Annotated in this window: 53 protein-coding genes and 2 pseudogenes (1 of these 55 running past the window's edge); 29 read left to right on the top strand and 26 right to left on the bottom strand. The window is 64.2% G+C overall.

Annotated features, from left to right (window positions below; translation table 11 throughout):
• Positions 1-117: 117 nt before the first annotated feature.
• Both LB556_RS18080 and LB556_RS18085 read right to left on the bottom strand, forming a co-directional pair.
• A complete protein-coding gene (locus LB556_RS18080) occupies positions 118-1,386 on the bottom strand; it encodes a glycoside hydrolase family 5 protein (protein WP_224569100.1) in 1,269 nt (422 codons plus the stop codon).
• Complete coding sequence (locus LB556_RS18085; RefSeq protein WP_224569101.1) at positions 1,383-2,552, bottom strand: DUF1972 domain-containing protein; 1,170 nt, start codon at positions 2,550-2,552, stop codon at positions 1,383-1,385. Before LB556_RS18085 ends, LB556_RS18080 begins: the two co-directional genes overlap by 4 nt.
• 435 nt (positions 2,553-2,987) lie before the next feature.
• On the opposite strand from LB556_RS18085, the gene LB556_RS18090 reads away from it, so the two are divergent.
• The 12 genes from LB556_RS18090 (at position 2,988) to LB556_RS18145 (ending at position 16,717) form a co-directional block, all read left to right on the top strand.
• Positions 2,988-4,157 carry a glycosyltransferase gene (locus LB556_RS18090; RefSeq protein ID WP_224569102.1) on the top strand — a complete coding sequence of 390 codons (1,170 nt, stop codon included), beginning with the start codon at positions 2,988-2,990 and terminating at the stop codon, positions 4,155-4,157.
• A complete protein-coding gene (locus LB556_RS18095; protein ID WP_224569103.1) occupies positions 4,154-5,458 on the top strand; it encodes a hypothetical protein in 1,305 nt (434 codons plus the stop codon). Before LB556_RS18090 ends, LB556_RS18095 begins: the two co-directional genes overlap by 4 nt.
• Positions 5,459-5,467: 9 nt before the next feature.
• Positions 5,468-6,688, top strand: a complete 1,221-nt coding sequence (locus tag LB556_RS18100; protein WP_224569104.1) for a GNAT family N-acetyltransferase — start codon at positions 5,468-5,470, stop codon at positions 6,686-6,688.
• A gap of 34 nt (positions 6,689-6,722) precedes the next feature.
• Entirely contained in the window at positions 6,723-7,946 is a 1,224-nt protein-coding gene (locus LB556_RS18105) for a GNAT family N-acetyltransferase (protein WP_224569105.1), read from the top strand.
• Positions 7,947-8,025: 79 nt separating this feature from the next.
• Positions 8,026-8,334, top strand: a complete 309-nt coding sequence (locus tag LB556_RS18110; protein WP_224569106.1) for an EthD family reductase — start codon at positions 8,026-8,028, stop codon at positions 8,332-8,334.
• Between the two features lie 226 nt (positions 8,335-8,560).
• Positions 8,561-8,785, top strand: a complete 225-nt coding sequence (locus LB556_RS18115) for a hypothetical protein (protein ID WP_224569107.1) — start codon at positions 8,561-8,563, stop codon at positions 8,783-8,785.
• A gap of 68 nt (positions 8,786-8,853) precedes the next feature.
• Positions 8,854-11,349, top strand: coding sequence for a DNA ligase D (gene ligD / locus LB556_RS18120; RefSeq protein WP_224569108.1), 2,496 nt, complete (start codon positions 8,854-8,856; stop codon positions 11,347-11,349).
• A 283-nt stretch (positions 11,350-11,632) separates the two neighbouring features.
• Positions 11,633-12,541, top strand: coding sequence for a Ku protein (locus LB556_RS18125; protein WP_224569109.1), 909 nt, complete (start codon positions 11,633-11,635; stop codon positions 12,539-12,541).
• Positions 12,538-13,656 carry a tetratricopeptide repeat protein gene (locus LB556_RS18130; protein WP_224569110.1) on the top strand — a complete coding sequence of 373 codons (1,119 nt, stop codon included), beginning with the start codon at positions 12,538-12,540 and terminating at the stop codon, positions 13,654-13,656. The genes LB556_RS18125 and LB556_RS18130 overlap by 4 nt, the downstream gene beginning before the upstream one ends.
• 85 nt (positions 13,657-13,741) lie before the next feature.
• Entirely contained in the window at positions 13,742-14,380 is a 639-nt protein-coding gene (locus tag LB556_RS18135) for an alpha/beta family hydrolase (RefSeq protein WP_224569111.1), read from the top strand.
• 245 nt (positions 14,381-14,625) lie between these two features.
• Positions 14,626-15,396, top strand: coding sequence for an exodeoxyribonuclease III (gene xth, locus LB556_RS18140; RefSeq protein ID WP_224569112.1), 771 nt, complete (start codon positions 14,626-14,628; stop codon positions 15,394-15,396).
• Between the two features lie 127 nt (positions 15,397-15,523).
• Entirely contained in the window at positions 15,524-16,717 is a 1,194-nt protein-coding gene (locus LB556_RS18145) for a hypothetical protein (RefSeq protein WP_224569113.1), read from the top strand.
• Positions 16,718-16,898: 181 nt separating this feature from the next.
• Here the strand turns inward: LB556_RS18145 and LB556_RS18150 are convergent, their stop codons facing one another.
• Positions 16,899-17,042: a hypothetical protein gene (locus LB556_RS18150; RefSeq protein ID WP_224569114.1), complete on the bottom strand. Its 144-nt coding sequence runs from the start codon at positions 17,040-17,042 to the stop codon at positions 16,899-16,901.
• A gap of 169 nt (positions 17,043-17,211) precedes the next feature.
• Positions 17,212-17,952 (bottom strand): sulfotransferase family protein, encoded by a 741-nt coding sequence (locus tag LB556_RS18155; protein ID WP_224569115.1) that lies wholly within the window; start codon positions 17,950-17,952, stop codon positions 17,212-17,214.
• A 243-nt stretch (positions 17,953-18,195) separates the two neighbouring features.
• Between LB556_RS18155 and LB556_RS18160 the strand changes: the two genes are divergently transcribed.
• Positions 18,196-18,411 carry an exopolysaccharide production repressor protein gene (locus LB556_RS18160; RefSeq protein ID WP_224569116.1) on the top strand — a complete coding sequence of 72 codons (216 nt, stop codon included), beginning with the start codon at positions 18,196-18,198 and terminating at the stop codon, positions 18,409-18,411.
• 65 nt (positions 18,412-18,476) lie between these two features.
• Here LB556_RS18160 and LB556_RS18165 read toward each other — a convergent pair whose 3' ends face one another.
• Positions 18,477-18,752, bottom strand: a complete 276-nt coding sequence (locus LB556_RS18165; RefSeq protein ID WP_224569117.1) for a hypothetical protein — start codon at positions 18,750-18,752, stop codon at positions 18,477-18,479.
• Positions 18,753-19,519: 767 nt separating this feature from the next.
• Here LB556_RS18165 and LB556_RS18170 point away from each other — a divergent pair.
• Complete coding sequence (locus LB556_RS18170) at positions 19,520-19,819, top strand: DUF1236 domain-containing protein (protein WP_224569118.1); 300 nt, start codon at positions 19,520-19,522, stop codon at positions 19,817-19,819.
• A gap of 83 nt (positions 19,820-19,902) precedes the next feature.
• On the opposite strand, the gene yghU is transcribed toward LB556_RS18170, so the two are convergent.
• Entirely contained in the window at positions 19,903-20,769 is an 867-nt protein-coding gene (yghU, locus tag LB556_RS18175; RefSeq protein WP_224569119.1) for a glutathione-dependent disulfide-bond oxidoreductase, read from the bottom strand.
• A 217-nt stretch (positions 20,770-20,986) separates the two neighbouring features.
• Here yghU and LB556_RS18180 point away from each other — a divergent pair, with 217 nt between their 5' ends.
• On the top strand, positions 20,987-21,892 hold the full coding sequence (locus LB556_RS18180; RefSeq protein WP_224569120.1) for a S1C family serine protease: 906 nt from the start codon (positions 20,987-20,989) through the stop codon (positions 21,890-21,892).
• A gap of 181 nt (positions 21,893-22,073) precedes the next feature.
• Here LB556_RS18180 and LB556_RS18185 read toward each other — a convergent pair whose 3' ends face one another.
• Complete coding sequence (locus LB556_RS18185) at positions 22,074-22,505, bottom strand: type II toxin-antitoxin system VapC family toxin (RefSeq protein WP_224569121.1); 432 nt, start codon at positions 22,503-22,505, stop codon at positions 22,074-22,076.
• A 262-nt stretch (positions 22,506-22,767) separates the two neighbouring features.
• Positions 22,768-23,112 carry a VOC family protein gene (locus tag LB556_RS18190; protein ID WP_224569122.1) on the bottom strand — a complete coding sequence of 115 codons (345 nt, stop codon included), beginning with the start codon at positions 23,110-23,112 and terminating at the stop codon, positions 22,768-22,770.
• A 197-nt stretch (positions 23,113-23,309) separates the two neighbouring features.
• Between LB556_RS18190 and LB556_RS18195 the strand changes: the two genes are divergently transcribed.
• Positions 23,310-23,909: a YdeI/OmpD-associated family protein gene (locus LB556_RS18195; RefSeq protein WP_224569123.1), complete on the top strand. Its 600-nt coding sequence runs from the start codon at positions 23,310-23,312 to the stop codon at positions 23,907-23,909.
• A gap of 141 nt (positions 23,910-24,050) precedes the next feature.
• Here LB556_RS18195 and LB556_RS18200 read toward each other — a convergent pair whose 3' ends face one another.
• On the bottom strand, positions 24,051-24,362 hold the full coding sequence (locus LB556_RS18200; protein ID WP_224569124.1) for a hypothetical protein: 312 nt from the start codon (positions 24,360-24,362) through the stop codon (positions 24,051-24,053).
• Positions 24,363-24,489: 127 nt separating this feature from the next.
• Positions 24,490-24,802: pseudogene (locus LB556_RS18205) on the bottom strand (EthD family reductase).
• A 272-nt stretch (positions 24,803-25,074) separates the two neighbouring features.
• On the opposite strand from LB556_RS18205, the gene LB556_RS18210 reads away from it, so the two are divergent.
• Entirely contained in the window at positions 25,075-26,697 is a 1,623-nt protein-coding gene (locus tag LB556_RS18210) for an ABC-F family ATP-binding cassette domain-containing protein (RefSeq protein ID WP_224569126.1), read from the top strand.
• A gap of 70 nt (positions 26,698-26,767) precedes the next feature.
• Here the strand turns inward: LB556_RS18210 and LB556_RS18215 are convergent, their stop codons facing one another.
• Positions 26,768-27,208: a hypothetical protein gene (locus LB556_RS18215; protein WP_224569127.1), complete on the bottom strand. Its 441-nt coding sequence runs from the start codon at positions 27,206-27,208 to the stop codon at positions 26,768-26,770.
• Between the two features lie 257 nt (positions 27,209-27,465).
• Between LB556_RS18215 and LB556_RS18220 the strand changes: the two genes are divergently transcribed.
• Complete coding sequence (locus LB556_RS18220) at positions 27,466-27,798, top strand: hypothetical protein (RefSeq protein WP_411908597.1); 333 nt, start codon at positions 27,466-27,468, stop codon at positions 27,796-27,798.
• 173 nt (positions 27,799-27,971) lie between these two features.
• A complete protein-coding gene (locus LB556_RS18225; RefSeq protein ID WP_224569129.1) occupies positions 27,972-28,952 on the top strand; it encodes a GlxA family transcriptional regulator in 981 nt (326 codons plus the stop codon).
• Positions 28,953-29,144: 192 nt separating this feature from the next.
• On the opposite strand, the gene LB556_RS18230 is transcribed toward LB556_RS18225, so the two are convergent.
• The 5 genes from LB556_RS18230 to LB556_RS18250 form a co-directional block, all read right to left on the bottom strand.
• Positions 29,145-30,308, bottom strand: coding sequence for an ABC transporter ATP-binding protein (locus LB556_RS18230; RefSeq protein ID WP_224569130.1), 1,164 nt, complete (start codon positions 30,306-30,308; stop codon positions 29,145-29,147).
• A complete protein-coding gene (locus LB556_RS18235; RefSeq protein ID WP_224569131.1) occupies positions 30,301-31,443 on the bottom strand; it encodes an ABC transporter substrate-binding protein in 1,143 nt (380 codons plus the stop codon). Before LB556_RS18235 ends, LB556_RS18230 begins: the two co-directional genes overlap by 8 nt.
• Complete coding sequence (locus LB556_RS18240; RefSeq protein WP_224569132.1) at positions 31,440-32,282, bottom strand: ABC transporter permease; 843 nt, start codon at positions 32,280-32,282, stop codon at positions 31,440-31,442. Before LB556_RS18240 ends, LB556_RS18235 begins: the two co-directional genes overlap by 4 nt.
• Before the next feature lie 48 nt (positions 32,283-32,330).
• Entirely contained in the window at positions 32,331-33,209 is an 879-nt protein-coding gene (locus LB556_RS18245; protein ID WP_224569133.1) for an ABC transporter permease, read from the bottom strand.
• A gap of 213 nt (positions 33,210-33,422) precedes the next feature.
• A complete protein-coding gene (locus LB556_RS18250) occupies positions 33,423-34,970 on the bottom strand; it encodes a winged helix-turn-helix domain-containing tetratricopeptide repeat protein (RefSeq protein ID WP_224569134.1) in 1,548 nt (515 codons plus the stop codon).
• Between the two features lie 186 nt (positions 34,971-35,156).
• Here LB556_RS18250 and LB556_RS18255 point away from each other — a divergent pair, with 186 nt between their 5' ends.
• Positions 35,157-35,858 carry an alpha/beta hydrolase gene (locus LB556_RS18255; RefSeq protein WP_224569135.1) on the top strand — a complete coding sequence of 234 codons (702 nt, stop codon included), beginning with the start codon at positions 35,157-35,159 and terminating at the stop codon, positions 35,856-35,858.
• Between the two features lie 78 nt (positions 35,859-35,936).
• On the opposite strand, the gene htpG is transcribed toward LB556_RS18255, so the two are convergent.
• From htpG to LB556_RS18275, 4 genes are all read right to left on the bottom strand, one after another.
• A complete protein-coding gene (gene htpG, locus LB556_RS18260) occupies positions 35,937-37,823 on the bottom strand; it encodes a molecular chaperone HtpG (RefSeq protein WP_224569136.1) in 1,887 nt (628 codons plus the stop codon).
• Between the two features lie 224 nt (positions 37,824-38,047).
• Entirely contained in the window at positions 38,048-38,932 is an 885-nt protein-coding gene (locus LB556_RS18265) for a hypothetical protein (RefSeq protein WP_224569137.1), read from the bottom strand.
• Between the two features lie 96 nt (positions 38,933-39,028).
• The gene (locus LB556_RS18270) at positions 39,029-39,751 is read right to left on the bottom strand and encodes a haloacid dehalogenase type II (RefSeq protein WP_224569138.1); all 723 of its coding nucleotides are present in this window, start codon (positions 39,749-39,751) and stop codon (positions 39,029-39,031) included.
• Between the two features lie 51 nt (positions 39,752-39,802).
• Complete coding sequence (locus tag LB556_RS18275; protein WP_224569139.1) at positions 39,803-40,750, bottom strand: DMT family transporter; 948 nt, start codon at positions 40,748-40,750, stop codon at positions 39,803-39,805.
• A gap of 208 nt (positions 40,751-40,958) precedes the next feature.
• Between LB556_RS18275 and LB556_RS18280 the strand changes: the two genes are divergently transcribed.
• The 5 genes and pseudogenes from LB556_RS18280 to LB556_RS18300 all read left to right on the top strand — a co-directional run.
• Positions 40,959-41,849 (top strand): LysR family transcriptional regulator, encoded by an 891-nt coding sequence (locus tag LB556_RS18280; protein ID WP_224569140.1) that lies wholly within the window; start codon positions 40,959-40,961, stop codon positions 41,847-41,849.
• 274 nt (positions 41,850-42,123) lie between these two features.
• Positions 42,124-43,701 (top strand): HD domain-containing phosphohydrolase, encoded by a 1,578-nt coding sequence (locus LB556_RS18285; RefSeq protein ID WP_224569141.1) that lies wholly within the window; start codon positions 42,124-42,126, stop codon positions 43,699-43,701.
• A 90-nt stretch (positions 43,702-43,791) separates the two neighbouring features.
• A complete protein-coding gene (locus LB556_RS18290) occupies positions 43,792-44,064 on the top strand; it encodes a hypothetical protein (protein WP_224569142.1) in 273 nt (90 codons plus the stop codon).
• An 89-nt stretch (positions 44,065-44,153) separates the two neighbouring features.
• Positions 44,154-45,287, top strand: coding sequence for a substrate-binding protein (locus tag LB556_RS18295; RefSeq protein ID WP_224569143.1), 1,134 nt, complete (start codon positions 44,154-44,156; stop codon positions 45,285-45,287).
• Between the two features lie 196 nt (positions 45,288-45,483).
• Positions 45,484-45,897, top strand: a pseudogene (locus LB556_RS18300) (LysR substrate-binding domain-containing protein); the annotation flags it as partial.
• 250 nt (positions 45,898-46,147) lie between these two features.
• Here the strand turns inward: LB556_RS18300 and LB556_RS18305 are convergent.
• On the bottom strand, positions 46,148-48,328 hold the full coding sequence (locus LB556_RS18305; protein ID WP_224569144.1) for a putative bifunctional diguanylate cyclase/phosphodiesterase: 2,181 nt from the start codon (positions 48,326-48,328) through the stop codon (positions 46,148-46,150).
• A 68-nt stretch (positions 48,329-48,396) separates the two neighbouring features.
• Here LB556_RS18305 and LB556_RS18310 point away from each other — a divergent pair, with 68 nt between their 5' ends.
• Complete coding sequence (locus LB556_RS18310; RefSeq protein ID WP_224569145.1) at positions 48,397-48,642, top strand: hypothetical protein; 246 nt, start codon at positions 48,397-48,399, stop codon at positions 48,640-48,642.
• A 39-nt stretch (positions 48,643-48,681) separates the two neighbouring features.
• Here LB556_RS18310 and LB556_RS18315 read toward each other — a convergent pair whose 3' ends face one another.
• The 4 genes from LB556_RS18315 to LB556_RS18330 form a co-directional block, all read right to left on the bottom strand.
• Entirely contained in the window at positions 48,682-49,599 is a 918-nt protein-coding gene (locus tag LB556_RS18315; protein WP_224569146.1) for an NADP-dependent oxidoreductase, read from the bottom strand.
• 314 nt (positions 49,600-49,913) lie between these two features.
• On the bottom strand, positions 49,914-51,572 hold the full coding sequence (locus LB556_RS18320; protein ID WP_224569147.1) for an acyl-CoA synthetase: 1,659 nt from the start codon (positions 51,570-51,572) through the stop codon (positions 49,914-49,916).
• Between the two features lie 132 nt (positions 51,573-51,704).
• The gene (locus LB556_RS18325) at positions 51,705-52,937 is read right to left on the bottom strand and encodes a peptidoglycan-binding protein (RefSeq protein ID WP_224569148.1); all 1,233 of its coding nucleotides are present in this window, start codon (positions 52,935-52,937) and stop codon (positions 51,705-51,707) included.
• A 402-nt stretch (positions 52,938-53,339) separates the two neighbouring features.
• Positions 53,340-54,233, bottom strand: a complete 894-nt coding sequence (locus tag LB556_RS18330) for a LysR family transcriptional regulator (RefSeq protein ID WP_224569149.1) — start codon at positions 54,231-54,233, stop codon at positions 53,340-53,342.
• Between the two features lie 103 nt (positions 54,234-54,336).
• On the opposite strand from LB556_RS18330, the gene LB556_RS18335 reads away from it, so the two are divergent.
• Positions 54,337-55,077 (top strand): SDR family oxidoreductase, encoded by a 741-nt coding sequence (locus LB556_RS18335; protein ID WP_224569150.1) that lies wholly within the window; start codon positions 54,337-54,339, stop codon positions 55,075-55,077.
• 60 nt (positions 55,078-55,137) lie between these two features.
• The gene (locus LB556_RS18340) at positions 55,138-55,350 is read left to right on the top strand and encodes a tautomerase family protein (RefSeq protein ID WP_224569151.1); all 213 of its coding nucleotides are present in this window, start codon (positions 55,138-55,140) and stop codon (positions 55,348-55,350) included.
• A 21-nt stretch (positions 55,351-55,371) separates the two neighbouring features.
• Here the strand turns inward: LB556_RS18340 and gcvA are convergent, their stop codons facing one another.
• The gene (gcvA, locus tag LB556_RS18345) at positions 55,372-56,280 is read right to left on the bottom strand and encodes a transcriptional regulator GcvA (protein ID WP_224569152.1); all 909 of its coding nucleotides are present in this window, start codon (positions 56,278-56,280) and stop codon (positions 55,372-55,374) included.
• Between the two features lie 210 nt (positions 56,281-56,490).
• Here gcvA and LB556_RS18350 point away from each other — a divergent pair, with 210 nt between their 5' ends.
• A protein-coding gene (locus tag LB556_RS18350) for a DUF1127 domain-containing protein (RefSeq protein WP_224569153.1) crosses the window boundary here: on the top strand, positions 56,491-56,666 show its 5' portion. 7 nt of this gene lie beyond the right edge of the window; 176 of the gene's 183 nt are visible here — the first part of the coding sequence; its start codon is at positions 56,491-56,493; the stop codon falls past the right edge of the window.

The raw sequence follows: 56,666 nt of genomic DNA on the forward strand, positions 1-56,666 counted from the left end.
TGCCGTCATGCGAAAGATCATCGTCACCCTAAACGCTAGGCTTAGAGACGCCATCATTCCTCAGAGTTGATGACGAAGGGAGAGGGAGGCGCTCGGTCACTTTCGGTCGTCGGCTCTCTATCGCGGCATCCGCAGCCCCAGCGCCTCGACCATCGCCGGGTCCAGCGCGCGCGTGGTGTCGTCCATCATGCCCATGCCGTCGAACAGGTCCCAGAAGGCCCAGGGGAAGCCCGATGCCTCCGCACTCTGCCTGACGTCGGAGATGTAGCGGGCACGGTCGGGGTTTGGGGCGGCGACGTAGCGGGCGTCGGTGCGCAGTGCGCCGAATTCGCCCATGATGACGCGCTGCGGCGCGATGCCGTGGTTGTCGGCCCAGTCACGCGCCTGGCTCAGATACCTGTCGATGAACCAGCGGTCCGGCCCGGCGTCGAAATAGACCTTCAGCACGCGTTCGGTTTCCGCATAGGCGGCCTGCTTGTCCGCTTCTGAGGTCTCGGTTTCCTGAGCCATGCGCTTCCTGACAGAGGCCAGCGTCCGTTCGAGCGAACCGGCGGAGGCCGGCCATGGCACATTGTTGAGCGCGCGGTAGACGGGCTCGCGCATCCAGGGCGCGCCCTGATGGCTGAACAGATAGGGTTCGTAGAAATGGAAGGTGAACAGGATCGGCTCGAAGGCCGTCAGCGGTTCCGGGTCGAGCGCGGCGAGCCCGCTCACCATCGAGCCGCAGCCGCCGGTGACGAGCAGCGGCAAGGTCGCCGCCGCCGCCCTGGCCGCAGTCAAAAGAGCCGCCTGGACGTTCGACCAGACGTTGGAATTGCAGGATTGCGGCGGCTCGTTGACCGGCTCCAGCGCCACCATCCCCGGCGCGAACCGTTCCAGCCTGCCGGCAAGCTCGCCGACCAGCCCGCGATAGGCTCCGAATTCAGGCGCGGCGGTGCTGGAGACCATGCGGTCGGGGTTCCAGTAATGGGTGGCGCCGTTGGCCTGCACGTTGACGATGATGCCGAGATACGCATCCATGACGGCGGCCACGGCATCGTCCAGCATCGCCAGCAATTTTGCGCGCGTGGCGGCGTCGGCGGCCAGGAACGGGCCGGGATCGACCGGCAGGCGGATGAAATCGAGCCCGGTCTTGCGCAGCCGGCGAAGGTCGTCCGGCGTCGGCACCGGCCGCTGCGACTGGAAGGGCGGCCAGGCATAGTCGGTGCGTGGTGCGGGAAACTCGCGCGTCAGCGCGAACCAGGGCCAGGCATTGACGCCGCGCCGGAACGGCCAGGTGCCTGTGGCGGCCCGCGCGGGCGCCATGGGCGAAAGCGCCGCCGTGGCGGGCACCAGCGCCGTCGACAGCGCGGTCCTCAGCAGCCGCCGTCGCGACCAGCCCGTCATGCGGCGCCGGGCGAGGGGCGGTCGACCGGCACGGCATTGGCGGCGGTCACGCCCAGAAGCCGGTAGGCTTCGGTTTCATAGGCAAGCAGGACATCGTCCCAGCGGAAGACTTCATTGGCGCGCGCCCTGGCGGCCTCGCCGCAGGTCCTGACCAGGGCGTCATCCTCCAGCGCCTGCCGCATTCGCTCGGCGCAGCTTCGCGCGTCGGTGAAATAGATGGCAGCCGCACCAGCAGTCCATCTGTTGTACGGGTTGTCGTGGGCGATCACCATATTGCCGGCGGCGAGCGCCTCGACCAGCGATGGGTTGGTGCCGCCGACGGTGTGGCCATGCAGATAGGCGCGCGCGTGAAAACGCAGCGCCTTCACCGCCGCCTGGTCGTATATGGCGCCGGGCAGCACCACCGAGGCGTTGGCTGCGTTGCGAACGGCGACATGATAGGGAATTTCGGGGGACAGCGTGCCCAGCACCACCAGCTTCATGTCGCGCTTCTGGCTGCAGAAGGCCTCGACGATGGGCAGGATGTTGTTGTCGGGCTCGATGCGCGCGATCGAAATCAGGTATTTGCCAGGCTCGAGGCCGAGCGCGCGAACCGGCGCTTCCGGCGCCGATGTCACCGGGTCGGCGCCATAGGTGATGGTGGCTATGGCGCTGCGCGGCCGGCGCGTCGCCAGGTGATCCGCGATCACGGGATGGTCGGCGACCAGACGGTGCGAGGCCCAGGCGCCGATCCACTCGTTGAGCCAGAACCATGTGCGCGCCGCCGCGCCCCATTTGGGCCGGCGCCATTCGATGCCGTCCATGTTGGTGATGATCTTGCGCCGCATCAGCCTCAGCCAGGTCAGGAAGACCGCGCCGTTATAGCCCAGCACCAGGCAGACGCCGGGCCGCCGGGCGGCGTCGAGCACGCATTGCCAGTCGAATTCCAGCGTCGCGCGGGGGCCTTTCGAAGCGACCTGGACATGGATGAGCTCGATACCTTTCCAGGTTTCGATGCGCACCCTGCCGTCGACCCGCTCGACCTCCTCCTGGCAGTAGACGCCGACCTTCCAGCCGCGCGCGACAAGAAACAGCGCCAGTTTCTCGGCGAAGGTTTCAAAGCCGCCATGGGCCGCGGGGATGCCGCGTGTTCCCAGGATCAGGATGGAAGGCTTTTCCGGTTTCATGGCTGTAGGCGCTTTCAGGTCCGCTCGGCCCGCAATGCGCGGGCCCCCTCATCTGGAAACCGCGGCCCAGCGATATCCGTGCCAGACCCAGTTCCGGCCACCATCGCACCGCGGTGTAAAATATTTCTTCCGACGGCCGGAGCTGTTTCATTATCGGTCAACTATCCCAGCCTATGTATCGGAACAAGGCAATGCCGCCACCCTGCGACCACCAGACGGTCAAGCCAGGGCCGGCATGATCCTTGCTAGTGGATTTCTGTGCGCCACATCGGCGGAGGACGTGCAGCATTGGCAATGGTGATCCGGGGTTTACGCTCGTCACCATGCCGGTAACCGGTGAAGTCCAAAGGGGTGTTGGGCTTGAAATCTCCAGTCGCCTGATCCGTCAGGCGGCGGGATCGTCAAACTACCCCTGGCAGAAAGATGCATGGGAATATGCGGATTGCATGCGTCCATCAGGGCTATGAACTCTATGGTTCCGACCGCAGCTTCGCGGAGAGCGTCGCCGCGCTGCGCGCCGCGTTTCCGTCGGCCGACATAGAAGTGGTCCTGCCGCGCGGCGGACCGATCTTGCGGATCCTCGAACCGCATGCGACCCGGATCGTCTTCGAGCCGCTCTGGGTGCTCAGGCGCCAGGCCATTGCGCGCCTCGCCACCATCGAGATGGCGCGGCTGCCGATCGCGGTGCTGAGGGCATGGCGGCGGCTCAGGGATTGCGACCTCACCTATGTCAACACCTCGATCGTGGCCGACTACGCGCTGGCCGCGCGCCTGCTGCCCGCCAAGGCACTGCTGCACATCCACGAAATTCCCGAAGGCGTGCTGCGCCGGATCCTCGTCGGGTTGATGCATTGGAGCCATGCCGATCTCATCTTCAACTCGAAAGCGACGCGCGCCACGTTCGGCGATCCCAAATCCGCGCGCTCCCATGTCGTCTATAACGGCGTTGCCGGCCCGGCCGCCGCGGAACCGGTGACCTATGACGGCAGGCGCCCGCTCAAGGTGCTGCTGCTTGGCCGCATCAACAGGATCAAGGGCCAGGAAGTGCTTCTGGAGGCGATCGCCTCGCTGCCGGCGGAACTCAGGTCGAGGATCGAGGTGCGGCTGGTCGGCGGCGCCTTCGAAAGCGTCGAGCGCGAGCAGGCGCTCGCCGACCTGGTCGGCAGCATGGGGCTCACCGGACGCGTCAGCGTGCTGCCCTTCATTCCCGATCCGTCCGAGCATTATCGCTGGGCCGATATCGTCACCGTGCCGTCGCGGCGTCCCGAATCGCTCGGCCGCGTCGCCATCGAGGCGATGGCCTATGGCCGGCCGCCGCTGGTGTCGGCGATCGGCGGGCTCGTCGAGGTGGTCAGCGATGGCGAAACGGGCTGGCATGTCCCGCCCGGAGATGCCGCAGCGCTTGCCGGCAAACTCGAGGAAATCATCCTGCGGCCCGAGGCCTGGCGCTCCTTTGTCGCCGCCGGGCGGGCGCGCTACGAGGCGGTCTTCAGCGAGCCGGTCGCGGCGGCGGCGATTGCCGCGATAGCCGCCGACAAGCTGAAGGCGGCCATCGCCAGGCCGGGCCGCACGGCAACCGCGCGCCAGGCGGAGACACGGTCGTGACATTCCCTGGCCATCTGGTGCGGCGCCTCGTGCTGATGATCGGCGGCGAGGCGATGCAGAGCGGTTTCCATTTTGCCCTCAACATCGCGCTGCTGCACATGCTGTCGGCGCAAGGCTACGGCCTCTTCGCCATCGGCATGGTGATGGGCGGCGTCGGCCTGTCCTATATCAGGTCGCTCACCGCCGTTCCGGCCTCGATATGGATGGGCAAGAGCACCAACAGCGCCGGCGTCGATGCCTATGACGTCGCGTTCGGGACAGCGGCGCTTGTCGTCGCGGTGCTGATGGCCATCGGCACGGCGATCCTGATGCGTTTGCTGGGCGACCCCAGCGGACTTGCCGCCGGCTGCTTCGTCGGCGCGTGGTCGCTGCGCAGCCATATGCGCACGGCCTTCTTCGCGCGCCGCCAGCAGGTGATCGTCTCGGTCAGCGATGCCGCCTTCACGATCGCCGGCACCGTCATGGCCGGCCTGGCGATCTGGTTGGCCAAGGATGTGCTGCAGACCGTGTTCTATTCGCTCGCGGCGGCCAATCTGTTTGGCATCTTCGTCCTGACGCGGCTGGCGCGCCGCACCATGCGCATCAGCTTCCGCATGCCGACGCGGCGGCGCTATGCAAGGCTTTGGTCCCAGCTCTGCTGGTCGGCATTCAGCGCCACCACCACCAACATCCAGGGCCAATCCCTGGCGCTGCTGGTCGCGGGCATCGCCGGGCCGGCCGCCTATGCGCCGCTGGCCGCGGTGATCGTGCTGTTCGCGCCGCTGCGCATCATCAGCCTCGCCTTCGTGAACATGACGCAGCCGGAACTCGCCAAGCTGCTGCGCAACAACGAAACGCGCCGTGTCTGGTCGCAGGCAAAGCTGTGGGCCGTTGTCATGGGGCTCGGTGCGGTGGCCTATGGATGCGCCATCCTGTTCGTTCTGCCGATGATAAAATCCCAGGCCCTCCAGGATGCCTCGGTGGGGTTCATCGGGCTTTTCGTGATCGCGAATTTCGTCCCGATCATGCTCTATATCATGCCCCGCATCGTGCTCGAGATCATGGGTGATTTCCGCATCGTCGCCTTCATCACCATGGGCGGCGCCATCGTTGGGCTGGCGCTGGTCGCTATCCTGCTGGCCATCGCGCCGCCGCCATGGGCGCTGCTCGGTTCCGCGGTCTCCGAGATCTTCGTGCTCGTGGCATCCTGGTATTTCGTGCATCACCGCATGTGGAACATCGAACACCCGGACCAGCGGCGCGACAGCCGGCTTGGCTCGTGGCGGCGGCGGGCGGTTTCGTTCGCCGCGGTAAAGCGATAGGAGAGGGATGTGTCTGGCCAGGCAGTGGAAATTGCCGCGATGACCGACTTGCCCGACGGGCAGGTTCCGCGTCCCGCCGCCATCGCGGCGAACGATGCCTATACGGCGAAACTGCACACCAGCCTCGAGGCGGTCAGGCCGCTCTGGCTGCGCCTGCAGGCGCAGGGCGTATGTACCGGCCACCAGAACTACGCCTGGGCGGAAGGGATCGTCGCGCGCCTGCTTCCGGAAAACGCGGAACTGCTCGTCGTGGAGGTGGGCGACGCCGCCACCGGCGAACCCAGAATGCTGGTGCCGCTGATGCGGCGCAGGGCGTTCCACCATTGGGTGGTCGAATGGTTGAGCTGTGGCGTCTGCGACTACTCGGCGCCGCTGCTGGCCGATGCCAGCCCGTGGACACCCCATTCCGCGCAGGCTGCGTGGGCGGCGGTGCGCTCGGCGCTGCCGCCGGCGGACCGCGTCAACATCGTGGGGATTCCCCGGCAGGTCCACGGGGTCGCCAATCCGTTGGCCTTGCTCGCGGCCGCGCGCGATTCCAACCAGACCTCCTTCGGCATCGCCATCGACGGCGACCCGGAAACAGTCCTCAAGCGGCTTTGCAGGCCGTCCTTCGTCAAGGAGTTCGGCAAGGACTGGCGCCGCCTCGAACGGGTCGGCGGCGTGGAACTGGTCGAGGCCCACGCTCCGGCCGAGGTCGAGCGCATTTTCGGCGAACTGGTGCGGATGCGGCTCGACCGCTTTCGCGAGCTTGGCCGCTTCGACCTGCTGACGCAGGAGAAGATCGTCGATTTCTACCGGAACGCGGCTGTTCAGGGTCTGGTGGACGGATCGGTGCGGCTGTTCGGACTGCTCGTCGGCGAGGCGATGATTGCGGTTCAATATCTGTTGGTTCATCAAGGGACTGTTCATGCTCTGCTGATAGCAATGGACCAGAGCGTCGTGCCAAATGTCTCGCCGGGGCTCGTCATCATGGGCAGGTTGATCGGCTGGGGGCGCGAACAGGGCTTTGGGTATTTCGACCTGTCGGTCGGCAACCAGAGCTACAAGGAACATATGGGAGCCAAGGGTTCGGTATTGGTCGAACTCTGCCATGGCTTGACGATGCGGGGCGGCGTGGCCAATGCCGTGATCGAGTTCCGCAGGCGGGCCGAGGCTTTCGTGCGCTCCAACCCAAGGCTGCTCAAAGCGGTCCAGGGAACGATGCGGGGTTTGCGGCGCTTGCGTGGATGACGCCGGGGCGGGCCAGAACGGATAGGAGAAGCATGTGGCAAGCCAGGCAGTGCAGCCGGCCGCGGTGGCGGGTGCACCGATAAAACCAATTTCCCCGATCAGAGCCGGAGTGGACATCGGCGCGCATTACACGGCGCGGCTGCACACCAGCTTCGACACTATAAGGCAGCTCTGGCTGCGCCTCGAGGAAACCGGTCTGTGCACGGGTCATCAGGGCCTTGCCTGGGTGGAAGGGATCGCCAGCCGGCTGATGCCCAAAACCGCCGATCTGCTCATTGTCGAGGTCAACGACGCCGCCACTGGCGCGCCCGTCATGCTGCTGCCACTGATGCGACGCCGGGCACTCGGCCACTATGTGATCGAATGGCTGAGCTGCGGCGTGTGCGATTATTCGGCGCCGCTGCTGGCCGATGCCAGGCCCTGGACCACGCGGAGCGCCGACGCCGCCTGGGCGGCGGTCCGTGCCGTACTGCCGCCGGCCGACCGCATCCATGTGGCGGGAATCCCGCAACGGATCCACGGCGTCGCCAACCCGCTGGCGCTGCTTTCGGCGGCGGGAGATTCCATCCAGATCCACTCGGGCCTGGTCATGGATGGCGAGCCGGAAACGCTGATCAAGCGCATCTGCAAGTCGTCCTTCGCCAAGAATTTCAACAGGCACTGCCGCCGCTTCGAACAGCTCGGCGGCCTCGCACTGGTCGAAGCCGAGACGCCCGAGATGATCGAGGAGCAGTTCGGCAGGCTGCTGGACCTCAGGCTCAACCGTTTTCGCGAACTCGGGCGGTTCGACCTCCTGACGCAGGCGCCGGTCGTCGATTTCTACCGCAATGCCGCCCTGCAAGGGCTTTCCGACGGCTCGGTGCGGCTGTTCGGGCTGCGCGCCGGTCAGGCCTATCTCGCAGTCATGTACCTACTGGTCATGAAGGGCACCTTGCACGCCCTGCTGCTTGGGATCGACCAGGAAGCGGTGGCCAACGTCGCTCCGGGCCTGACGATGATCGGCAAGCTGATGATATGGGGACGGGAGCAAGGGCTGGGCTATTTCGACCTTTCGGTCGGCGGCCAGGGATACAAGCAGCATATCGGCGCCTCGAGCTATGTGCTGGCCGAATTGTGCGAGCCGATAACGCTGAAGGGCAGGGGCTCGACCGCCTATATCAGGCTGCGCGGCAAGACCGAGCTTTTCGTGCGGTCCAGGACACGGCTTTACAAGGCCGTGCAGGGCGTGATGCGCCGTTTGCGGCGATTGAAGAACTGAGGTCCCAGCCAAGGCGGATTGACCAACTCCCCGCAAACCATCACGCTGCCGGCGGAGCAATGGTTTCGAGGAGGCAACGATGGCAAGCCTGGTGGTGATGTATGGCACGCCCGGAGATCCGGGCGCGTTCGATGCCTATTATCGCGAAAAGCACATTCCGCTGGCCAAGACCATACCGGGTTTGCGGAGCTACGAAATCAGCCGTGGCCCGGTGATGACGCCGGCTGGTCCAGCGAAGGTCCATCTGCTCGCGACCTTGCGGTTCGACGATCTGGCCGCCATCCAGAATGCATTTGCCAGCGCCGAAGGGCAGGCGACCGCGGCCGACCTCCAGGTCTTCGCGACCGGCGGCGCCGACATGCTGATCTTCGAGAGCGAGGACGTGTGAGGCGGGCGTGCCTGCCTCAGATCTTGAATCAAGCCGAGGCGCGAAGCCCCTCAAAAGCCTGGCACAATTCAGCCCATCGCAACTCGCCTGACAGCGGCGGGTGGTAAATCGCCGAAGGCCGTGGGGCGCGAAATTGACAGGACAGCGCGTCTCCGTCATCCTTGAGCCCAGTCGCCAGGCTGCGGAAGCGGTCGTGTTGCGTGTCAGGGCGACCGAGGGCAGAGTCATGTTCAGTCCCGTCTCCGGCCAGAATGCCAAGCGCGCCGCGGTGCGCAAGGTGCTCGACCGCCACAAGGTCTATATCGCCGCGCAGAGCTTTTCGGACGGCGCCTACCGGGCGCGCGTGCTGGTCGACGGCGAGGCCTATTGGGTCGACGAATTCCGGCTCGCCCAGTTGCAGCAGGGGCTGACGCCGGCCGAGCTCGAGCTGACGCCGGTTGCTGACGATTGAGCTGTTAGGCCTCCATGCCGTGATGCCTGCCGAGGTCGCGTTCCCGCCTACCCGCCCGGGCCTTTGACATGCCCGCTTCCTCCAAACTCAAACCCTACCGCGCCAAGCGCGAATTCTCGAAAACCCCCGAACCCACCGGCGGACTTATCTCTGGCGGCGGCAACCGCTTCGTCATCCACAAGCATCATGCCACCGCGGACCATTACGATCTGCGCCTGCAGGTCGGCGATGTGCTGAAGAGCTGGGCGGTGCCGCGCGGACCTTCGCTCAACCCCGCCGACAAAAGGCTCGCGGTGGAGACCGAGGACCATCCGCTCGAATATATCGACTTCGAGGGCGTCATCCCCGAAGGCGAATATGGCGGTGGGCCGATGATCGTCTGGGACACCGGCACCTGGGCGCCGATGGACGATGTCGACAAGAGCCTGCGCACCGGCGCCTTCAAGTTCCGGCTGGCCGGCGAAAAGCTCAATGGCGGCTGGATGCTGACCAGGTTGAAGCCCAAGCCCGGCGAGGACGAAACCAAGAAGAACTGGCTGCTGTTCAAGGAGCGAGACCTGGCTTCCGATACGGTGCTGAATATCCTCGAAGCGCGGCCGGAAAGCGTGAAATCGGGCCTGCGGATCGAGGAACTGGTGGCGCCGCCGAAGCCGACCGTGAAGTCCGCGCCAAAGCCCGGCTCGCTGAAGCCGGGGGATCTGCCGGGCGCCGTCAAGGCGCCGGTGCCGAGCCGTATCGAGCCGCAACTCGCCAGCCAGGTGGCGAAGCCGCCGGGCGGAGAAAGCCTCGCCGAGAATACGAACGAGCTTTGGCTGCATGAGATCAAATTCGACGGCTACCGCACCATGGCCCATGTCTGCGACGGGGAGGTGCGGCTGATCACGCGTGGCGGCATCGACTGGACGAAGCGCTATGGCGACCTGCCCCACGCCTTCGCCAAGCTGCCGTGCCGCGAGGCGATCATCGACGGCGAGATCGTCGTGCTCGACGCCAAGGGCATTTCCCGCTTTGCGCTGCTGCAGGACGCGCTGGCGGCGGGCGCCGGCAGCAAGCTGCATTTCTACGCCTTCGACCTGCTGCATCTCGACCGCTGGGACCTGATGAAGGTGCCGCTCATCCGGCGCAAGGTGCTGCTGGCCGAACTGCTGGCCGGGCTCGGCGCCAACTCGGCGATCCAGTTCTCCGACCATGTCGAAGGTTCGGGGCAGGGGCTTTACGACCAGGTGACGGAGCTCGGCCTGGAGGGCGTGGTCTCCAAGCGCGCCACCGCGATCTATCAGAGCGGCCGCACCAAGAGCTGGACCAAGACCAAGGCGCTGAAGAACGGCGATTTCGTCATCGCGGGATACACGACCTCGCAAGCGGCGGAGGGGCTGGCGGCACTGGGAATGGCCGAGTGGGTGGACGGCGAGCTGCATTATCGCGGCAAGGTCGGCACCGGCTTCGATGCCGGAACCGCGGCCGACCTGCTGGCGCGGCTCGCGCCGCTGACATCGGGCGCGTCGGCGCCGGAAGGCGTGCCGCGTGAAATCATGCGCGAGATGCACTGGGTCAAGCCGCTGTTTTCGGCGCGCATCCACTACGCCAACCGCACGGCGGACAATGCGCTGCGCCATGGCGTGTTCAAGGGCCTGCGCGACGTCGGCCTGTCGACGCCGGTCTCCTCGACGCGCAAGCGCCTGATCGCCGAGGCCGACCTTGCCACCATCTGGGTCACCAATCCGGAACGGCGGCTGTTCGGCAAGACCGGGCCGACCAAGCTCGACATCGCCGTCTATTACGCGCTGGTCGGCGACTTCATGCTGCCGCACATCCTTGGCCGCCCGGTGTCGCTGGTGCGCTGCCCGACCGGACTACCCAAGGACTGCTTCTTCCAGCGCCACGCCTTCACCGGCATGCCGCCCTCGGTGGTGACGTTCGAGGCGACCAATTCCGAGGGCGAGACCAAGTCCTATCTCTCGGTCGAAGGCGCCAAGGGCTATCTGGCACTGGCGCAGTTCGGCGTCGTCGAGTTCCACACCTGGGGCACGCACCGCGCCAGCCTCGACAAGCCCGACCAGATCGTCCTCGATCTCGATCCGGGCGAGGGGATTTCCTGGCGCGAAGTGGTCGAGGCCGCGGTCCACATCAAGGGCAAATTGGAGGGGCTGGGGCTGGTGCCGTTCGCAAAGACCTCCGGCGGCAGCGGCATCCACATCACGGTCCCGGTGACGCAAAAGCAGAGCTGGAAGAAGCTGCACCAGGCGACCAGCGCCATATCAACGCATCTGGCGGCGACCGCGCCCGACACCTTCACCACCACCATGGGCAGGGAAAACCGCAAGCGGCGCATCTTCATCGACTATCATCGCAACGCGCGCGGCCACACGTCCGCCGCGCCCTATTCGCTGCGGGCGCGGACCAACCTGCCGGCCTCGACGCCGGTGAGCTGGAGCGATCTGGAAGCGATCGATGCACCGCAGGACCTGAATTATGCATCGTTGCCGGGGCTGCTTGAGACGTCGGGCGATCCGTGGGCTGACATCGACGCGTTCGCGCGGGATTTGCCTGCCTTCCCAGGATGACGAAGCAGGGGAGCGTTCGGTGTGGTCGCCAGCGTGTCGGCTCAAACGCCATCGACGCTTCCGACAATTTGAATTATTCTCCGCCTATGGCCCCGAAAGCCGGCGGGAACATTTCGTCAGGGATTTTCCTTTAGCATCGGGGGTCGGTGTAGGATTTGCGCAGCCTGGTTCGTCCTTCGGACGAAAAGCGCTGCTTCGAGCATGGTCCCGAAAAGTGGGAACCGGTTTTTGGACAAACCATGCTCCAACATATTGTCAGCGCGTGGCCGCGTAGGAGTTCATCATGGCGCCCAGGGCAAGTTGGAAAGGTTATCTCAAGCTCAGTCTGGTCAGCTGTCCGGTGCGGCTATACCCCGCCACCAGCGCCAGCGAACGCATCTCGTTCAACCAACTGCACAAGAAGACCCACAACCGCATCAACATGAAGCCGGTCGACCCAGAACTGGGGCTCGTCGAACGCGCGGACCTGGTCAAGGGCTACGAGTACGAGGATAAGCAGTACATCATCATCGACGATGCCGACCTCGACGCGGTGCGCATCGAATCCAACCACACGATGAACATCGAGGCCTTCGTCGACGAGGACGAGGTCGACGTCATCTACCAGGACGCGCCCTATTACATGGCGCCGGACGGTGCGATGGCGGAGGAAACCTTCGCCGTGCTGCGCGAGGCCATGCGCAAGTCCGGCAAGCTCGCCATCGCCCGGCTGGTGCTGTCCAGCCGCGAACGCGTGGTGACGATCGGCGCGCGCGAGAACGGCATGTTCGTGTGCACGTTGAGGAATCCCAACGAAGTGCGCGGCACGGCTGAATATTTCGGCAACATCCCGGCTGGAAAGCCTGACCCGGAAATGCTGCAGCTTGCCGAAGCGCTGATCAAGCAGAAGGAAACCACCTTCGATCCGAAGAATTACGAGGACCGCTACGAGGTCGCGCTGATGACGATGATCCGCGAGAAGCTGAAGGGCCACAAGCCCATCATCGCGGCGGCGCCGGAGCGCGGCAATGTCATCAACCTGATGGATGCGCTGAAGGCCAGCCTGTCGCAGTCGAAGCCGCCGGCCAAGTCGAAGAGCAAGGCCGACGAGACCGCCAAGCCCGCCGCCAAGAAGGCGGCCGCCGGCGGCGGTGCTGCTGAAAATCCGCTGAAAGCCAACCTGCTGAAGGCGGTCGGCAAGAGCAAGAAATGACGGCACCGGCCGTTCCGGGCGCTGTTTTCGGCACGATCGGCGCGCTGGCGGCGTTCCCGCTCAGGCTCGCCGCGCGCGAGGTGGAGCGCCAGCACGGCCACATCAGGCGCGGCGTCACCAGGCGTACCACGCATGTCGTGTTCGGACGGACCCTGTTGGCCAAGGCCGGGCTGACGAAGGCCGGCGACGGGGAGATCGAACGCCGCCTCGGCGCCGAGCGCGCTGCAGGGCGCATTCTTTTGAGCGAGAACGGTTTCCTGCGCCTGCTCGGGCTGATGAAGGCGCCCGAGGCGTCTTCGCTGTCGCGCCAATCGCTGATCGACCAGTCCAGGCTGTCTGGCGCCGATCTCGACCGGCTCAGCCTGTTCGATGCCTTCGAGCATGATGGCGAGCCCTATTCCTTTCGCGACCTGATCCTGGCGCGCAAATATGTCGGGCTGATCGCCGGCGGCGCCTCGTGGGGCGCGATCGCGCGCTCCGTCCACCGCTCCGGCCCGGTCGCCTCGCTCACCGCCAAGTCGCTCAATGTCGGCTCCCAGCATGGCCGGCCCGACGCGATCTATCTGGAAGACGGCCAGAGCGAGCTCGACGGACAATTGCTGTTCGATCTCGGCGCCGCCGCACAAGGCGACGACACGCTGGAAGACCTGTTCGCCGAGGCGGAGGCGGCGGAGGAGGGCGGCGACCACGATGGAGCGGCAGCGCTTTACCAGCGCTGCCTAGCCATCGACCCGAGCGACGCCATCGCCGCCTTCAACCGCGCCAACTGTTTGCGCGGCTCGGGGCGCGTGGCGGAAGCCGCGCACGATTATGCCAGGGCCATAAAACTCGACCCGGCCTTCGTCGAGGCCTGGTTCAACCTAGCCGGCCTGATGAGCGAACAGGGCCGCGACGCCTCGGCGCGACGGCATCTGCAGAAGGCGATCGCGCTCGACAAGACTTATGCCGACCCGGTGTTCAACCTTGCGCGGCTGGAGTTCGATGCCGGCAATCTGCCGGAGGCGCGGCGGCTGTGGGTGCGCTATCTTGAGCTCGACGCGGAGTCGCAATGGGCTGGGGTGGCGGCCAAGGGCGTGCAGTTCGTGGACATGCAACTGGCGAAGTCGGCGGGGTGAACATGACTGACGAAGGCCGAGATGACAGCCGATCTCCCTCACGAGGGGGGGAGATTGGCAGCGTTGGCGCGGCGCGAGGAGCACAATGACCACCTTCATCTTTGACGGCCACGACACCGCGCCCGTCACGATCCTGCTTGCGCATGGCGCCGGCGCCTCGATGGATTCGCCGTCGATGACCGCCACCGCCAAGGCGCTCGCCGCCGTGGGCTTCCAGGTCGCGCGCTTCGAGTTCCACTATATGGCGGCCCGCCGCTATGGCCAGCGCAAGCCGCCGCCGCGCGCCGAGACGGTGAACCCGGAATACATCAAGGCGATCACCGATCTGAGGGCCAGAGGCGTAGCCGGGAAGCTGATCATCGGCGGCAAGTCGATGGGCGGGCGCGTCGCCTCCATGGTCGCGGACGAGATGTTCGCCAAGGGTGAGATCGCTGGGTTGGTCTGCCTCGGCTACCCCTTCCATCCGCCCGCAAAGCCGGAGCAACTCAGGACAAAACATCTCGTCGGGCTGAAGACGCCGACGCTGATTTTCCAAGGCACGCGCGACGAATTCGGCACGAAGGAAGAAGTTGCGACCTATGGGCTCTCCAATGCCATCGAGGTGATCTGGCTGGAGGACGGCGATCATGATCTGAAACCGCGCAAGGCGATCTCGGGCTTTTCGACGGGCGATCATCTGAAGACGGTGGCGGAGACGATCAAGGCCTCGGCAGAGCGGATTTAAAGCGCCGCGGAGAAGCTGCCAATCTTCCCCCTTGAGGGGGAGATGGCCGGCAGGCCAGAGGGGGTCGCCGCGCGCAGAGCGCCAGCCCCCCTGCGGAGACGAAGAAGGCGTTGGCGCTTCACGCGCGGCGACCCCCTCTGTCGCCTTCGGCGACATCTCCCCCTCGAGGGGGGAGATTGGCGTCCGCCGGCCCACGAAACGTCCGCTCCCTTGCGCCCACCTCCACCTTCCTGCTTCATATCCCAATGAAGATCGCCACCTTCAACATTAACAACATCAACAGCCGACTGGACAACCTGCTGGCATGGCTCGCCACCGCAAGACCCGATGTCGTCTGCCTGCAGGAATTGAAGGCGCGGGATACGCAGTTTCCGCTGACAAGCCTTGCCAATGCCGGCTATGGCGCGGTGTGGAAGGGCGAGCCGACCTGGAACGGCGTCGCCATACTCGCGCGCGGTGCCGAGCCGGTGCTGACCCGCGATGCACTGCCCGGGGATGACGCCGACCGGCAGAGCCGCTACATCGAGGCGGCGGTGAACGGCATCGTCATCGCTTGCCTCTACGCGCCCAACGGCAACCCTCGGCCGGGGCCGAAATTCACCTACAAGCTTGCCTGGCACGCGCGCCTGGAATCCCATGCCGAACAGCTGCTAGATACCGGCCTGCCGGTGGTGCTGGCGGGCGATTTCAACATCGTGCCCGAGCCGCGCGACATCTATGCCACACGCTCCTATGACGACAACGCGCTGGTGCAGCCGGAAAGCCGCGCCGCCTTCGCCGCGCTCATCGAACAGGGCTGGACCGATGCGTTGCGGAAAACATATCCGGAGGACACGCTTTACACCTTCTGGGATTACCGCCGGAACCGCTGGCCGCGCGACGCCGGGCTGCGGCTCGACCATATCCTGCTGTCGAAGCCGCTCGTCCGCCGGTTGAAAGGGGCGGGGATAGACCGTGACGTGCGCGGGCAGGACGGCGCCAGCGACCATGCGCCGGTGTGGGGGGAGTTGGGGTGAAGCGGCTTCCACCGATCACGCTTTTCCGCCGGTCATCTCTCGGGCTAAGCTGGCTGCCAGCGAGGGGGCCGGCTGATGCATTGCATTCGTGAAAACGGCGAGCGGCCGTCGTCGAAGCCCGTCCGCCATGAGTGACCTCGGTCTCATCGGAATCCTTGTCGCGGTGCTCGCGATCATCGCCGCTGCCATCGTCGTCATCCGGCAGGTGCGCAAGGCGCGTATCCGCCGCCGCGCGCTGCGCCGGGCCGACCCTGCGAACGACTATGCCGTGCGCACCGATTGGCGGCGCTCCACCGGCACCATCAACTACTCATGCTTCGTCTATTTCGACGTCGACCGCGACGGCAGCTATGGCGTGGCCGACCGGCCGATGGCCGGCATCATGGTGCGGCTGTTCGACCGGCAGGGCGGCTTCGTCGCGTCGTCGAGGACGAATAATGGCGGCTTCGCCAACTTCGCCATGTCGACTTCTTCGGCCAATGCCGCGATCGGATCGCCCGGCGTCTACCGGTTCTCGGTTTCGGTGCCGCCGGGCTGGCGCTCGCCCAGCGCCAACGACATGCAGTCGATGGAGTTCCGGCTGGCGCCCGGCTCGCCCGTCGGGCTGCTCTCGCAGGACCTGCCGCGGCCGGTCGGGTTGGCGCCTGTGCGCAACCTGGCCGGCAGGATGGCGGCTGGCGCCAGCGCGACCCTGTCGGTTGTGGCGAACGGGCAGGTGCTGGAGAGCCGGACGCTGGCGCCGGCTTGCGCCTTCCGCTTCGAGCTTGCCGATGCAGCCGACACGGTGGTGATCGCCGGCGGCGGGCTTGACCGCCAGCTGGCGCTGTCGCCTTACCCTGCCGATCTCGGGCTGCTTTCGCCGTCGGCCGTGGCGAACAAGGCAGCGCTGCGCACGATCGGCTTCGACGACGTCACCGGGCGCGGCTTCCGCAAGATCCCGTGCGGCCATGCCGGGCTGCAATGGCGCAACCTCAACGCCATGGCGAACGACCACACCAAGGACAGCGAGGGTTATGTCAACGGCAATGTCTCGGCCGACCACGTGGCCTATACCAGCAGCGGCTATGCGGCCGAGTTCAGCCGCGAGACGCCATTCGCCTTCCACTCGGTGCTGCTCAGCGTTGCGTGGCTGAAGGCCGAAGGGGAAACGGCGCTGATCGAAAGCTGGCTGGGAGAACGCCTGGTCGCCAGCGATGAGGTGGTGCTGTCGGCGCTCACACCGCTGCACTACGCGCCGATGCTGGGGCAAGTCACCCGTGTCCGCCTTTCGACGAAACACTGCTGGCAAATGGTCTTGGACGACCTGGTGCTGGCCGGATGATTATACGGGCGTTTTTGAGATCACTACCATACCGTTGGTCGCGGCCGTGATCGATTTCAGATTGCCCTTCCTGATCAGAGCAGGCCGCTCATAAACCTTCTTCATGATACAAGCTCTCCACTATATCCCGGGCGGAGTGTGTCATAACGCGGCCTGCTGTCAATATTTCGCCGGGGACGGGTCAATCCATGTCGGTGGCGATCGTGGCGAACCAAGGCAACAGGCGCTTGCCATGGTCGGCGCGGGCGGGGGGGCGCGTTGGGGTGTGCTCGGCGCCCGCGCCAACCAGGGCGGCTCGTACCGCCGCAAAGACACCATTGCACATCGCCGGCTGCTCGAAACTTCCGCGAAAGCGGAATAGGCAGAGGCCGCAAGGCGTCCCGGCATCCTGGCCGGGGACGATCGCCAACCATCGACGGGCGTTTGCGAGAAACAAGTTTCCCGGCCTTTCCGCATCGGGGTGGCCGGCGGAGATCGCGTGACCAGGCTTGCGGTCAGCCCAGCCACCACCACAGCGCCGCGATCACCGCCGCGATCCCAGCTACCGTCAGCCCCAGCATGATGTAGGAGCCCTTGATGATGTCGCGGATGATCTTCTTGATCGTTTCGCGGTCGTTCAGGTTTGGGAAGGGTTCATTCGGTTGCGCCACACCGAGGAAATGGCAGAGTGGCCCCCAGCCTTCACTGACCGTGAAGACCAGCAGCTTTTCCGGCGGCACGGCTGCCTTCACTTCGTCGATATAGCTGAGGTAGCGGGCCACCGCCTTGTCTCGGTCGCCCATGACGCCGGCCAGCGTGCGGCCCCAGATGAGTTTGCGCGACATGTCACCGAACTTCCGGCCGAACGGGGTGAGCCATTCCAGGATCTTGAACTGCCACAGGTTCTCGGTGAAGTAGATCGTGTCGATCGTGCTTTCGTACCAGGCCTCGGCGCCGCGTGGGTGCAATGTCAGCAGCACCTTGGCCTCGGGGTAAGCCGCCATCAGTTCGCGCCACACGCAGCAGCCGGGATTGTCGACCGTGGCGGTGTAATTGGCGAACACCTTGTTCCAATCCTGCTGCGAGCCGGGCGGGCTGTTGGCCACCTTGCGCCAGAAATCGAGATGGCCCTTGTTGGCCTTGTTCATGATCACTTCCTGCATGTGGTAGCAGGGCAGGCCGAGCCTGTTCAGCGCGGCAAAGGTCGACCATGTGCCGGTGCGGCCGAAACCGGCTCCGATCAATTTGAGCGTCATCCCTCAATCCCCCACCGGACTTCTTTTCCCGATTGCTGCGGTCCGTGAGGATCAGGCTGCTCCTGCCAGGGCCTGCACGCAACAAATTTCTGCATGGATGCCCAGCCGCATACTTTAGTTGCGTAGTTGCTAAAATAATGAAAGCTTGTGCGCGGGTGTGGAGTTTTGGGTAGGGAGTCGCCAGAAACGGAACGGTTTCGGCGATCTTGATGATCGATGTATTTTGGGCAGTTTCTCGTCGGGATGTCAGCGACCACGATACTTGTGGCGGTCTGGACCTATGTGGCCACCGGTTCGTTCTGGGAGGCGCTTGCCTGGACCGTGGCGGTCTTGATTGTCCTGCAGATCGGCTACTTCGTGCTCGTCCTGAGGCTGATCTACAGGCGCGCACAAGACACCGCGATGAGCCAGGACGCAGTCAACCCGGTGCCGCCACTGCGTCGGGACGTCCGGCTTTGAAGCTTGGTCTGGGCTTCGGCTGGAATGGCGAACCTCGCGGCCCGCCATTCCTTGCCTGAAAGAACTCAGGCGTGGCCGGCCAGCGCGTTCAGCTTGGCGCAGAACTCGGCGTGCGGCTTGCTCATCGCGGCGTCCTGGCATTCCTTCATCATCGCGGTCTGGTTCTTCTTCGACATTTTCGCCCAGACCTTCTTCATGGCAGCGTCCGACTTCATGGTCTTCATGGTCTTGTCAGTGAAGAAGGGTGCCATCATCTTCGGCTCGTCGAGAATGCCAGCCAGTGCCGAGCCGGCAATCACGGTGGCAGCCAATACTCCCAGGCAGGCAGTTTTGATATTCATGGACTATCCTCCCCTGTTCCTGCCGCCGGATTGGCGACAGCCCCCGTTTAATACCATCATCCCAAGGTCATTTAGAGGCTGCTTACATTGTTGACTGGTCACGTTTCGGTGAGGCGGCGCGCCGAAAGTCGGCTGGAACGGTTGGCTTACCAGCCCATCCATTCGTGAGCGCCCCAGGCAAGGCCGAGAGTGGGCGCCATCAACGCGATAAAACATCAGCGTGAAGGGATGCTTGGTCATGGCAGGACGGGAAGCCACGGCGCAGTGTCCGTGCTGGAGATTTCATGCGGAAAAATGCCGGGTAGCCTCATCATCTGGTGCAGGCTAAGCTGCACGCCGCTGGAACGGGATCCCCACCCCTGCGTTTTCGTGCCGCGTCGCGGTGAGGCGCCACCTCCATCGGCGCAGTGGAGGCTCGCTGCCGCTCCCGGCAGGGCGAGCTTTTTTTACGCGGGAGTAAAGCGTTAGGGAACGACGCCCCTCTTTATACGTTAGCTGTTGCTGAGGCGGCGTTGAGTCGGCGTGCGGGTAGCAGCGCGATCAAGGCAATTTCATGTCTTTGCCTTTGCAATGCATTTATGTAGTGACAGCCAGGCCAAATCCTGAAGGTTTCTCTTCAGGGTCACGAAGCACATATGCCGACATCTCCGTATATAAGATGTAACGAAATATATCATATTGTTGATTGATCGTCATATAGATGGGGATGGAACCTCCGACTTGCGCCAGAGTTTCCCCTGAGCAAATAGCCAATCATGGAGGTTGTTATGAAACATTATCTTACGAGTGCCGCGGCTGCCATCATCGTGCTCGGCGGCGTCGGCGCGGCTCTGGCTGATACCATCGTGGTTCAGCCGGAACAGGAGACGATGGTTCGCGAATACGTCAAGAAGGAGCCGCTGGCGTCGGTCAATCTTCTGGGTGTCGAGCTCAAGCTCGGCTCGTCGGTACCGGACAAGGTCGAACTGCGCGAAGTCCCCAACGTCAAGTACCGCGTTGCGGTGATCAACGACCAGACCGTGCTGGTCGACCCCGACACCCGTCAGATCGTGGAAGTCCTTCACTGATCGATCCGTCTCAAGCATAATGCAAAAAGCCCATCTCCGATCAAATCGAGGATGGGCTTTTTGGCGCCGGCCAAGTCCGGAATTTACTCGGCGGCGAGCTTGTCCTGCGTTTTTGTATCGAAATCACTGGCATCGTGGCGTTCATGCAACTGCAGGGCCGGTTCGCCGAAGGCGCGGTTGACCATGCGGCCACGCTTGACCGCCGGGCGCTGGTCGATCGCCTTCGCCCAGCGCTGCACGTTCTTGTAATCCTGCACCGACAGGAAGGTGGCGGAATCATTATACTGCCGGCCGAGCGCCAGCCCGCCATACCAGGGCCAGACCGCCATATCGGCGATGGTGTAATCCTTGCCGCCGAGATATTCCACCTCGCCCAGCCGCCGGTCGAGCACGTCGAGCTGGCGTTTCACCTCCATCGAGAAGCGGTCGATGGCGTATTCGATCTTCTCCGGCGCGTAGGCGTAGAAATGGCCGAAACCGCCGCCCAGATAAGGCGCCGAGCCCATCTGCCAGAACAGCCAGGAGAGCACTTCGGCACGGGCCGGCTGTTCGGTCGGCAGGAATTCGCCGAATTTCTCGGCGAGATAGACCAGGATCGAGCCGGATTCGAAGACGCGCACCGGGGTCTTGCCGCTGCGATCCATAAGCGCGGGAATCTTGGAATTGGGATTGGCCTCGACAAAGCCACTGCCGAACTGGTCGCCATCGTTGATGCGGATCAGCCAGGCGTCGTATTCGGCGCCCTCGTGGCCAAGCGCCAGGAGCTCTTCGAGCATTCCCGTTACCTTGACGCCGTTCGGCGTCGCCAGGGAATAAAGCTGCAGCGGGTGCTTGCCGACGGGCAATTCCTTGTCATGCGTCGGGCCAGCGATCGGCCGGTTGATGCTGGCAAAGGCGCCGCCATTGCCCTTGTTCCAGGTCCATACTTTCGGCGGGGTGTATTCGGTCATTACGCGGCCTCGTGTCGTGGGGGAAAAAAATTGCACGTCGACATACAGCTAGGGTTCCCAGCCGCAAAGTTCAACTTACTTTGAACTATTGTCGGCGTGGCGCGGTTCTGTCTGCTCCCAAAGGAGAGAAGGCCGGCACGCTGCCTCTTGTGTCTCCTCCTGCGTGGCATACGTATAGAACAGGCCGCGCCAGGCATTCGCATTGCAGGACAAAGTCATGACCATCAATCCCAATCCGCGCTCCGTCGTTGCCGTGCGGGCGACCGTTCCGGAGGATGCCTTCACGGCCGGGGCACTCGGCACGCTCAGGGAAGGCAGCGGCGTCGTCATCCGCGACGACGGGCTGGTGCTGACCATCGGTTATCTCATCACCGAGGCGGAGGAGGTCTGGCTGACCTCGCATGACGGCCGCGTCATCCCCGCGCATGCGCTGGCCTACGACCAGGAATCGGGTTTCGGCCTGGTCCAGGCGCTGGCGCCGACCGATCTGCCGGCCGTGGCGCTGGGCGATGCGGGCAAGGCCAGGGTCGGCGACGCGGTGGTGCTTGCCGACGGCATCGGCCGGGCGGTCGAGGCCAGGATCGTCACCAAGCAGGAATTCGCCGGCTATTGGGAGTACCTGCTCGACGAGGCGATCTTCATCGCGCCGGCGCATCCGTCGTGGGGCGGCGCGCCATTGTTCAGCGCCGCGGGCACGCTGCTCGGCATCGGTTCGCTGCGCCTGCAGATGAGCCGCGCCGGCGAGGTCGCCGATATCAACATGGTGGTGCCGATCGACCTGCTGCCGCCGATCCTTGACGATCTTCTGACCCGTGGCCAGGTGGACAAGCCGCCGCGCCCGTGGCTTGGCGCGCTGTCGGCGGAAAGCGATGGCAGGGTCGTGGTGATGAGCGTGACCGAGGGTGGCCCGGCCGCCAAGGCGGGCCTGCGCGAAGGCGACGTCATTTCCGAGGTTCGCGACGGCGCGGTCGACGGGCTCGCCGATTTCTATCGCAAGCTGTGGGAAAGCGGCTCGGCCGGTGCCGAGATCCCGATGCGGGTGGTGCGCGACGGCCGCGAGACCTGGCTGCGCGTCAAGTCCGCCGACCGGGGCAGTTTCCTGAAGAAGCCGCAGCTGCAGTAGATCGGGCGTTCTCAGCCAACCAATGCATCCAAGACTGCTCAAGACCTTCTTCGCGGTTGGCACGCAGCCGCAACATCACGCGTGCCGCCGAGGGATTGGCAGGTCGATGCGGAAAGCGGAAACGGAAGAAACCGATGGTGTCATCGGAGATGCCGATGGTCGCAACTACCCAGAAAAGGGATCAGCAGTCAACGATTTCAAGGTAATCCGGTGCGGCGAGCCTTCGCATCACAGCGTCCCGCGTCATGATGGGAATCTTGCGTATCCGGGCGGTGGCGATCAGATAGCAGTCGCCGGGATCTTTGTGTCCCGTGGCCGTGACTACAGCGGCTGCCTCTATCGCTATCCGCTGTTTGATTGGAATGATCTTCGCCGCCGTCGCCTCGACAGCGGCTGAAAACCAGCGAGCAGGGGAATTGGCACCGAGGTCGGGTGGATTCTTATGGACCGGCTTTCGAGCCGCGATTGCCAATTCCCATGCGGTGATGGGTGAAACGTAGAGGGTGCCGATCTCTTGATTCTCGCCGATAGTTATCAACGCTTCATCTGAAAGCGGTTCAATTCCGCTCACCAGCCAATAAAGAACATGCGTGTCGAGCAGGATGCCCGGCAACGCTCAGCCTTTGGCCGCATGCTTCGGAGCCTTGGAACTACCCCCAAGGGCTTGTTTGGCAATGGGCTTCGTCAGGTCCACACTCTTCTTGATCGCGAACTTGCTGCCCTTCAGCGACCCAGCGCCACGGACGGTCACAGACTTTCCGGTCTTCGCGTTCCGGACTGTCAGGGTCGATGCTGCGCTTGTCTTGATCATATGCGAAAATATAGGCGATTTTTCATGCTCGGAGAAGGGGCTTTAAAATTGGAAACGTCTGCTTCTATTCCCGTTCCGCACTCGCGAACACCACCAGATTGCCGTCGGGATCGCGCATGCGCATGATCCAGAAATCGTCGGCTTTCTCGATCGGACCGGGTTTGAGGCCTGCATCCACCAGTCTCTGCCGCTCGGGCGCCAAAGGCAGGACGCCGAGCGTCAGCGTCGAGGCGCCGGCTTTTTGCTTGTCCTCAAAAAGCTGCACTTCGGCGCTTTCCGTGAACTGCCATTCGGCCAGCCCTGGCATCGGCCGGCGCAGCGGCGGTTTGCCGAAGAGCTTCTCGTACCAGCCGATACTGACCACAAGGTCGGAGCAACTGACATGGGCGAAAATGGTCTGCACGGCCATCGCGATCCTCCATGGCGATTGCACTGTTGCCGGAACGCGGCGATGGATGGCGTGTTCCATCGCGTGACGGCAGCGTGCCCTACTGCTGTCGAAAATTGGCTGTGAAACATGTCATCATGATGCCGGGAATCGCATGATGGCGGAGGCGAGATGACAGCGGCGCCAGTGACAACGATACTGACCGGGCAGGCGCAGTGATGGCGCCGGTCAAGGTCGACCCCGACAAGGTGCGGGAATTTCCCGACGCGGCGAGCTTTTACGCCTGGCTCAGCGAGCATCACGCCGCCGAAACCGAAGTGTGGATCAAGATTCACAAGGTGGGGTCGGGACTGAAGTCGATCAAGCCGAAGGAAGCCATCGACGTCGTGCTGTGCTTCGGCTGGATCGACGCCGTGCGCAAGGGGCTGGACGAGAAGAGCTTCCTGCAACGCTACACGCCGCGCGGCAGGAAAAGCGTCTGGAGCAGGATCAACGTCGACAATGTCGCGCGGCTGGTCGAAGAAGGCCGCATGACCGAGCACGGGCTGAGAGAGGTCGAGGCCGCCAAGGCCGACGGGCGCTGGGCGCGCGCCTATGCCAGCGGCAAGGAGATGAAAATCCCCGACGATCTTCAGGCGGCGATCGACGCCGAGCCGGCGGCCAAGGCGATGCTGGACAAGCTGAGCGCGCAGAACCGCTTCTCGCTCGCCTTCCGCACCCATAACATGAAGACCGAAGCCGGGCGCAGGAAGAAAATCGAAGCCTTCGTCGCGATGCTGAAGCGCGGCGAGACGATCTATCCGCAGGGGAAGAAATAGATTGTTCAGGCGCCCGAACGCGGGCCGGTGAAGAACGGCGTCTCGCCAAGGTCGCGGTTCAAGGCGGCGAGCGTGCGGGCTCCGGCTTCGCGCCTGGCGGCAACCGTGCCTGGTGGCGCCTTTCGGGGTTGATGGTGGTCGTCACTGGTCGAGGTCTACCGGCGTCACACCCAGAAGCTTCAAGGCGTTGGCGTAGGTCCGGATCCCTTGCGCTTGCTTGCGTTCGGCACAAAACCGGTTCGCCTTGTCCTGCAGTGCCGTTGCCGCTGCGATCTGGCCGGCACTTGCACCGGGTTTGGCCTTGGTCTGGATGGCGCCGTCGAGTTGAAGACCGAGCCGGCTGCAATATTCGCTCCGGGTGACCGCCGCCTCCGCGCCCGACTGCGCGACCGCGAGCATGGCAAGCGAAATGCCAGTCAGCGCACCCATCCATCCGGTCAAACGTCGTTGCATTGCAGGCTCCTCGGCGTTGTCCGGCGGGCGCTGTCCGGCCGCCACGGGATGGTTATCGCAGACGATCTTTTCGCCAGTTTTTCCCGGATGTTGAATCTTGTTTCTGGAGTGTGTCTGGAGGCCGGGGTCACACTTCGTCGGCGTCGAACAGCAGCATCGTCAGATCGTCGTCGCCCGGCCAATATCCGCCGGTCGACGGCACATGCAGCGCCGATTTCGCTGGCGAATGCGGCGCGGATGTCGTCGAGGCTGTCGAAATACAATGTCCCCACCAGATAAGGCATCTCTCCCGCCGAGAGCTTGATCATGGGCCGCCTGCTGACATCGTAGCGCCGCAAGCCGGGAAGCTTCTTGGCCAGCGGTATATGGACCTCGAAATAGTGCCGGTCGAACGCGGCCGGATCGGCCGGGGTTTTGTAGATCACGAGCATCTTGGCCATCGTGGTGGTCCTGTCTGTTGGTGTTGCTGGTCGGGCCGTGCAGGCCGCCGCGTCAAAGTCGTTCGGCAAAGGCGGATTTCGACCGCCGGTCGATTTTTATGTACGCGGGCCGGGGTGAGCAGCTGTGCAACAGCCGATTTCCCACCACCGAGGAGATCGGCGCCTCGCGCCCCGCCAGGCATCTGCGGCGCTTCTGCCTCTTCCCCCGGCATCGTCATTCGCGTAAGGGCGCGGGCAAATCCCAATTCCGCATCGATACCCCTGGAATTCCCATGATCAGACTGGAAAACATCGGCAAGCAGAACGGCCGTCAGCTTGTCTTCATCGAGGCGTCGGCCTCCCTGCAGAAGGGCGAGAAGGTCGGCCTGGTCGGGCCGAACGGCGCCGGCAAGACGACGCTGTTTCGCATGATCACGGGCCAGGAGCAGCCCGACGAGGGCCAGGTGCAGGTCGATCGCGGCGTCACCATCGGCTATTTCAGCCAGGATGTCGGCGACATGGCGGGCCACAGCGCGGTGGCCGAGGTGATGAACGGCGCCGGGCCGGTGAGCGAGGTCGCCGCCGAGATGGCGGAACTCGAGGCTGCCATGGCCGATCCCGACCAGGCCGACAAGATGGACGAGATCATCGAAAAATATGGCGAGGCGCAGCACCGCTTCGAGGAACTCGACGGCTATGCGCTGGACGGACGCGCGCGCGAAGTGCTGGACGGCCTCGGCTTCAGCCAGGAGATGATGGACGGCGATGTCGGCAAGCTGTCGGGCGGCTGGAAGATGCGTGTGGCGCTGGCCCGCATCCTGCTGATGCGGCCCGACGTCATGCTGCTCGACGAACCGTCCAACCATCTCGACCTGGAAAGCCTGATCTGGCTCGAACAGTTTTTGAAGGGCTATGACGGCGCGCTGCTGATGACCTCGCACGACCGCGAATTCATGAACCGCATCGTCAACAAGATCGTCGAGATCGACGCCGGTTCGCTCACCGCCTATTCCGGCAATTACGAATTCTACCAGCAGCAGCGCGCGATCGCCGACAAGCAGCAGCAGGCGCAGTTCGAGCGCCAGCAGGCGATGCTGGCCAAGGAGATCGCCTTCATCGAACGCTTCAAGGCGCGCGCCTCGCACGCCGCGCAGGTGCAGAGCCGGGTGAAGAAGCTTGACAAGATCGATCGCGTCGAGCCGCCCAAGCGCCGCCAGGTGGTGAATTTCGAATTCCAGCCGGCGCCGCGCTGCGGCGAGGATGTCGTCACCTTGAAGAACGTCCACAAGGCCTATGGCAGCCGCACCATCTATGAGGGGCTCGACTTCCAGGTCCGCCGCCGCGAGCGCTGGTGCATCATGGGCGTCAACGGCGCGGGCAAATCGACGCTCCTGAAGCTGGTGGCGGGCGCTTCCGACCCCGATACCGGTACTGTGGCGCGGGGGCCGAGCGTGAAAATGGGCTATTTCGCCCAGCATGCCATGGAGCTGCTCGAAGGCGAGCGAACCGTGTTCCAGACGCTGGAGGACAATTTTCCGCAGGCCGGCCAGGCGCCGCTTCGGGCACTCGCCGGCTGCTTCGGCTTTTCGGGAGACGAGATCGAGAAGAAATGCCGGGTGCTGTCGGGCGGCGAGAAGGCGCGGCTGGTGATGGCGTTGATGCTGTTCGACCCGCCCAACCTCCTGGTTCTGGACGAGCCGACCAACCACCTCGACATCACCACCAAGCAGATGCTGATCGAGGCTCTGTCGCAGTACGAAGGCACGATGCTGTTCGTCTCGCACGACCGGCATTTCCTGGCCGCGCTTTCGAACCGCGTGCTAGAGCTGACGCCCGAAGGCATCCACACCTATGGCGGCGGCTACACGGAATATGTCGAGCGCACGGGACAGGAAGCGCCGGGCCTGAGGAGCTGATTGCAGGCCCGGACCATGCGCCCGGGCGCGTCGCATGATCCACCGCGACGCGCCTCGATGGGGCGACGGCTTATCTCAGCGAGATGGCCATGCCGCTCAGGTCGGCGTTGACCTGCAGGCCGACCTGCTTGCCGGTGAGTTCGAGCTGTGCGCCCCTGTCGTTGGTCATCACAATCACCTGGGCGCCTCTGCCGAGCGTGCCGCCGCCGCCGGCAGCGCCGTATACGCCGGTCACGTCCCGCACGCGCCTGATGTGGCGCACGGTGCCGCGGAAATAGGTCTTGGAAACGCCGAAGGCGAGGCCGCCCGAGACGCCGCCGATCGAGATCGGATAGGTTTTGCCGTGGAAGGTGAAGGTGCCTTCGCCGCCGGAACCGCCGACGAAGAAGGCAGCCTTGTAGACGGAAAAGCGGATCGTACCGCTGTCGGCATGCGCGGCACTGGCGACGCTGACGCCCGCGATGGCGATGGCGGCAACCGCGATTGAACGAAATCCGGACGAAATGGTCATGATGGGAACTCCTGAAGGTGGCCCGCCTTGCCCGCCGGCAAGAATGTCAGCGTGGTGTCAAAGTTACAACTGAACAGTCTCGCCCATCATTGGTTCCAAGCCGCGGTCCAATCCGGCGGCGGAAGACCACCACGAAACAAGGCCGGGCTCTCTGGTCGCGGAGGTCTTCTTGTGGGATGGAGACGTCCGTGTACTCTCCATGGCGGCTGGCAAAGGGGTTCGGGATGAGAATTGCGACGGGACTCGCAGCGTCCGCATTGGCCGCGGCGATGGCCGGATGCGCGACATCTCCGGTCGATTATGGAACCTCTCTTTCGCAGCAGGACCAGAAATGGGCGACGCCGCAATGCCAGCGGGCCCGGGCGGCGGCGTCGGACTACGCGGTCCGCGAGAAAACGCATCCAGGGTGGGAATTCGCGGCACTTGGCCCGTACGGGTTGGGGATCATCGCCGCCACCAAGGAGCATGAGCAGAAGCAACGAAGGCTGCTCGCCCGCGACCTGCACCTGCAATGTTCCAGCCTTCCCCTGCCGAAGGAATTGCAAGGTGATATGGGCGCCGCCAGCCCAGACAAGGTGAAATATCCATGATCGGTGACGGGTGCTGACGCGATCCTCGACGAAAACCGTTACACGCTTTCCCGGAGTAGCTTCCAAAGCAGCAAGCCTTCCGCCTCGAACGTGTTGCAACCTTCGCGCTTTGGCGCATCGTCCTTTCCCGTTTAAGCTATCAGGTCAAAGCATAGATACGGTTCCGAACAACAATGGCTAGGCGGTTTGCGTTTCTGCTGGTTCGCGACTTCACCCTGTCGCCGCTGTCGCTGTTCATCGACACGCTGCGGCTGGCGGGCGATGAGGGCGACCGCAGCCGCAGGATAGAATTCGACTGGGAGATCGTCGGTGAACGCGGCCTGCCGATCCGGGCGAGTTGCGGTGTCGAACTGCTGCCGACCAAGGGGATCGGCAATCCGGAGGATTTCGACAATGTCGTGGTGGTCGGCGGCCTGCTCGACACCAACCGTGCCTTGAGTTCCGAGAAGGAGGCCTTCCTGTTGCGGGCCGCCGGCAAGGGGGTGCCGCTGACGGCGCTGTGCACGGGAAGCTTCGTGCTGGCGCGCTACGGCCTGCTCGATGGCTACAGTGCCGCCGTCAGCTGGTTCCACATCAAGGATTTTCGGACCCGGTTCCCGGAAGTGAACGCCCATGCCGACAGCCTGTTTTCCGTCGACCGGGGCCGCGCGACATGCGCGGGCGGCACGGGAGCGGCCGACCTCGCGGGTCACTTCGTGTCCCAGTTCATCGGCCAGAAGGCAGCGCAAAAGGCCGCCAAGATCCTCGTGCTCGACCGGATCAGGAGCAGCAGGGACGTGCAGCCGGTGGGCGACCTGTATCCGGAAGCATCGAGCCGCGCGGTGAAGCGCGCTTTGCTGTTGATGGAGAGCAGCCTCCAGGAGACGCTGTCGGTCGCCGAGATCGCAAGCCGCGTGAATTGCTCGCGGCGCCAGCTCGAGCGTCTCTTCGGCGCCGAACTCGGCACCGGTCCAATGGCCTGTTATCTGGCGTTACGCGTGCATCATGCGAAGTCGCTCCTGGAAGGCAGCGACCTGCAGATCGGCGAAATCGCCTACCGCTGCGGCTTCACCAATGCCGGCCATTTCAGCCGTGTGTTCCGCCAGCAGACCGGCATCACACCAACCCATCTCAGGCATCCGAACCGGATACCCGATGGCGCGGCGATGCAATGAAATCCGCGATGTGAAGGGCGGCGCCTGGAGCCGGATGATTTCAGGTCGAGTCTACCTCTGAATCCGAACCGAATCAGATGGAAAGAGCATAATGTCGTCGGAACGCTTTACATTTTTCGGCATCATGCTCCAACTCTTTGTTTTCACGCAATTCCGGACGGAAAACCGCTACGCACTTTTCCTGGAATTGCTCTAGGAAATCCGCTGCCCGCGCTCGTCGAGCAGGACGCAGCCCTCGGGGTCGAATCCGAGGTCGACCGTCTCGCCTTCGCGAAGGACGCGGCCTGCGATCGGCGCGTTGGCGCGCAGGTTCGCCTTGCCGCCGATGTCGATCTCGTAGATGGCGCTGCCGCCCAGATACGAGGCGGAGACGACGCGGCCGGACAGCCGGTTGGCGCTTGCCGCGGCACCGACCGACAGTTTCTGTGGCCGCACGACGACGGTGACCTTGCTGCCGCCGGCGAGCGGCCTCGGACAGGCGGCGTTGATCGTCTGGCCGCTGGCAAGCACCACCACCGCCGTCTTTCGGTCGGATCCGTGCACGGTTCCGGCAAGCATGTTGGCCTTGCCAAGGAAGTCGGCGACGAAGGCCGTGGCCGGCGTCTCGTAGACCTCCTCTGGCGTGCCGATCTGCTCCATCGCGCCGGCGTTCATCACCACGATGCGGTCCGACATGGAGAGCGCTTCCTCCTGGTCGTGGGTGACGAAGATGGCGGTGATGCCGGTTTCCTTCTGGATCTTCTTGATCTCGACGCGCATCTCCTCGCGCATGTTGGCGTCCAGCGCCGACAGCGGCTCATCCAGCAGCAGCACCTGCGGCTCGAAGACAATGGCGCGGGCGAGAGCTATGCGCTGCTGCTGCCCGCCCGACAGCTGCGACGGCAGCTTTTTCTCGCTGCCCGGCAGCCGCACCATTTCGAGCGCCCTGCCGACCTTGCGGGCGATCTCGGGCTTCGGCACATTGCGGTACTTCAGGCCGAAGGCGACGTTGTCGAACACGTTCTTGTGCGGGAACAGCGCGTAGCTCTGGAAGACCAGCCCGATGTTGCGCTTGTAGATCGGGATGTCGTCGACCCGCCGCCCGCCGATCATGATCTGGCCGCCCGAAATGTCGACCAGGCCGGCGATGGAGCGCAGGATCGTCGTCTTGCCGCAGCCCGAGGGTCCGAGCAAGGTGACGAAACTGCCCTTGGCGATCGAGAGCGAGAAATCCCGCACCGCGACGAACTTGCCGTAGGCGATGTCGATGTCGCGGAACTCGACCGCCGGGCTGTTCGCCTCGGCGGCCGCGCTCGCGCCGGCCGCCCCGGCCAGGACAGGCCGGGGGTCGAGTGTCGTGTCCTGGCTGTCAGGCACCTTTGGAGATCCTGTTCCACTGCTTGGTCCAGGCGTCCTCGTTGGTTGCCCAGTAGGTCGGGTCCGCGAAGGTCAGCGACGTCATGGTGCCGGTCTTGTCGAACGCCGGCAGCTTCTCGATCTTGTCGGTCAGCTTGACCTTGTTGGGGTCGAGCGACGGCGGATAGCTCTGGCCCTCGGCCACCGCGATCGAGGTCGCCGGGTCGAGCATGAAGTTGATGAGTTCCTCGCACTCGGCCATCGGCGAGCCCTTCAGGATCAGCATGTCCTCCATCCAGGCGTAGGAGCCGGCCGGATCGAGATAGCCGATCGGATGGCCCTGGTCCTGCAGCGCGGCGACGCGGCCCGACCATGCGTCGGTCACCACGATCTCGCCCTTGGAAAGCAGGTCCATCAGCTCCGCTCCGGAGCTCCAGAACTTCTTGGCGAGGTCGCGCGTCTCGCGCACCTTGGCCCAGATCGTGTCCATGTCCTTGATGTTGTTGGGGTCCTGGCCGGTGGCAAGCGCGGCGTACCAGACGCGCGTCGTCATGTCGGAATAGCCGCCGACCTTGCCGGCATATTTCTTGTCGAGCAGCAGTGCCGCGCCCTTTTCCTTGGCTTCCTCCGGAGAGATCACCTTGGTGTTGTAGGCGATGCCCGTCGTGCCGTAGTCGTAGGGCACGGCCGAAAGCTTTGGCGTCAGCTTACGGAACGGCTCGATCATTGGCTGCAGCACGTTCGCCATGTTGGGAATGTTGGCTTCGTTGATCTCCGAGGTCAGGCCGGCGTTCACATACTTGATGTAGTAGTTGACGCCGGAAGAGTGGATCACCTGGTAGTCGCCGGGCTTGGCGGTCTTGATCTTGGTGATGATCTCGTCCTCGTCGCCGAACGTGCCCTGGACCACCTTGATCTTGGTCTTGGCCGTGTAGGGCTGGAAGGCATATTTGTCGATCGCGTCCTGCACTGTGCCGCCCCAACCGTCGAAGCGCACTTCCTGGACGGCGGCGAGCGCCCGGCCCATCCACGGCATGGAAAGGCCTGCCGATGCCGCCGCGGCGGCGGTCAGTGTCAGGAACGTGCGGCGGCTCAGGTCGCCGTTGGCATATCGATCGTGCAGCCGTTCCAGCCGCTTGGTTGTGGTGAGTTTCATTGTGTTTCCTCCTTTGGTTCGCCACGTCTTCTCAGTTTTGTCAGGCTTTGCAGGATCAGGCCGCCGACAAGCGGAATGCCGACGGTCACCAGGATCATCACGGTGCCGAGCGCGTTGATCTCCGGACTGATCGAAATCTTGAGCATGGAAAGGATCTGGGTGGGCATGGTCTCGACGCCTGCCGGCCGCCAGAACAGGCTGGCCGAGGTGTTGTCGAAGGAGATGGTGAAGGCGAGCAACGCACCGCCCGCCACGGCCGGGATCAGCAGCGGCAGCGTGATCTCGCGGAAGGACGAAAGCCTAGAGGCTCCGAGCGAAAGTGCCGCCTCCTCATAGACGCGCCTTATGCCGATCATGCGCGCCTGGGCGATCAGCACCACATAGGGCACGGCAAGCAGGATATGGCCGAGCACCAGGAGCAGCATGGTCCTGGGCTGGTCGACCGCCTTGATCAGCACCAGCAGGCCAACGCCGAGGATGGTTTCTGGCACCAGTGCCGGCAGGATCACCAGCGTGCTGAGCGCCTGCTTGCCGCGAAAGTCGAAGCGCACCAGCGCAAACGCGGTGGTGACGCCGATAGCGGTGGTGACGACGGCGGTAACCAATGCGATCCACAAGGACGTGCGGAAGGCGGCCAGCACCGCCTCATTGGCCATCAGCTTGCCGTACCATTGCAGGCTGAAGCCAGTCATCGGGAAGCCGCCGAACATCGAGGCGTTGAACGACAGGATCACCGTCGCCGCGATCGGCGCGAACATGAAGATGTAGACGCAGACCGTGACGAAGCCGGTCAGCCGCCAGGCCCATCTGCCCTCCTGCTTGCGGCGCGCCGCCTTCATCCGCTGAGCACTTTCATCCGCCCCAATCCCTTCATCCACCCCAGCCCTTCATCCACCAAGGCCTTTGACGATCTGCGACATGCCCATGTAGCGGGTGTAGACGGCGGCGAAGAAGCCGAGCACGAGGAACAGCACGATCGAAAGCGTGGCGCCCATCGGCCAGTTCAGCTCGCCCATGATGGTGTCGTAGATCAAGTTGCCGAACAGCGCATCGCGTCCGGCGCCGAGAAGCTGCGGCGTCACATAGCTGCCGGCGGCCAGCACGAAGCAGAGCAGCAGGCCCGCAGCCAGGCCGGGCAGCGAGAGCGGCAGCGTGACCTCGCGGAACGCCTGCGCACTCGTGCAGCCCATCGAGCGGGCCGCCGAAATCAACGTGCGATCAATGCTCTCCAGGCTGACATAGACGTTGAGGATCATGTAGGGCAGCAGGAAGTGCAGCATGCCCAGGATGACCGCGCCTTCGTTGTAAAGCATCGGCAGCGGCTCGTTGATGACGCCCATTTTGAGCAGCGCGACGTTGATGACGCCCTGTTCGCCCAGGATGTTGATCCAGGAAAAGGTGCGGATGGTGAAGCTGATCCAGAACGGCACGATCAGCAAAAGCAGCAGCAGCCATTTGTGCCTGAAGGTCGTCGCCCAGATGAAATAGGCGGGGAAATAGCCGAGCACCCCACAGAGCAGCGCGGTGATCGCGCCGACCCGCAGCGTCTTCAGGAGGAAGCCCGAATAATAGCTGTCGGTGAAGAACTCGTGCCAGTTCGCGGTCGTCAGCGCGCTGGTTTCCACGCCGGCGGTGACGAAGGTGAAGAAGGTGTAGGCCGCCATCACGGCGATCGGCAGCACCAGGAAAAAGATCAGCAGCAGGAGCACCGGCGCGACGAGCATCCAGGCAAGCCGTGGATCATACAATGTCCATCGTCGTTTCATAAGCACCCGACGTCCGCGCTTGCTTTGAAGCGCCTGTTTTTGTTCCCGGGCAAAGATTGGGTGATTGGCGGCCCAATGTCTACAGCAGGCGATTGATCCAAGGATATATCCGCATGACCTCGGCTGCGATCGACCGGACTTTATCGGCGGACGCAATGCCATGCCTGGGGCTCGACCGTCGGATCTGGTCCCTGGCTGTCGGCAGATCGCTTTCTAGTCCGGCAGGCCGGCGACGCGCAGGGCATCGGTGACGTCGTCGATTATGCCAGGAGCAATTCCGACGGCGGCGGCCCAGCGGCCGATGGTGAAATGCGGGTCGAGCGCCAGGAGCCGTGCGGCCGACGCTCTTGCCTCCTCGATCCGGCCGAGCCTCGCCAGCGGTGCCGCCAGCCAGCCGTGCAGGATGCTGAAGCCGGGGTTCAGCTCGACCGCCCTGCGGCCGGCCGCGATCGCCTGCTCGTGCCGGCCGGACAGGAAATTGCCGAAGCCGATGATGCCTTGCGGCACGCAGATCATGGCATCGAGAGGAGAGAGCCGCATCGCCTGCTCGCACCAGTCGATGGCGCGCGCCGCGTCGCCCCCATAGGCCACCGGCACGCAGCCGAAGGCAAAGACGAAGGCGCAGGAGGCGCTGAGCGACAGGGCCTGCGCGAACGCCTCGTCGGCCAGCCCTCGGTCATGCTCGACGAGGCCGATGGTGAAGCCGGCCAGGGCCAGCGCCATGGCGTCGCCCGAGCCATGCTCGATCGCCGCATGGGCATGGCGCGATGCCTTTTCGCGGTGCTCCGCCAGCATGCCGCCGCGGATGAAAAGGGTTTGATGCGCCCAAGCGGCAAAGCCGTGGACGAGCGCATAGTTAGGCTCGATGGCCAGAGCCTGGTAAAGCAGCGGCAGGCCCTTGGCCGCACCCTGCGGCATGAAGGTGTAGACGTCGGGCAGGGCGCGCAGAAAAAGGTCATAGGCGTCGAGACTGTCGGGGCGCTGGCGCTTGACGCGCTCGATCTCGGCTCGGCGCAAATTGGGCTCGATCGCCGCCACCACGCTGACGGTGATCTCGTCCTGCAGCGCGAACACGTCGGTCAGCTCGCGGTCGTAGCGTTCGGCCCACAGATGACTGCCGTCCTCGGCGTCGATCAGCTGGCCGGTGATGCGCACACGGCTGCCAACCTTGCGCACCGAGCCTTCCAGCACATAGCGCACGCCGAGTTCACGCCCGACCTGCTTCACGTCCACGGCATGGCCCTTGTAGGTGAAGCTCGAGTTCCGCGCGATCACGAACAGCCAGCGAATGCGTGACAGGCCGGTTATGATGTCCTCGACCATGCCGTCGGCGAAATAGTCCTGATCCGCATCGCCGCTCATGTTCACGAAAGGCAGCACGGCGATGGAGGGGCGGGCGGGAATGCCGAGGCCAGGCTTCGATTTCTCCACCGGCGCCGCCACGGCGCCGGCTTCCTCGCGCACGGTGCCGACGAAGCGAAAGCCCCGACGCAGGATGGTGCGGACGAGGCGCTGCTGCTCGCCATTGTCCTGCAGGGCGCTGCGCGCGGCATTGACGCGGCTGGCAAGCGTGGCGTCCGAGACGATGCGCCCCTGCCAGACCGCATCGACCAGGTCGTCCTTGCTGACCACCCGCTCGCGATTGCGGATCAGATATTGCAAGAGGTCGAACACCTGCGGCTCGACCGGGACCAGCTCGTTGCCCCGACGCAGTTCGCGCCGGGCGCCGTCCAGAGCGAAATCCTCGAAAAGATACGGCAAATTGCTGGCTCCAGATGGGCGGAAACGCTGACCCGGACACTGTAGCCGTGTCGTGGGCGCAAAATCAAAGCCATCTCAAGACAAAATCAAGAGGTCCTGAAGGCCGCCTCAAAGCGAGCCCGCCGGCCCCGGCGCATAGTCCTCCTGCAATCAACGCAAACAACGATTTTGAAAAGGAGAACTCAAATGTCCAACAACGCAGCAAATTCCGTCGTCCTCGTTCATGGCGGCTTCGTCGATGGCTCCGGCTGGGAAGGGGTTTATCATCAGCTCAAGAAGGATGGCTACGACGTTGCCATCGTGCAGAACCCGACCACCTCGCTCGCCGACGACGTCGCCTTCACCAAGCGCGCCATCGCCGCCGCTCCAAGCAATGTCATCCTGGTCGGCCACTCCTATGGCGGCGTCGTGGTGTCGGAAGCCGGCACCGATCCCAAGGTCTCGGCCGTCGTCTACATCGCGGCCTTCGCCGCGGATGCCGGGGAGTCGGTCGCGACGCTGATCGCCAACCCGCCTCCAGGTGCGGCCGTGCCGCCGATCCTGCCGCCCGTCGACGGCTTCCTGATGCTCGACAAGGCCAAGTTCGCCGCCTCGTTCGCCGCCGACGTCCGTCCCTCGCTCGCCTCCTTCATGGCGGACTCGCAGGTGCCGTGGGCCGTGGCCGCACTCGAAGGCAAGGTCACCAAGCCGGCCTGGAGGGTGAAGCCGAGCTGGTATCTCGTCGCCACCGACGACTACATGATCCCGCCGCCGGCACAGCGCCAGATGGCGACGCGCGCCGGCGCGACGACGGTGGAAGTGCCCGGCAGCCACGCGGTCTACGTTTCCGATCCGGCATCTGTCGCCAAGCTCATCGAGCAGGCCGCCGCCGGTGTCGGCAAGAACTGAACGGGCATGATCGAGATCAAAAGCCTTGGGCGCTTGGCGGCGCCCAGGCTTTTCCTGTTCAAGCCGCGAAGCGCGGCCTCAGCCTTTCGAGATGCCGCGCTCGATCAGCCGGGCAAGGCGCTCCGAAAACGCCTTGGCGTCGGCCGGCTTGTCGCCGTCGAGCACGCGCGCCTCGTCGTAGAGAAGATGCGCCGCGTCGTCCTTGAAGGACTGCTCGTCGTCGCCGAGCCTGGCCAGTGCCAGCACGCGCTCATGCCGCGGATTGATTTCGAGGATGGGTTTCGCCGTCTTGTCGAGGCGACCGGCGGCGTTGAGCAGCCGCTCGAACTGCCGGTCGGGACCGTGTTCCGGAGCCACTAGGCAGACCGCGCTTTCGGTCAGGCGGTCGGAAGCCTTCACGTCCGAGACGGCATCGCCAAGCGCTGATTTGACGAAAGCCAGGAAGCCGTCGACCTCGGGTGTCGCCGCCGTGTCCGGCTTCTTTGTCTCGTCGAGCAGCGGGATCTCGGAAAGGTCGGCCACGCCCTGCGTCACCGACCTGAACGGCTTGCCGTCGAATTCCGGCGCCATCGATGTCCAGAAACTGTCGACCGGGTCGGTGAGGAGCAGCACCTCGATGCCGCGCGCCCTGAAGCCTTCGAGCTGCGGCGAGGCTTCGAGCCGGGCGCGGTCGTCGCCGGCCATGAAGAAGATCGCCTTCTGGCCTTCCTTCATCGCCGCGACATAGTCGGCAAGGCCGCGCCAGCCTTCGCCCGATGCGGTCGAGCGGAAGCGGGCGAGCTTCAGCAATTGCTCGCGCCGCTCATGGTCCTCGTAGAGCCCTTCCTTGAGGACGACGCCGAAATTGTCCCAGATCCTGGCAAAGGCCTCGGCCTCGTTTTCGGCCAGCTTGGCGAGGTCGCCGAGCACGCGGTTGGTCAGGCCCTTGCGGATCGAGGCGAGCAGCGGGCTTTCCTGGATCATCTCGCGCGAGACGTTGAGCGGCAGGTCGGCGGAATCGACCAGCCCGCGCACGAAGCGCAAATAGCGCGGCAAAAGGTCGGCGTCGTCGGTGATGAAGACGCGGCGCACATAGAGCTTCAAGCGGCCCTTGCGGTCCTGGTCGAAGAGATCGAACGGACGCGAGCCGGGCACGAAGGCGAGCGCCGAGTATTCCTGCCGGCCTTCGGCGCGGAAATGGATGGTGGCGGCCGGCTCGTCATACTGGCCGGCGATGCCGCGATAGAAGTCGGTGTATTCCTCCGGCTTGATCTCGCTCTTCGGCCTGACCCAGAGTGCCGTGCCGTCGGCGATGTCGCGCGCCTCGGCGCCGGGTTTTTCGATGAGCGTGATCGGCACCGGCACGTGGCCCGACTGCGACTTGGCCAGCTGCTCCAGCCGGTAGGAGCCGGTGTAGGACACAGCGTCGTCCATGAGATGCAGCACGACGCGGGTGCCGCGCCTGGGTGCTGCCTCGAGCGGGGCCGGCGCGATCTCGTAGGAGCCCTTGCCGTCGGAGGACCAGCGCCAGGCCTCCTCGCTGCCTGCCAGGCGGCTGATGACGTCGACATGGTCGGCCACCATGAAGGCGGAGTAGAAGCCGACGCCGAACTGGCCGATGAGTTGCGTGTCCTCGGTGCCGGTGCCGACGCGCTCGATGAAGGCGCGCGTGCCCGAGCGGGCGATCGTGCCCAGCGCCTCCGTCATGTCGTCGCGGCTCATGCCGATGCCGTTGTCCTCGACGGTGATCTGCTTGCTGTCGGGATCGGCCGAAATCGAGATGCGCGGCTTGGGATCGTCGGCCAGCAACTCCGGATGACTGACGGCTTCGAAGCGCAGCTTCTCGCAGGCGTCGGCGGCGTTGGAAATCAGTTCGCGCAGGAAGACGTCCCTGTCGGAATAGACCGAGTGCACCATCATGTGCAGCAGCCGCGAAACATCCGCCTCGAACGCCTTGGTTTCCGTCGCTTTTGTGCCTGTCGTCATGCCGAGTTTCCCACGCTGTTCATTCGCCCGCGCGCCAGGGCGCGTCCGGGACTTCCTTTCAACCATTTTCAACCGTGCTGGCAACCGCGTTCAGCAAGGCCAGCGCGCCGACAATATCGTAACGGGGTGCATTGGCCGCAAGGGGGTCGGAATCGGCGAAGCAGCCAATCTCCCCCACAGGTGAGGAGATCGGCAGCGTTAGCGCCGCGCCCGTCCCCAGTCGCTTATTTGCCGGCCATATGATCCGCCAGCGTCTGCGCCTGGGCAAGCAGCGCGGGGAAGACGGGGCTGTCAGGCAGGTTCTTGCCCATGCAGGCGCGGAAGTCGCTGTCGCCTTTTGCCCAGACCGCGTCGGCGGCATCGGATGTGTTTTCGTCGCTGCCGTCGGTGGCTTGCTTGGTCAGTTTCTGGGCGGCGTCGTCGGCTTCTGTCCACACCGCGTCGCAGGCCGCGATCCTCGGGACGGGGGGCATCGCGGGCGCCTCGGCGATCATGACGCTGTTGCCCTTGACGAGCGTTACGACGACCTCCTGGTCGTAGTTCGGGCCGACATCCTGTGCCCAGCCGCCAAGGCGGGCGATCGCCATGTCGGCGCCGTCAGGCGCCTTCAGCGTGAAGTCGAGCGTGCTGGTGAAAGCGGCGTCGCTACCGATGGCCTGGGTGTAGAAGGCATCGAGCTTCAGCGCCGCGTCGAAGCTGGTTGGCAGTTTGAGATCGGCGTCGGTCTCGGCGGCGCGGGATTGCAGCCAGCGCTCGACCAGCCCGCGCGTCGACGCCACGATGCTGGGGCCGTCCTCGGTGCCGTGGCGAAGTCCGTCCAGCATGCCGAAGCCGACATCGGAGGAACTGAGGCTTTCGATGTTGATGGTGCCGGCCGCCGGAAAATCCTTGACGGTGAAAGGCCCCAGAAGCGTGGAAAGGCGCTTTTCGAGATCGGCGCGGGCCTTTTCATTGGCCGCATCGAGTGTTTCGACGGGAGCGTTCGCGTTTTCCATCGCGGCGATCGCCGCTATCGCCTTGTCGCGCGCGGCGATGTAGTCGTCCTCCGGTGAAGCCGCATGGGCCGCACCGCTCGCCAGCGCCAATACCAAAGTCCAGGCCAGACGCATCGTGGAACCTCCGTTTCGCAAGCTCTTCGCGTGGCTTGGTGGCGAATGTGCGGCGGGTGAAGTCCTGGCGAAGCGTTGCAGCCATGCGGGGCGCCGTCAGGCGCGCAGTTCCTCCTTATGCGCCCTCACGAGGTCGGCCATGCTGTCGAAGCGGAAATCCACCTTCGGCATGTCGCCGGGATGCATGGTGGCGCCAAAACCCTGGTCGGCGTGCCGGCGGTGGATCCAGCACGATGCGAGCCCAAGCCGGTTGGCCACGGCGTGATCGTGGAACAGGCTTTCGGCCGTGTGCAGGACCTCCTTGTCGCCAATCCCGAGCGTCGCCAGCTTTTCGAGCATGTAGTCGAAATTCCGGCGCGACGGCTTATAGGAGCCGATGTCCTGCGCCGTGTAGATCGCATCGAAATCGACGCCGAGTTTCCTGTTGCTGAAGGAGAAGCTCGTGTTGTCGACGTTGGAGAGGATGACCAGCTGGTAGTGCTGCTTGAGGTATTGCAAGGCGGCGGCTGTATCGGCAAAGGCCGGCCAGTCCTTCACGCTTTGGCCATAGGCGATGCATTCCTCATGCGTGGCCACCACGCCCCATTCCTCGGCGAGCCGCCTGTAGACGACAGCCAGGAGGTCGCGGTAGCATTTTTGCGGCGTCCAGCTCTGCTGGCTGGATTCGTGCCTTGCATGCGCCTGCAGGATCTCATCGCGGCTCAGGCCGCGGCCAACCCGCCCGGTCAGCGGCTTCAGGGCTTCGATCATGCCGGATTCCCAATCTATCAGCGTGCCGTAGCAGTCGAAGGTCAGGGCCTTGAAATCAGTCAGCTTCATGGGGTTCACTCCTTGGGGTGGATGGTTGGGTTGGCGTCTGGTGAAGCGCTATCACTCGGCCGCTTGCCCCGCGGGCAGCCCGACCGGGCGCGGACCTGCCTTGCCCCTCGATGCCGCGCCGCGCGGCGATGTCAGCCAAACGCCGAACAGTGTCACCGCGAGGCCGAGGAACATCGCCGCCGAAAGCGGCTCGCCGAAGAGCAGCCAGGCCCACAGCATGGTTACCGGCGGGCTGAGGTAGATCACACTGCTGACCTGCGCGGCGCTGTGGAGTCGCAGGCTCAAATAGTAGACGCCGTAGCAGAATAAGGTCGAAAACAACACCAGCCAGGCGATGCCGAACTCGAACCGGCCATCGAGGGGCGGCATCAGCCCGCCATCCCACCCGGCGCAAACGGCAAAAAGCAACGCTGCCGTCAGGCATTGGATGCACAGGCTCTGGTGGATGGGCATGTCGATCGTCCCCATCCGTTTCTGCAGCACGGTCGCCAGGGCGAAGACCATCATCGCAGCGATGGTGACCATATAGGCCCAGGCCGGCGCGGTCCCGAGGCTGAGGCTGTTCAGCGAGACGATCAGCACGCCCAGCACCCCGAGAGCCGTCCCGGTCCATTGCCTCGCTGTCAGCCGGTGGCCCAGAATGGGCCGCGAAAGTGCCGCGATGGCGAGGGGGACGAGATCCGAGATCAGCGCGACAAGGCCGGTCGGCACGCGCTGGCCGATGGCAAGCGCGAAGCCGCCGAGATAAAGGAACATCATCGCCACGCCGAACGCCATCTGCTGTATCAAGGCGCGCGCGCCGATGCGCGGCCCGACCATGAGCGCGAAGGGCAGAAGTACCAGTCCCGACATCAAGGTCCGCCAGAACAGGACCAGCATGACGCCGGCGCTCTCGCTGGCGTAGCGGATGCCGACGAAGCCGGAACTCCAGCTGACGACCAGGGCGGCCGCCATCAGCGGCCAGACCAGGCGATGGGGCTGATGTTGCGGGAGCGTCATGCGGTCTCTTCGTCGAAGCGGTGCCGGGGCACCAGGCGGATCACGGTCGATCCCGGGTGCGGTTTTATGGCGGCATGAACGCGCCTTTGCACATGACAAATTTCGATGTAACCATGAAACGGCCACTAAATACGGCATCACTATTTGCCTGCGACCCGGTTCCGCGCCAGGATCTGGAGCATCGCTTTCGTTTCAAACGAGGATTGTCATGGCTGGAGTGATGAGCCGCCGCCTGGATGTCGATGCCCTGCGGGCGATGGTGGCGATCGAGAAACATGGCGGCGTCACGCGCGCGGCCGAGACGCTCGGCCTGTCGCAGTCGGCCGTCAGCCACAAGATCAGGCGACTGGAAGCGAGCCTCGACTGCGAAATCCTCAGCCGCAAGGCAAATGCGCCGATGTTCACCAGTTCGGGGCAGGACCTGCTGGGCTATGCCAGGCGCATCCTGGGCATCCATGACGAGGCGATCCTGAGCCTGTCGAAAAGCACGCTGCAAGGCAAGATCGCGTTGGGGATGACCGAGGATACGACCTGCACGGACCTGTCGCGCATTCTTGGCCGGTTTCGCCGGCTCCACCCCGAGGTGAGCGTGCGCACGCAGGTGCGCATGAGCCTTGCCTTGCAGAAGCTCTTGGGCGAGGGGGCGCTCGACGCGGCGATCATCCAGGTGTTCCAGCACGAGGTTCGGCCGACCGACATCCTGCTCTTCCGCGAAAGCCTGCATTGGGTGAAGTCGCCCGAGCTGACCCTGGCGAAAGGCGACCCGGTGCCGTTCCTGTCCTTCGACGACAACTGCTTCTATCGCCGTTGGGGGCTCGATCTCGGCCAGGACGAGGGAACGGTGTTCGAGATCGTGTTCGAATGTTCGAGCGCCGCCGGCATCATCGCCGGCGTAACCTCCGGGCTCGGCGTCGCGCTGCTCAGCCAGCGGCATCTGCAAGCCGGCATGGAGATCGTCGACAAACAGTTCCCCAAGCCTCCGGACCTGGCCTACATCATCCGCCGCGCCCGCAACGCCCGCAATCCCGCGCTGGAGACGCTGGTGAGGGAGATAGAGACCGAGGTGAGGCGCCACGGGACACTGCAGATCGCGGTGTGAGGGGGGCAGCGGCCAAGCGGTTTTGGAATGTTCTGCGGAGCCTCGTTCTTTCTGTGCTTGCCGGCCAATGCCGGACGCCTGTTTTGCGCCTTCATGTTGGTCATCCCGCCGGTTACCACCACGACAGACATCGCTGCGTGTCAACTCCCGAAGCTCGGGGGTTGCGTGAAAGCCCTCGCGCGGAGCGACGCCCGCGCGCTTTCGTGTCGGGCTTGGGGTTTTCTCCTAGGTATTAACGACAAGCGGGGCTAACGTTGCGCAGGGGAGGTGGGCGATGACAAGGGTTTCGATACGCCGGGCGGACTTTATGATGGTCCTGGCCTATGCTTCGGACCTCGCCACCGGCCATTCACGCGACTTCGCGCTGAAATCCTGCGTGCTTGCGATGCGGATCGCCGAGCTGGCCGGCCTTTCAGAGCAGGTCCGGCGCAACGCCTACCACCAGTCCATGCTGCGCTATGTCGGTTGCAATGCCGACACCGACCTTCTGTCGGCCACCTTCGGCGATGAAATCGCGCTCCGCCAGGATCTCGTCGGTCTCGACATGGGCGACCGAGCGGAACTGGGCAGGGTCTTCGTACAGTCCTTCAAGCGGCTCTACTATGATCTCGACCCTGACGCGCAGGCCAAGGCTATCGAGGCCGCGATGTCGCAGGCGCTCGCCGTGGCCCGCCCGGTGCTCACCGCTCATTGCGAGGTCGCGCAGCGCATTGGCGAGCGGCTCGGCCTGTCCGACCAGATCCGGCGCAATCTTGGACAGATCTACGAACGCTGGGATGGCAAGGGGCTGCCGCGCGGGTCGAGTGGCGAGGATGTTCTGCCGGCCGTACGCCTGATCACACTGGCGCAGGATGCCATCGCGCTCAGCGAAGCCGCCGGTATCGACCGGATGGCCGAAACCATCGCCAGCCGCGCAGACGGCCCCTACGAAGCGGGTCTGGCCCGTCTCGTCTCCGCTAACTCAGCGGTGTTGATGGAGGGCATCGGCACGACAGTCGACCGTGAGACGATTTTGGCGCTGGAACCCAATCCTCCGGTTATGCTGGACGAAGCGGCTTGCGACGAGGCGTTCCTCGCCATTGCCGACATGATCGACATGCGCATGCCATTCACGCTGGGCCATTCGCGGATGGTTGCGGAACTGGCCGAAGGCGGGGGAGCAAGAGCAGGGCTGCCGGCCACTGACGTCCAAGCGCTGCGCTGGGCGGGCTGTATCCATGACATTGGCGAACTCGTGGTGCCGGTGGCGACCTGGATGCGCAACGGTCCGCTGTCGGTTCGCGAGCGCGACGCGGCGCAACTGCACGCATATTATGGCGAGCGGGCGCTCGCCTCCTTTGGCCGCGACGGCGATGCGATGGCCGGGCTCGTGCTTCGCCATCACGAGCGCCTGGACGGCTCGGGCTATCACCGCAAGGTCGGCGGCTCCGACCTGTCGCCGGCGGCTCGGATCCTGGCCGCTGCCGAGGCGTTCCAGACGTCGCGGGAGGAGCGTCCACACCGCAAAGCGATGTCCAGCGAGGCGGCGGCGGCGCAGCTCCGCACTGCCGTTCGCGAGGGCTGTATCTGTCCCGACGCCGCCGAGGCGGTACTGTCCTTTGCCGGGCAGCCGTCGCGCCGGGCGCCGCCCCGGCCGCTGGCCGGCATGACGTCGCGCGAGATCGAGGTGCTGCGCCTGATAGCCGCCGGACTTACGGCGAAGGAGGCGGCACGCAAGCTGGATATTTCGCCCAAAACCGCCGACCACCATATCCAGAGCGTCTATTCCAAGATCGGAGTGACCACCCGCGCCGCCGCTGTGCTCTATGCTGTCGAGCACAGTCTCATCCGACCGGGCGAAACGCAGGTATAGGGAATCCACCCCATGTGCGCCTGCTCCGGGGCGCGCATCGTGCTCCTGTCGACGACCAATGGTGGCCGCGACCGACAGGAGGGTAATCCCATGCTTCTCGCAACGACCAAGGTGGCGGACGTCGACCGCTTCATCCGTATCTTTTCGACCAAGGGCGCCGACAAGCGCCGGCTGCACGGCTCGAATGGCGCAACCGTGTTCCGCGACCCGAGCGAAACCGACCGCGTCTGGGCGATCTTCGACTGGGACGCCGAGGGTTGGAAGAACTTTGTGTCGGATCCCGAAGTGCCGGCGATCCTGCAAGAAGCAGGCCATGTCGGCAAGCCGCAGGCCGCACTGCTGCTCGGCCACTACGAGGCTTGAATCCGAGCTCGCGCGCCGTCTGCCATCGGCGACGGCGCGCCCGACGAACCCGGAGATGAAACCCTAAATTACAATATCGGAGAGATCAGATGAACCAGAATCCCATCAAGATCGGCCTCATCGCCGAACTCACCGGCCCCTTGTCCTTCATGGGGATTGCCAACGCGAACCTCACGACCATGCTTATCGACGACATCAACGCTGGCGGCGGCCTCCTCGGTCGGCCGGTGAAGCTCATCATCGAGGATGGCGAGACCACCGAGAGCGCCGCCAAGGCAAGAGCCGCGAAACTCGTGGATGTCGACAAGGTCGACCTGGTCGTTGGCGGCATCTACAGCTCGACCCGCCTGGCCATCAAGAGCGAGGCGGTCACACGCGGCAAGACGCTCTACATCTACACCGAGCAGTATGAGGGACAGGAGAACGACCCCTTGATCTTCTGCACCGGTCCGGTGCCCGCGCAGCAGGTCGAGCCGCTGATACCATGGCTCATGAAGAGCACCGGGGCAAAGCGGTTCTATTTGCCGTCGGCCGACTACATCTGGCCCCATATTTTGAACAAGGCAGCGAGCCGGGTGGTGCGCGCCAATGGCGGCGAGATCGCCGGCGAGGAGTATTTCCCGCTCGATACCGTCGATTTCCGAAGGACGGTGCAGCAGATCATGGCCAGCGGCGCCGACGTGGTGTTCAACACGATCGTTCCGCCGGGCCTCACGCCTTTCCTCGAAGAACTGCACAAGGCCGGTTTCGGCAAGCGCGGCGGCCGGATTGTCTGCACCTATTTCGACGAGAATTTCCTAAATCTTGTCCCGTTCGAGCAGATCGAGGGCCTGTACAGCTGCCTCGACTATTATCAGGAGCTCGACGATCCGTTTGGCCGCGCGCTCCTGCGGCGATACAGCGACCGGTTCCCCGGCAGTGCGATGTTGACGGCAGGCAGCGGCTGCACCGGCCATTACCGGGCGATCAAGATGTGGGAAGCGGCGGTGAACGAGGCCGGCACGGTGGAGCGTGACGCGGTCATCCGCGCGCTCGATCATGCTCGGATCGGCGAGGGACCGGGCGGCCCGGCCGAAATGGTTCCCGGCCAACACCATGTTCGCATGAACATGTACATCGCCCAGGCGCAGCGCGGCCGCTTCCGGGTGGTGAAGAACCTGGGTCCTATCGATCCGAACGAGCGCGTGCTCACCGGCGAACTCTACCTCGACACCGTGGGGTGACTTAGCAGCGTCAATCCGGTTCTTACAGATGGCGGGGGCGGCCAATTGCGTGCCCTCGCCACCCAACCAAACCCGCAGTGACTGTCTCAATCCCACCCATAAAGCAGCGCATTTGGCGCAATGGACAGCTACCTGCCACCAATCTCACGCCGACCATTGAAGCACAACCGTCGCCAACCCCCTGGTTGCCGCGCCGCGGCCGACCGACATCCTGCTCTTCCGCGAAAGCCTGCATTGGGTGAAGTCGCCCGAGCTGACCCTGGCGAAAGGCGACCCGGTGCCGTTCCTGTCCTTCGACGACAACTGCTTCTATCGCCGTTGGGGGCTCGATCTCGGCCAGGACGAGGGAACGGTGTTCGAGATCGTGTTCGAATGTTCGAGCGCCGCCGGCATCATCGCCGGCGTGACCTCCGGGCTCGGCGTCGCGCTGCTCAGCCAGCGGCATCTGCAAGCCGGCATGGAGATCGTCGACAAACAGTTCCCCAAGCCTCCGGACCTGGCCTACATCATCCGCCGCGCCCGCAACGCCCGCAATCCTGCGCTGGAGACGCTGGTGAGGGAGATAGAGACAGAAGTGAGGCGCCACGGGACGCTGCAGATCGCGGTGTGAGGGGGAGAGCCGGAAGTTCTGGAGCAGGACGAAATTTCGGTCTCATTCCGCAATGTGCGGACCAATGCTGGATGTCAGCTTTGCGCCTGTTGTCGGCCGTTGAGATAAGCTTCGCCGTTTCCTGTAAGCAGGCATGGCCGGCCACCACGCTGGAGGTCGTGGTTGCGCGCCACGAGGGCTAACGTCCAACCGACCCTGCGCGACTTGCAGCCCCCGGGAAGACGAACCCACCCGGCACCTACGGACCGGGCTACGAGGCTTTTCGCCATTTTTCCCCTGCAATCCAGCCCACCAGTTGATCGGCAGGCATCGGCCGGGCGAAAGCGAACCCCTGCAGAATGTCGCAGCCCAATTCTTGCAGAATCCGGGCTTGCTCGATCGTCTCGACGCCCTCGGCGACGACTTTAATGCCAAGAGACCGTCCTATGTCGATGATGGAGGCAACCAGGCGCCGCTGTTCCGGCATGTGTGCGATGGGGTTGATGAGCTGGCGATCGATTTTAAAGTGACGCGGCCTGAGCTTGAGCAGGCTGACGATTGATGTATGGCCGGTGCCAAAATCGTCGATGTCGATACCTATGCCCATGTCCCTGAGTGCGTCGATATTCCATGCGACCCCATCGTCAAGTTCGTCGAGGAAAATTGACTCGAGGAATTCGAAAGAGATTGCACCAGGCCTGATATTGAGTTCGCGAAGGCCGGGAATTAGGCGATCATCGCTCAGACGTCGGAACGAGACATTGACCGATACCGAGGGCACTGCGATGCCTTGGGATTGCCATTGGTCGAGGTCGACCATTGCCTGCTGCAGGATGCTGCGATCAATCGCTGCCAACACATTGAGATCCTCGGCGATCCTGAGGAACCGGATCGGGCTTAGGATGCCCTCCGTGGGATGATGCCAGCGCACAAGTGCTTCGACCCCAATGATATCGAGGGAAGTTGCATTGAGGAGCGGCTGATAATAGGGGTGGAATTCACCCTGCTCGATACCGCTGAGAATTTCATCGGCCATATGCTTGGTCGTTTCAATTTCACTTTGCAGCGCCTTTGAAAAGAATTCATGGCGGTTGCGGCCGCGACCCTTAGCCCGATAGAGCGCTATGTCGGCGTTTATCAGCTCGCGAGGCGTGTCGATGTCCGCGCCCGTCTCGAGGGCAATCCCTATGCTTGCGCCTAAGCGGCAAAAGTGCCCCTCGTATGGCACCGGCTGTCCGATCTCGGCGATGATCTGATCGGCCAAACCGGCGAGGCCTTGGACGTCTGCATCATTGAAACAGGCTATGACGAATTCGTCGCCACCGACGCGCGCGACGAAATGCTGCCCTGCGACCTTGGCATTTAAAAGCCGGGCAACGTGAACCAGCATGGCATCGCCGGCCGCGTGTCCCAGTGTGTCGTTAATCTGCTTGAAGCGGTCCAGATCGATGTGGAGCAATGCCAAGCTATCGCCTGGAAGTCGCGACCGGTTGCGGTACTGGTTCAAGATTTGGTCGAGATAGCGCCGGTTGGGGAGCCCGGTCAGCGCATCATGGAGAGCCTGGGTTTCGATCCGCGCCTTAGCGGCTTCCAGTTCTACGTTGCGAGCCTCGGCAAGCGCCTTTGCCGTCGTGAGCCTCTCTTCCAAGGCGACTTCGTCGGTGATGTCCCAATTTGCGCCGATGAATTTTGGCGTGGCGCCATCGTCCTGAAAGTAAGTTGCGCGCGACCTAAGAGTGCGGATTTCACCGTCGGCCCTGATGATGCGGAATTTCGCGTTGAAGGTTCCCTTTTCCTCGATGGCGCGTGACATCGCCTCAAGGGTCTTTGCAGCATCTTCGGGATGGAGGGCATTCTCCCAGTCGGCGGCGTGAAGGGATTTCCGCCCACGCGGAATGCCAAAAATGTCATGCGCCCTGTCGTCCCAAAACAGCTCGCCAGTTTCCAGGTCCCCCTCAAACACGCCTATTTGGGAGGTGTCCAACGCCACTTGCAGGCGGCGCTCGCTTTTCGTAAGTGCCGCCTCAGCTCGCTTTCGGCGATCGATATCCACTGCCTGCACAGAGAGGTAACGAACCTGATTCTCGTCGCCAGGCATCAGTGACACGGAAGTCAGCGCCCAAATGGTCTCGCCGTCTTTGCGGATGTACCGTCGCTCTGCCTGATAGCCCTGGATCTTACCGGTAATCAAATCTTCGGTCTGCGTGCGCGCCGTCGCCAAGTTGTCGGGATGAACTATTGCCGTGAAATGGATACCGACACACTCGCCGGCCGCGTACCCAAGCACATGGCTTCCGGCTCGATTGGCGTAGACTATCACCCCGTCAGTATTGAAAAGGAACGTCGGGATCGTTGCGTTTTCTACGAAATTGCGCAGCACCGCCTCGCCCCTGCCGAAACGGAAGGGCGTCACATTTGACCCATTCAAGTTAGTTTCTGTTATTTCATTCACGCCAAAACCATGTCTTATAAATCTTAAGAATGACTCACCTCTGACGGTCTATATTTGCCGTTTTACCGTTGAGCGGGCCAGAGTTTAGGCAAGACTCGCTGGAAAGGTACTACGCCTGCCTGCAGCAGCGAGACCGCCAGCGCGAGTTCCAAAAGCATCAAGGGCGCACTGTCGGCCATTTCGCGATTTCGACGACCTTCGCCCGCAGTTCCTCGGTGATTTCTGTGCCGACGCCAATGACGCGCGAGATCAGTCAGATTGCAAAGGCGACGACGATCGAGATGATCGTCACGATCCAAAAGGGGCGACGATGATCCACGAGGAGAGCAGAAACCGTTCGCCGTCCCAAGTCCTCACGGACGAACGCGGATGATCGTCTTCCCCGTGCGTCGCTCGGTCGCGTTGAACGTGGCGACGGCATCGTCGAGGGCGGAAACGTTGCCGATGTTCGTCCGCAGTCGTCCGTCCCGCACCCGCTGGACGATCTCACTCAATTGGGCACGATCGGACTCGACAACGAAGTCAACGGCCAGGCCATCCGCAGGCCGCGCCTCGGCCGGGCCGACGACGGTCACCAGCGTTCCTCCGGCCCGAATCAGGGCTGCGGACCGCTTTTGAATGTCGCCGCCGATGACATCGAACACCAGATCGACTCCGCCTATGTCTTCCAGGGCGTCGTTCTCGAGATCGACGAATTCATTTGCGCCGAAGTCGAGCGCCTTCTGACGGTCGGCGGCACGTCCGGTGCCGATGACATAGGCTCCGGCCTCTCGTGCGAGTTGCGTCACCATCGACCCGACTGCGCCAGCCGCGCCGTGAGCGAGGACGCTCTGGCCCGCCTGGAGGCGGCCGTGCTGAAACAGTCCCTGCCACGCGGTCAGGCCCGAGATTGGCAGGCTCGCGCCCACCGTGAAGTCGACGTCGCCCGGAAGTGGCGCGAGGTTGCGTGCTTCCATGGCTACGTACTCCGCCAGCGTGCCGTCACGATGCCAGTCCGCGAGGCCGAACACCCGCTGCCCCACGGACAGTCCCGTCGTGCCATAGCCTAGAACGGTGACCACTCCGGCCAGTTCGTGTCCAGGGATCGATGGTGTCCGGTCATGATCGCGGCGGTCGGCCCAGGTCGAAGGCCACTCCATCTCAGTCGGGACGAATCCTGACGCATGAACCTGAACGACGACGTCGTTTATCGCTGGCTGCGGCTCGGGCCGCTCCACCAGCTTCATCCCAGCCGTCCCCGCAGCCTGATCCGTTACCACAATTGCTTTCATCGGAATTGTCTCCTCTGTCGTTTGTCTCTTTGGTGGAAATCCTGCAGCGGTGGAATGCCCGTTCGACGTCTCATGCCAGGGGCCATGGGTGGCGTAGTACGCCGGCAGGGGCGACGTCCGTCGCCCTCATAATCTCCGGCATAAGCTGATCAGCCATCCAGGGTCATGAACCCTTCAAGCGCCTCAGAAGAAGGTTAACAGGCTTTCTGCGTAGCTTACCCTAAATCCGGACGGTACGCTGCCGGCCCGATTCCGGTCCTTCACATATCTCCGCCAAGCGCCTGCAATCGATGCCACCGCCTTCGCCGCCCCCTTCACCCCTTCCGCTTCTCGACCTCCGCCTTCCGCAGCAAGAACCGCTGGATCTTCCCGCTCGGTGTCTTCGGCAATTCCTCGACGAAGTCGATCTCGCGGGGATAGGCATGGGCCGAGAGGCGTTTGCGGACATGCTGGGCGAGTTCCTCGGCCAGTTCCGGGCTGCCCTTGTAGGCGGGCGCCAGGATGACGAAGGCCTTGACGATTTCGGTGCGCTGCGGATCGGGCACGCCGACCACCGCCGCCTCGTTGACCGCGGGGTGTTCGATCAGCGCGCTTTCGACGTCGAAGGGGCCGATGCGGTAGCCCGACGAGGTGATGACGTCGTCGGCGCGGCCGATGAAGGAGACCGAGCCGTCCGGTTCGTATTCCACCGTGTCGCCCGTGCGGTAGTAGCCGTCTGAAATGGCCGGCGTTTCCGCCTGATGATAGCCGCCGAACCAGCGCAGCGGCGAGTTGGCGATGTCGACGGCAAGCACGCCTGGCTGGTTGGGGCCGAGTTCGTTGCCGGCCTCGTCCAGCACCACCATGCGGTAGCCCGGCATGGCAAAGCCGGCCGAGCCCATGCGTACGGGATGGGCAAGCCCATGGTGATTGTTGACCATCATGCCGTTCTCGGTCTGGCCGTAATGGTCGTGAATGGGCGCGGCGAGATGGGCGTCGAACCAGCGGATCACTTCCGGGTTGAGCGGCTCGCCGGCGCTGCTCACCACGCGCAGCCGGCCTTTTGCACGCGTGGCGGCGTCAGGGCCCTCGGCGAGCAGCAGGCGGAAGGCGGTGGGCGAGCCGGCGAGGCTGGTGACTCCGAGCCGCTCGATGACGTCATAGGTGCTGCTGGCGGTGAAGGCGCCCTCGTTCAAGCTGGTGGCGATGCCGAGCAGCAGGGGTCCCGTGATGGCGTAATAGAGGCCATAGGCCCAGCCCGGATCGGCGATGTTCCAGAAGACGTCGTCGGGGCGCAGCCCGATCGCATCGCGCATGTAGGCGCCGAAGGCCATGAGCGCATTGAGCGGCACCGGCACGCCCTTGGGCAGGCCCGTGGTGCCCGAGGTCGACATCATCATGAATAGGTCTTCGCCCTTGCGCATCACCGGCTCGCAGCTGGGGGAGGCGGCGGCGAGGGCGGCGCGGAAATCGATGTCGCCCGGGGGCAGGGCCTCGCCCGCACCGAGGATGGTGGCGATCCGCGGAGGGCTCGCGATGTCGTCGAGCTTGCCGCGATTGGCCGGATTGGTCGCCACCAGCCTGGCGCCGCTATAGCCCAGGCGATGCTCGATGGCCTTCGGGCCGAAGGCAGTGAACAGCGGCTGGTAGACGGCGCCTATGCGCCAGGTGCCGAGGATCAGCGCCACCAGTTCGGGAATGCGCGGCAGCATGCCGGCGACGACATCGCCGGGGCCGACACCCAGCTCCTTCAGCAGGTTGCCGACACGACCGGACATGTCGTCCAGGTCCTCGAAGCTGAACTCGCTGAGTTCACCGGCGGCCGAGATGGCGCGCAGCGCCAGCCGGTTCTGGCCGGTGTGCCGGCCGCAGCATTCGACATAGGCGTTGATGCCGGTCGCAGGGTCGCCTTGCAGTCTGGCGACCTCGTCCTCGATGCGAAAGCCCGCGACGGCATCGTCATAGCGCGGCAAGCCGGTTTCAATCCTGGTCAAGGCAATCCTCCCCTGGCGGCGCCCCCTCGCATGGCGCACTGTCGCCGTGACAATGGCATCACATGGCGCCGATGGGCAACGATCGACGCCCCATCTCGTTGTCGAGGGCGTCGGCGGGGCTAGGACGGGTCCCTACTTCTTCAACGCAACGTCGAGCAGGGCGAGCGACATCCCTCCCAACAAATCGAACGCTCTTTGCATTTCGGCTGTTCCTTCGTCCGTGGCTTTCACGCCGCCCGGATCGCGATTTGGCGACGGCGGCGCCACGGTCGTCATCAAGCCGATGCTCTTCGTGACTTCGATATAGCAGATGCCGTGCGAGACGCGGTCTCCGAAGTGCTGCACGCAACCGAAATCGACCACCCGTTTTTCTCCATCCTTGGTCGTGAACGTCGCCTGCGACTTCCTGTCGAGATGGTCGGCGCCGCCTTCCTCGCGCGACCTCTTGTCGGCCATCGCCTCCATTTGCGCGAATACGTCCGATCCGTCGACATGGTAGAGATCGACGACATCCGCTTCCGGGCTGGCCGGATCGGTCACCGTCGCCGTGCACCTGATCTTGCTGTCGCCAGCCAGGCGGCCGCAGGTGAAAGTCCCCTGGAAACTGAAATTATTGCCCGTCTGGCCATTGATGTTGCCGATGCCTTCCGACAGGGCACCGTTCAGCGCCTCCTCGTTCACGCCGAATGAGTCGAGCGGGGAGATCGGTATGTTCTGCGACGTCGATGGCTGCACGGCCTCGGCGCGCGGTGCTGCCGCCTTTATGTGCCAGTCCGAAGTATCGACATCGCGATTTCCCTCCAGGATGGCAGCCACGAGCGCGCCGGCGCCGCCGAGCTTGGCCGTTAGCTGGTCGAGCGTTTTCTCGTCGGGTTCGCCGGTAACCGGCAAGCCTGCCTGGCTTTGAAACGACCTCAACGCGCTCTTTGTGTCCGATCCCGCGTGGGCGTCGATCCGGCCCTTGTAGTAACCCAGCTTGAGCAGCAGGACCTGCGCGAAAATCGTGCGGTCAAACAGCGCGTTGTCCTCCTGGCCGATGGACTGATTGCGCTCGGAGAAGGTGGTTTGCGTGTGGCACAAGCCTTTCACCGCGAAGGTGCATGCCAATTGGGCCTGAATGCGCGCATTGACCTCCATGGAGGCCTCACAGGCTATGCCATAGCCGCCATTGTCGCCCGTGGCGACCGCCCCCCATCCGCCCTGGCATTCCAAGGCCAGTTGGCAATTGACGCCTTCTGCTCCCTTGCACTGCTCGAGCGCGCATTTGCGCGCGGCTTCTCTGCTTGTGTAGCCGGAGCACCAACCATAGGACTCATCATCGCCGAAGAAGACCGCGCCGGCCGCCAGAGTGCTGCGGGCCGGCAAGAGACCAAGCAGAAGACAGCCAAGCATAAGGCAGAGGCGCTTCATCGCAGCCTCCGATTTGCGTCTCTGAACATCTTTCGCAGGCTGTGACGGCGGCGGCCGTATTCGGCGATGCCACGGCCGAACGGGTGAGGCCGCTCAAGCGTCGGGAGCATCAATCTGCTCATGGCGACCAGACCTGACTAGGTCCGCCTTTTGCGGCCTGGGTTTCGGGCAAGCGTGTGTTTGCCTTGCCAGACATCATCTCACGGCCGCCGGCTCGCGTCCCCCTTCATAGTGATGAAGACCGCTGCATTTGCGGCGCCTCGATGTCGGGTCGGTCGAAGCCGCGGCAGAGGAGGCACGCCGCGCAGCGCCTGGCCGGCCCGAGCGCGGCGGACAGGGGCCGGATCGCGGGGCCGCTCACAGATTCGCCTCGGCGAAGATGCGCGCCGCCCAGTCGAGGAAGACGCGCAGGCGCGGCGAGAGCTGCCGGTTCTGCGGATAGAGCGCCGTGAGCGGCGTCGGCGAGGGCGGGTAGCCGGCCAGCACTTCGACCAGCTTTCCCTCGGCGAGGTCCTTCTCGAAGCGATAGCGCGGCGCCTGGATAAGGCCGAGCCCGAGCCGCGCCAGATCGGCGGCGGTGTCGGAATTGTTGGCGGCGACACGGCCCGGCAGCCGCACCTCAACAGTCTTGCCGCCGACGGTGAACTCGAAGGGCAGCACCTCGCCGGTGCGCGACGAAACGAAGCCCACCGCCTGGTGGCCGTCGAGCGCGTCGGGGGAAGTGGGCGTGCCGTGGCGTTCGAGATAGGCAGGGCTGGCGCAGGTCATCTCGCGGATGACAGCCAGGCGTCGCATGATCATGCCGCTGTCGCGCGGCTCGCCGACGCGGACAACACAGTCGACGCCCTCGCGCACGAGGTCGACCAGCCGGTCGCCCTGGCCGATCTGCAGGTCGATGCGGGGAAAGCGGACAAGGAACTCCGGCAGGCGCGGCAGCAGGAATGTGCGGGTGAGCAGCGTGCTGGCGTCGATGCGCAGCAGGCCGAAGGGCTCGGCGTTGCGGAAGGCTGCCTCGGCATCCTCGATCTCGGCCAGGATCGACAGGCAGCGCCGGTAATAGGCCTCGCCGTCCTGCGTGGCGTTCACCTGCCGCGTCGTTCGTTCCAGGAGCCGTGCGCCGAGATGCTCTTCGAGCCGCCGGACCGCCTCCGTCGCGGTTGAACGCGGCAGGCCGAGATCGGCGGCGGCGGCGGTGAAGCTGCGCCGCTCCAGAACACGAACGAAGAGCCGCATCGTATCCAGACGATCCATGGTGTTTGTTCGCATTTTCCGAATAGTGATGTCAAATGACGGCTGATTATCCGGCGATCAGCCGGGCCTATATCCGTGTCACCAGCAACACGGAGAGACTTCCATGACCAATCAGCAGACCAGGGCGGCGATCGTGACCGGCGCCTCCAGGGGCATCGGCGCGGCGATCGCGCGGCGGCTCGCCCGCGACGGCGTGGCCGTCGTCGTCAACTATGCGCGGGGCCGCGCGGACGCCGAAGCGCTTGTCGGCGCGATCGAAGCGGATGGCGGCAAGGCAATCGCGGTGCAGGCCGATATCGCCGATCCGGCCGGCATCGCCAGCCTTTTCGATGCCGGCGAGAAGGCGTTCGGCGGCGTCGATATCCTCGTCAACAATGCCGGCATCATGAAGACGTCGCCGATCGCTGCGACCGACGACGCTTCGTTCGACGCGCAGGTCGCGGTCAATCTCGGCGGTGTGTTCCGTGGCATGCGCGAAGGCGCGCGGCGGCTTCGCGAGGGCGGCCGCATCATCAACTTCTCCAGCAGCGTCGTCGGCTTTCTGCAGCCGGGCTACGGCGTCTACGCCGCCACCAAGGCGGCCGTCGAGGCGATGACGCACATCCTGGCCAAGGAGCTTGGCGCGCGCGGCGTGACCGTCAACGCGGTGGCGCCAGGTCCGGTCGAGACGGCGCTGTTCCTCGACGGCAAGAGCGAGGCCCAGATCGAGGCGATCACCAGGATGATCCCGCTCGGCCGGCTCGGCCAGTCCGACGACATTGCCGGCCTGGTCTCGTTCCTGGTCGGGCCGGACGGTGGCTGGGTCAACGGACAAGTGATCCGCGCCAATGGCGGCGCGATCTGAGGCGACGGCCTGCTTCACTCCAAATCCAGAAATCCAGCCTTAAAAATAAAGGAAACGATCATGCCATTCGCCAATATCAAAATGCCGCAAGCGGCTCTCTCCAAGGCGCAGAAGGAAGACCTCATCCATCGAACCACAGCCATGTTCGTCGACTTTTTCGGTGAGGGTGTGCGCCCTTACACGATGGTGCTCGTGGAGGAGATCGCCGATGGCGGCTATGGCCGGGCGGACGAGGTTTTCATCGTGCCGGATGCCCATCGCACCAGGGACTAGGCACTTGCTGCCATTGGCCACTCAGCTGCTTGTCGCACCCGCCCAATCGGTCGCGATCTCGGCGAACAGCCAGTCGCGGAATGCCCTGACTTTTTTCTGGCGCAGCGCGCCTTCGGGATAGACGACGTAGTAGCTGGCCGCTGATTTCAGCGCCAAGTCGAAGGGCCGGACCAGCCGGCCCGCCGCGAGGTCGGCGGAAACCAGCGCGCTGCGGCCGAGCAACACGCCCTCGCCATGCACGGCGGCCTCGACGGCGAAAGTGGCGGAATCGAAGCGGACGCCGCGCTTGGGGTCGATGCCTTCGACGCCGGCCTGTTCAAGCCATGCCGCCCAGCCGATGCGAAAAGCGTCATGGATCAGCTTGTGGTGCTTCAAATCCCCGGGCAGGCGCAGGGGATGCTCGCCGAGCAGGAGCTCCGGGCTGCAGACGGGGAAGACCTCCTCATCGGCGAGAAACTCCACCGTCACACCTGTGTAGCCGCCCTTGCCATAGCGGATAGCGATGTCGATGCCATCGCTGACGAAATCGGCCAGCACGCCCGAGGTCGCCAGCCGCACGTCGATATCGTCGTTGGCGCGATGGAAACGGTGCAGCCTCGGCACCAGCCAGCGGCCGGCAAAGCCGTCCGACGTGCTGACGTTGAGGATGCGCGTCGAGCGGTCTGGCGTGGCGGCGATGGTGGCGGCGGCGATCTGGTCGAGCGCCTTGCCGACTTCCGCCGCATAGGCCGCGCCGACAGCGGTCAGGCGCACCGAGCGCGTGCCGCGATCGAAGAGCTGGATGCCCAGCCTGTCCTCGATGTTGCGGATGGCCCGGCTGACAGCGCCATGGGTGACGTTGAGTTCTTGCGCCGCCCTTGAGAAACTCAAATGCCGGGCGGCGGCGTCGAAGGCGGGCAAGGCGGTGAGGGGCGGCAATCTGCGCGGCATGGTTTGACCTGTGAGTGTTGCTCACAAATACTGCACAAAGAGTCGTTTGTCGTCCAGTCCAGAACAGCCCATTATTCAGGCGTACCAAGCATCCGCACCGGCCTTCCGGTTCATCGATGCGCTGAATTGACCAGACAAGTGTGAGCAATCGTCATGCTCGCCCCCGGGCGACATCGGCGGGCTTGCGCCCAATGAGACAGGAGATGGACAATGACCTTTACCCTTACACCCATCGGCGTCGCGATGAGCGGTCTTGCCATGCGAGGCGCGGCGATTTTCGAACGCCGCCGCACGCGGCGTCAGATTTCCCGGTTTTCCGACCGCCGTTTGCATGACATCGGCCTGGAACGCGACTGGGACGGTTCCATCCTTGGCAATGGGAGAGC

This window comes from Mesorhizobium sp. ES1-4 (assembly GCF_020164745.1).
In the GTDB taxonomy this organism is placed as follows: Bacteria; Pseudomonadota; Alphaproteobacteria; order Rhizobiales; family Rhizobiaceae; genus Mesorhizobium.

Bases quoted from the DNA above. Each gene is read 5' to 3' on its own strand.
- LB556_RS18275 (WP_224569139.1), bottom strand. From the start codon at position 40,750: ATGACGCTCCCGCAACATCAGCCCCATCGCCTGGTCTGGCCGCTGATG.
- LB556_RS18245 (WP_224569133.1), bottom strand. From the start codon at position 33,209: ATGAAACGACGATGGACATTGTATGATCCACGGCTTGCCTGGATGCTC.
- LB556_RS18155 (WP_224569115.1), bottom strand. From the start codon at position 17,952: ATGACGCTCAAATTGATCGGAGCCGGTTTCGGCCGCACCGGCACATGG.
- LB556_RS18215 (WP_224569127.1), bottom strand. From the start codon at position 27,208: ATGACCATTTCGTCCGGATTTCGTTCAATCGCGGTTGCCGCCATCGCC.
- LB556_RS18235 (WP_224569131.1), bottom strand. From the start codon at position 31,443: ATGAAACTCACCACAACCAAGCGGCTGGAACGGCTGCACGATCGATAT.
- LB556_RS18315 (WP_224569146.1), bottom strand. From the start codon at position 49,599: ATGAAAGCAATTGTGGTAACGGATCAGGCTGCGGGGACGGCTGGGATG.
- LB556_RS18210 (WP_224569126.1), top strand. From the start codon at position 25,075: ATGATCAGACTGGAAAACATCGGCAAGCAGAACGGCCGTCAGCTTGTC.
- LB556_RS18170 (WP_224569118.1), top strand. From the start codon at position 19,520: ATGAAACATTATCTTACGAGTGCCGCGGCTGCCATCATCGTGCTCGGC.
- LB556_RS18330 (WP_224569149.1), bottom strand. From the start codon at position 54,233: ATGGATCGTCTGGATACGATGCGGCTCTTCGTTCGTGTTCTGGAGCGG.
- LB556_RS18160 (WP_224569116.1), top strand. From the start codon at position 18,196: ATGTCAGCGACCACGATACTTGTGGCGGTCTGGACCTATGTGGCCACC.
- LB556_RS18090 (WP_224569102.1), top strand. From the start codon at position 2,988: ATGCGGATTGCATGCGTCCATCAGGGCTATGAACTCTATGGTTCCGAC.
- LB556_RS18240 (WP_224569132.1), bottom strand. From the start codon at position 32,282: ATGAAGGCGGCGCGCCGCAAGCAGGAGGGCAGATGGGCCTGGCGGCTG.
- LB556_RS18145 (WP_224569113.1), top strand. From the start codon at position 15,524: ATGAGTGACCTCGGTCTCATCGGAATCCTTGTCGCGGTGCTCGCGATC.
- htpG (WP_224569136.1), bottom strand. From the start codon at position 37,823: ATGACGACAGGCACAAAAGCGACGGAAACCAAGGCGTTCGAGGCGGAT.
- LB556_RS18280 (WP_224569140.1), top strand. From the start codon at position 40,959: ATGGCTGGAGTGATGAGCCGCCGCCTGGATGTCGATGCCCTGCGGGCG.
- yghU (WP_224569119.1), bottom strand. From the start codon at position 20,769: ATGACCGAATACACCCCGCCGAAAGTATGGACCTGGAACAAGGGCAAT.
- LB556_RS18285 (WP_224569141.1), top strand. From the start codon at position 42,124: ATGACAAGGGTTTCGATACGCCGGGCGGACTTTATGATGGTCCTGGCC.
- LB556_RS18135 (WP_224569111.1), top strand. From the start codon at position 13,742: ATGACCACCTTCATCTTTGACGGCCACGACACCGCGCCCGTCACGATC.
- LB556_RS18110 (WP_224569106.1), top strand. From the start codon at position 8,026: ATGGCAAGCCTGGTGGTGATGTATGGCACGCCCGGAGATCCGGGCGCG.
- LB556_RS18115 (WP_224569107.1), top strand. From the start codon at position 8,561: ATGTTCAGTCCCGTCTCCGGCCAGAATGCCAAGCGCGCCGCGGTGCGC.
- LB556_RS18270 (WP_224569138.1), bottom strand. From the start codon at position 39,751: ATGAAGCTGACTGATTTCAAGGCCCTGACCTTCGACTGCTACGGCACG.
- LB556_RS18295 (WP_224569143.1), top strand. From the start codon at position 44,154: ATGAACCAGAATCCCATCAAGATCGGCCTCATCGCCGAACTCACCGGC.
- LB556_RS18180 (WP_224569120.1), top strand. From the start codon at position 20,987: ATGACCATCAATCCCAATCCGCGCTCCGTCGTTGCCGTGCGGGCGACC.
- LB556_RS18125 (WP_224569109.1), top strand. From the start codon at position 11,633: ATGGCGCCCAGGGCAAGTTGGAAAGGTTATCTCAAGCTCAGTCTGGTC.
- gcvA (WP_224569152.1), bottom strand. From the start codon at position 56,280: ATGCCGCGCAGATTGCCGCCCCTCACCGCCTTGCCCGCCTTCGACGCC.
- LB556_RS18165 (WP_224569117.1), bottom strand. From the start codon at position 18,752: ATGAATATCAAAACTGCCTGCCTGGGAGTATTGGCTGCCACCGTGATT.
- LB556_RS18290 (WP_224569142.1), top strand. From the start codon at position 43,792: ATGCTTCTCGCAACGACCAAGGTGGCGGACGTCGACCGCTTCATCCGT.
- LB556_RS18085 (WP_224569101.1), bottom strand. From the start codon at position 2,552: ATGAAACCGGAAAAGCCTTCCATCCTGATCCTGGGAACACGCGGCATC.
- LB556_RS18080 (WP_224569100.1), bottom strand. From the start codon at position 1,386: ATGACGGGCTGGTCGCGACGGCGGCTGCTGAGGACCGCGCTGTCGACG.
- LB556_RS18200 (WP_224569124.1), bottom strand. From the start codon at position 24,362: ATGCAACGACGTTTGACCGGATGGATGGGTGCGCTGACTGGCATTTCG.
- LB556_RS18265 (WP_224569137.1), bottom strand. From the start codon at position 38,932: ATGCGTCTGGCCTGGACTTTGGTATTGGCGCTGGCGAGCGGTGCGGCC.
- LB556_RS18150 (WP_224569114.1), bottom strand. From the start codon at position 17,042: ATGTGCAATGGTGTCTTTGCGGCGGTACGAGCCGCCCTGGTTGGCGCG.
- LB556_RS18340 (WP_224569151.1), top strand. From the start codon at position 55,138: ATGCCATTCGCCAATATCAAAATGCCGCAAGCGGCTCTCTCCAAGGCG.
- LB556_RS18255 (WP_224569135.1), top strand. From the start codon at position 35,157: ATGTCCAACAACGCAGCAAATTCCGTCGTCCTCGTTCATGGCGGCTTC.
- xth (WP_224569112.1), top strand. From the start codon at position 14,626: ATGAAGATCGCCACCTTCAACATTAACAACATCAACAGCCGACTGGAC.
- LB556_RS18335 (WP_224569150.1), top strand. From the start codon at position 54,337: ATGACCAATCAGCAGACCAGGGCGGCGATCGTGACCGGCGCCTCCAGG.
- LB556_RS18130 (WP_224569110.1), top strand. From the start codon at position 12,538: ATGACGGCACCGGCCGTTCCGGGCGCTGTTTTCGGCACGATCGGCGCG.
- LB556_RS18225 (WP_224569129.1), top strand. From the start codon at position 27,972: ATGGCTAGGCGGTTTGCGTTTCTGCTGGTTCGCGACTTCACCCTGTCG.
- LB556_RS18195 (WP_224569123.1), top strand. From the start codon at position 23,310: ATGGCGCCGGTCAAGGTCGACCCCGACAAGGTGCGGGAATTTCCCGAC.
- LB556_RS18190 (WP_224569122.1), bottom strand. From the start codon at position 23,112: ATGGCCGTGCAGACCATTTTCGCCCATGTCAGTTGCTCCGACCTTGTG.
- ligD (WP_224569108.1), top strand. From the start codon at position 8,854: ATGCCCGCTTCCTCCAAACTCAAACCCTACCGCGCCAAGCGCGAATTC.